Origin of the sequence: Colwellia sp. MB02u-9 (assembly GCF_014077085.1) — a bacterium.
Classification (GTDB): Bacteria; Pseudomonadota; Gammaproteobacteria; order Enterobacterales; family Alteromonadaceae; genus Cognaticolwellia.
Genome location: NZ_JACGVF010000100.1, coordinates 1 through 57671 on the forward strand (window position 1 = coordinate 1; position 57671 = coordinate 57671).

General features: G+C 40.2%; 40 protein-coding genes and 1 tRNA gene (1 of these 41 running past the window's edge). 21 read left to right on the forward strand and 20 right to left on the reverse strand.

Features of this window, described 5'->3' with window-relative positions; all coding sequences use genetic code 11:
- Positions 1-1545: 1545 nt before the first annotated feature.
- Positions 1546-1630, reverse strand: a tRNA-Leu gene (locus tag H4J65_RS16210).
- 678 nt (positions 1631-2308) lie between these two features.
- Between H4J65_RS16210 and H4J65_RS16215 the strand changes: the two genes are divergently transcribed.
- Positions 2309-2809 carry an RDD family protein gene (locus H4J65_RS16215; protein ID WP_182136421.1) on the forward strand — a complete coding sequence of 167 codons (501 nt, stop codon included), beginning with the start codon at positions 2309-2311 and terminating at the stop codon, positions 2807-2809.
- A gap of 147 nt (positions 2810-2956) precedes the next feature.
- Here H4J65_RS16215 and lptG read toward each other — a convergent pair whose 3' ends face one another.
- Both lptG and lptF read right to left on the reverse strand, forming a co-directional pair.
- A complete protein-coding gene (gene lptG / locus H4J65_RS16220; RefSeq protein ID WP_182198824.1) occupies positions 2957-4024 on the reverse strand; it encodes an LPS export ABC transporter permease LptG in 1068 nt (355 codons plus the stop codon).
- Positions 4024-5148, reverse strand: a complete 1125-nt coding sequence (gene lptF, locus H4J65_RS16225) for an LPS export ABC transporter permease LptF (RefSeq protein ID WP_182198825.1) — start codon at positions 5146-5148, stop codon at positions 4024-4026. The genes lptG and lptF overlap by 1 nt, the downstream gene beginning before the upstream one ends.
- A gap of 239 nt (positions 5149-5387) precedes the next feature.
- On the opposite strand from lptF, the gene pepA reads away from it, so the two are divergent.
- The 4 genes from pepA (at position 5388) to H4J65_RS16245 (ending at position 10810) form a co-directional block, all read left to right on the forward strand.
- Entirely contained in the window at positions 5388-6893 is a 1506-nt protein-coding gene (gene pepA / locus H4J65_RS16230; RefSeq protein ID WP_182136424.1) for a leucyl aminopeptidase, read from the forward strand.
- A gap of 31 nt (positions 6894-6924) precedes the next feature.
- Positions 6925-7401, forward strand: a complete 477-nt coding sequence (locus H4J65_RS16235; protein WP_182198826.1) for a DNA polymerase III subunit chi — start codon at positions 6925-6927, stop codon at positions 7399-7401.
- 22 nt (positions 7402-7423) lie between these two features.
- Complete coding sequence (locus tag H4J65_RS16240) at positions 7424-10294, forward strand: valine--tRNA ligase (RefSeq protein WP_182198827.1); 2871 nt, start codon at positions 7424-7426, stop codon at positions 10292-10294.
- Between the two features lie 306 nt (positions 10295-10600).
- The gene (locus H4J65_RS16245) at positions 10601-10810 is read left to right on the forward strand and encodes a cold-shock protein (RefSeq protein ID WP_146879877.1); all 210 of its coding nucleotides are present in this window, start codon (positions 10601-10603) and stop codon (positions 10808-10810) included.
- Positions 10811-11550: 740 nt separating this feature from the next.
- Here the strand turns inward: H4J65_RS16245 and hemH are convergent.
- Both hemH and H4J65_RS16255 read right to left on the reverse strand, forming a co-directional pair.
- Positions 11551-12567, reverse strand: coding sequence for a ferrochelatase (gene hemH / locus H4J65_RS16250; protein ID WP_182136427.1), 1017 nt, complete (start codon positions 12565-12567; stop codon positions 11551-11553).
- An 8-nt stretch (positions 12568-12575) separates the two neighbouring features.
- Entirely contained in the window at positions 12576-13154 is a 579-nt protein-coding gene (locus H4J65_RS16255; RefSeq protein WP_182198828.1) for a glutathione peroxidase, read from the reverse strand.
- A gap of 359 nt (positions 13155-13513) precedes the next feature.
- On the opposite strand from H4J65_RS16255, the gene ccmA reads away from it, so the two are divergent.
- The 5 genes from ccmA to ccmE are packed head-to-tail and all read left to right on the forward strand — an operon-like array spanning position 13514 to position 16387.
- Positions 13514-14185 (forward strand): cytochrome c biogenesis heme-transporting ATPase CcmA, encoded by a 672-nt coding sequence (ccmA, locus tag H4J65_RS16260; protein WP_182198829.1) that lies wholly within the window; start codon positions 13514-13516, stop codon positions 14183-14185.
- An 11-nt stretch (positions 14186-14196) separates the two neighbouring features.
- Entirely contained in the window at positions 14197-14880 is a 684-nt protein-coding gene (gene ccmB / locus H4J65_RS16265; protein WP_182136430.1) for a heme exporter protein CcmB, read from the forward strand.
- A 4-nt stretch (positions 14881-14884) separates the two neighbouring features.
- The gene (locus H4J65_RS16270; RefSeq protein WP_182136563.1) at positions 14885-15640 is read left to right on the forward strand and encodes a heme ABC transporter permease; all 756 of its coding nucleotides are present in this window, start codon (positions 14885-14887) and stop codon (positions 15638-15640) included.
- Positions 15630-15863: a heme exporter protein CcmD gene (ccmD, locus tag H4J65_RS16275; RefSeq protein ID WP_182198830.1), complete on the forward strand. Its 234-nt coding sequence runs from the start codon at positions 15630-15632 to the stop codon at positions 15861-15863. Before H4J65_RS16270 ends, ccmD begins: the two co-directional genes overlap by 11 nt.
- 11 nt (positions 15864-15874) lie before the next feature.
- The gene (gene ccmE / locus H4J65_RS16280; RefSeq protein ID WP_182136432.1) at positions 15875-16387 is read left to right on the forward strand and encodes a cytochrome c maturation protein CcmE; all 513 of its coding nucleotides are present in this window, start codon (positions 15875-15877) and stop codon (positions 16385-16387) included.
- Between the two features lie 189 nt (positions 16388-16576).
- Here the strand turns inward: ccmE and H4J65_RS16285 are convergent, their stop codons facing one another.
- Positions 16577-17185 (reverse strand): TetR/AcrR family transcriptional regulator, encoded by a 609-nt coding sequence (locus tag H4J65_RS16285; protein ID WP_182198831.1) that lies wholly within the window; start codon positions 17183-17185, stop codon positions 16577-16579.
- A gap of 316 nt (positions 17186-17501) precedes the next feature.
- Here H4J65_RS16285 and H4J65_RS16290 point away from each other — a divergent pair, with 316 nt between their 5' ends.
- Together H4J65_RS16290 and H4J65_RS16295 are read left to right on the forward strand one after the other, a co-directional pair.
- Complete coding sequence (locus H4J65_RS16290) at positions 17502-18680, forward strand: efflux RND transporter periplasmic adaptor subunit (RefSeq protein WP_182198832.1); 1179 nt, start codon at positions 17502-17504, stop codon at positions 18678-18680.
- On the forward strand, positions 18677-21766 hold the full coding sequence (locus H4J65_RS16295) for an efflux RND transporter permease subunit (protein ID WP_182198833.1): 3090 nt from the start codon (positions 18677-18679) through the stop codon (positions 21764-21766). The genes H4J65_RS16290 and H4J65_RS16295 overlap by 4 nt, the downstream gene beginning before the upstream one ends.
- A gap of 114 nt (positions 21767-21880) precedes the next feature.
- Here H4J65_RS16295 and H4J65_RS16300 read toward each other — a convergent pair whose 3' ends face one another.
- The 6 genes from H4J65_RS16300 to H4J65_RS16325 all read right to left on the reverse strand — a co-directional run bounded on the left by H4J65_RS16300 (position 21881) and on the right by H4J65_RS16325 (position 27637).
- Positions 21881-22036: a hypothetical protein gene (locus H4J65_RS16300; RefSeq protein ID WP_182136436.1), complete on the reverse strand. Its 156-nt coding sequence runs from the start codon at positions 22034-22036 to the stop codon at positions 21881-21883.
- A gap of 71 nt (positions 22037-22107) precedes the next feature.
- Positions 22108-22458, reverse strand: a complete 351-nt coding sequence (rraB, locus tag H4J65_RS16305; protein WP_182136437.1) for a ribonuclease E inhibitor RraB — start codon at positions 22456-22458, stop codon at positions 22108-22110.
- A complete protein-coding gene (locus H4J65_RS16310) occupies positions 22458-23231 on the reverse strand; it encodes a 1-acylglycerol-3-phosphate O-acyltransferase (protein ID WP_182136438.1) in 774 nt (257 codons plus the stop codon). Before H4J65_RS16310 ends, rraB begins: the two co-directional genes overlap by 1 nt.
- Before the next feature lie 153 nt (positions 23232-23384).
- Positions 23385-24140, reverse strand: coding sequence for a VacJ family lipoprotein (locus tag H4J65_RS16315; RefSeq protein WP_182184049.1), 756 nt, complete (start codon positions 24138-24140; stop codon positions 23385-23387).
- Entirely contained in the window at positions 24140-25435 is a 1296-nt protein-coding gene (locus H4J65_RS16320; protein ID WP_182198834.1) for an alpha/beta hydrolase, read from the reverse strand. Before H4J65_RS16320 ends, H4J65_RS16315 begins: the two co-directional genes overlap by 1 nt.
- Before the next feature lie 423 nt (positions 25436-25858).
- Positions 25859-27637: an acyl-CoA dehydrogenase C-terminal domain-containing protein gene (locus tag H4J65_RS16325; RefSeq protein WP_182198835.1), complete on the reverse strand. Its 1779-nt coding sequence runs from the start codon at positions 27635-27637 to the stop codon at positions 25859-25861.
- A gap of 364 nt (positions 27638-28001) precedes the next feature.
- On the opposite strand from H4J65_RS16325, the gene H4J65_RS16330 reads away from it, so the two are divergent.
- Entirely contained in the window at positions 28002-28913 is a 912-nt protein-coding gene (locus H4J65_RS16330) for a hypothetical protein (RefSeq protein WP_182136442.1), read from the forward strand.
- Positions 28914-28924: 11 nt separating this feature from the next.
- Here the strand turns inward: H4J65_RS16330 and H4J65_RS18210 are convergent, their stop codons facing one another.
- Both H4J65_RS18210 and H4J65_RS16340 read right to left on the reverse strand, forming a co-directional pair.
- A complete protein-coding gene (locus tag H4J65_RS18210) occupies positions 28925-32254 on the reverse strand; it encodes a response regulator (RefSeq protein WP_182198836.1) in 3330 nt (1109 codons plus the stop codon).
- Between the two features lie 171 nt (positions 32255-32425).
- Entirely contained in the window at positions 32426-33805 is a 1380-nt protein-coding gene (locus tag H4J65_RS16340; protein ID WP_182198837.1) for a PhoH family protein, read from the reverse strand.
- A gap of 459 nt (positions 33806-34264) precedes the next feature.
- On the opposite strand from H4J65_RS16340, the gene rapA reads away from it, so the two are divergent.
- From rapA to H4J65_RS16355, 3 genes are all read left to right on the forward strand, one after another.
- Complete coding sequence (rapA, locus tag H4J65_RS16345; RefSeq protein ID WP_182198964.1) at positions 34265-37177, forward strand: RNA polymerase-associated protein RapA; 2913 nt, start codon at positions 34265-34267, stop codon at positions 37175-37177.
- A gap of 143 nt (positions 37178-37320) precedes the next feature.
- Positions 37321-38004 (forward strand): pseudouridine synthase, encoded by a 684-nt coding sequence (locus H4J65_RS16350; RefSeq protein ID WP_182198838.1) that lies wholly within the window; start codon positions 37321-37323, stop codon positions 38002-38004.
- Positions 38005-38189: 185 nt separating this feature from the next.
- Positions 38190-39167, forward strand: a complete 978-nt coding sequence (locus H4J65_RS16355; RefSeq protein WP_182198839.1) for a DUF3530 family protein — start codon at positions 38190-38192, stop codon at positions 39165-39167.
- Between the two features lie 284 nt (positions 39168-39451).
- On the opposite strand, the gene H4J65_RS16360 is transcribed toward H4J65_RS16355, so the two are convergent.
- The 3 genes from H4J65_RS16360 to H4J65_RS16370 form a co-directional block, all read right to left on the reverse strand.
- Positions 39452-42607, reverse strand: coding sequence for an efflux RND transporter permease subunit (locus H4J65_RS16360; protein ID WP_182198840.1), 3156 nt, complete (start codon positions 42605-42607; stop codon positions 39452-39454).
- Positions 42604-43872 carry an efflux RND transporter periplasmic adaptor subunit gene (locus H4J65_RS16365; protein WP_182198841.1) on the reverse strand — a complete coding sequence of 423 codons (1269 nt, stop codon included), beginning with the start codon at positions 43870-43872 and terminating at the stop codon, positions 42604-42606. Before H4J65_RS16365 ends, H4J65_RS16360 begins: the two co-directional genes overlap by 4 nt.
- A 153-nt stretch (positions 43873-44025) precedes the next feature.
- Positions 44026-44403 carry a YacL family protein gene (locus H4J65_RS16370; RefSeq protein ID WP_182184026.1) on the reverse strand — a complete coding sequence of 126 codons (378 nt, stop codon included), beginning with the start codon at positions 44401-44403 and terminating at the stop codon, positions 44026-44028.
- A gap of 510 nt (positions 44404-44913) precedes the next feature.
- On the opposite strand from H4J65_RS16370, the gene H4J65_RS16375 reads away from it, so the two are divergent.
- The 4 genes from H4J65_RS16375 to H4J65_RS16390 all read left to right on the forward strand — a co-directional run bounded on the left by H4J65_RS16375 (position 44914) and on the right by H4J65_RS16390 (position 49175).
- Positions 44914-45789 carry a hypothetical protein gene (locus H4J65_RS16375; RefSeq protein WP_182198842.1) on the forward strand — a complete coding sequence of 292 codons (876 nt, stop codon included), beginning with the start codon at positions 44914-44916 and terminating at the stop codon, positions 45787-45789.
- A gap of 304 nt (positions 45790-46093) precedes the next feature.
- On the forward strand, positions 46094-47077 hold the full coding sequence (locus H4J65_RS16380; RefSeq protein ID WP_182198843.1) for an HlyD family secretion protein: 984 nt from the start codon (positions 46094-46096) through the stop codon (positions 47075-47077).
- Positions 47077-48033, forward strand: coding sequence for an ABC transporter ATP-binding protein (locus H4J65_RS16385; protein WP_182198844.1), 957 nt, complete (start codon positions 47077-47079; stop codon positions 48031-48033). Before H4J65_RS16380 ends, H4J65_RS16385 begins: the two co-directional genes overlap by 1 nt.
- The gene (locus H4J65_RS16390; protein ID WP_182198845.1) at positions 48030-49175 is read left to right on the forward strand and encodes an ABC transporter permease; all 1146 of its coding nucleotides are present in this window, start codon (positions 48030-48032) and stop codon (positions 49173-49175) included. The genes H4J65_RS16385 and H4J65_RS16390 overlap by 4 nt, the downstream gene beginning before the upstream one ends.
- A 395-nt stretch (positions 49176-49570) precedes the next feature.
- Here the strand turns inward: H4J65_RS16390 and acnB are convergent, their stop codons facing one another.
- Entirely contained in the window at positions 49571-52162 is a 2592-nt protein-coding gene (acnB, locus tag H4J65_RS16395; protein ID WP_182198846.1) for a bifunctional aconitate hydratase 2/2-methylisocitrate dehydratase, read from the reverse strand.
- Between the two features lie 478 nt (positions 52163-52640).
- On the opposite strand from acnB, the gene H4J65_RS16400 reads away from it, so the two are divergent.
- Positions 52641-55445 (forward strand): bifunctional aconitate hydratase 2/2-methylisocitrate dehydratase, encoded by a 2805-nt coding sequence (locus H4J65_RS16400; RefSeq protein ID WP_182198847.1) that lies wholly within the window; start codon positions 52641-52643, stop codon positions 55443-55445.
- A gap of 285 nt (positions 55446-55730) precedes the next feature.
- Here H4J65_RS16400 and H4J65_RS16405 read toward each other — a convergent pair whose 3' ends face one another.
- Positions 55731-56075, reverse strand: coding sequence for a hypothetical protein (locus tag H4J65_RS16405; RefSeq protein WP_182184012.1), 345 nt, complete (start codon positions 56073-56075; stop codon positions 55731-55733).
- Positions 56076-56293: 218 nt separating this feature from the next.
- Positions 56294-57671, reverse strand: partial view of a dihydrolipoyl dehydrogenase gene (lpdA, locus tag H4J65_RS16410; protein ID WP_182136457.1) — the 3' portion only. It continues 53 nt past the right edge of the window; 1378 of the gene's 1431 nt are visible here — the last part of the coding sequence; the start codon falls outside the window, past its right edge; its stop codon occupies positions 56294-56296.

Consider the following 57671-nt stretch of genomic DNA (forward strand, 5'->3'; position numbering starts at 1 on the left):
GCATGATAACTAATTGTTAAAGAAAGTTAGTTTCTTCAAAGAAGATAACTAACCGATACAGAATCTCATTCGCTCTATACCGTAAAGTAATTCGTTGCTGCAGGCCTTGCCTGAAGCGAGATGCGTATTCTACGCAACTCTGTTTTAATGTCAACGCTTATTTCGTTTTATTTTAAAAGTTTTTTTAACTTTCAAACAACTCGTTTTATCACGTTAAGTTAACCAAATCAGCTTGAACTGAATAAGATAACTTATTAAAACAGCTCTTTGGGGTTACCCCTTGGAACTGGAGCGCATTCTAGAGATTTCTGGCTTCACGTCAACACCTAATATCAATTAAATTGCGATTAAATGACTGTTTGCTTTTTAATTAAGCAACCCTTGCTGTGACTGACTATTAAAGCAACGTTATTGTTATTTTTTAATCGATAACACATATAGCTATTAACTTAATTAAAGAGTTCTTTAGGATGACTTTATCTTTATAGACATATTTTTTATCAATTTATCTTGTTTTAACCAACAAATAGTTCCAAACCACTATATTAATCTCTTAAAAAGATAAAACTGTACTCCTATATATAGTCCATTCAATGACAGGGACTCACATCCGTATTAAAAACCTACAGATGTATACAGTATCGTCAAACTCATGTTGCTAGATAGAAGTTTAGTTTATTAACTGTTGAATACTAGGAAACATGATTGCATTGATAGGGAGTACATTTACACCTGGTAGATTTTTGGCAATAAAATGGTATTTCCAAGCAAACTCATTTGAATGCGTCACTTCGGTTCATTTTTATTAGATTTATGGCTCGTCTATGCTTGGCTTAATTATCTTAAAGCTATACTGCCATAAGTCTATAAAATTAGGTTCAACTCATTACCTCTATATAGGTATTGCTTTTAACTTGGTAAAAGCACCTTGCATAGTGTTCACACTAACTTTTCAGTATCACCATTTTAAGAATTCATTTTTTATGGTCTCAGTAATAATGTTCAAATGAGACAGCCGTTAGCAAATAAATTACTTAGCGCTATAACAGCACCTTATAGTTGTGAGCTATGAATAAGAAATACATCGTGGAAAAACGCTAGGTTATTACTATGCTACTGAGAGTCACCTAGCATTTTTTATAAACAGAATGCGCTTTATAAATGCCATATTATACTGCGAGAAAATCTGGCCTTTGTTTACTGCAATGCTCAACAGGAAAGCTAATATTTTACTTTATCATTTACTTTCCTAAGCAGGCTTACAAAGAAAAGCTTAACGGCTAGGATAGGTTTACTCATTAAGAGGTAAAGATTATCGCTAACAAGTGATGAACTACTATCTATGAAATTGACAATCCAATTGTAACGAGGCAAAAGCTAAAATGCTGTTTAAGGCAAGCTCAACGCATGGAACATTTAGTTTTGATAAAGTGGTAAGACAAGAAAACACTAAAATACAGCGTAATTTCATCAAATGTCAGGCACAAAAAAACCGACGTCTATTGTCGGTTTTTTGTGTTATAGCCCTTTAAGAAAAGGGAAGAATGGTACCAGCGGTCGGACTCGAACCGACACGTCTTTCGACAGGGGATTTTGAATCCCCCATGTATACCAATTTCATCACGCTGGCATTTCTTTTCTATAACTTCAATAATATAAAGCCTTATTGAAGACAACAGCATTATACGAAAAATAATCCTGTTAGCAATAGTTTTTCTTTCATTATTACTTAAGTGCTGATTATTTGTTCATCAAGCTACAATCTGTACCAATTTTAGCTGTTTTTCCAACCAAATTCTGGTCTCGAAGATATTATCAAAAAAAGTATGCTTGATACCTGCGGCTCGGTAAATTTTGTTAAATAGGTTTTCGCTTAACTGTGATCTTGTGCAATGCGCTAGATTTACCGCCACCGCTTTAGTTTTGCTCTAGCAAATAAAGTTTATATGATATTCAATACCTGTTTCAACACTAATCGTTTTGCTTTTAGATGTGAGTAAAACTCCAAAATTTCTCTGATCAACTTTTGTAACGGCCAAAGACAAAGCTTGGTGTAAATTTTTTAAGTACTCACTATTGCACGGTCCTTGGGTTGCAGCTAATATCCAGTTGTCTGCTATCGTCAGTTCCAACCCGCTATTGGGTACAAATAGTGGTTATTATTAAACCTCCTGTTTTATATTCTAAGCACTTAATATTTCATCTGTTTTTGTCTGATTTCTGCTTGGAAATTAAAAATGTCGCTCTCTTACTTATACTTTTATGGGCCTTTTGTTAAACTAGCACAAATTTTTCTATTGATGTGGCTATGTCTTTAACTTCTAACTCACCTTTTCCTCGTGCAGGCTTTCGACGTCGTTTGGCTTCATGGTTGTATGATGCTTTAATTACAATCGCTGTTTACATGAGCGCTGGTGCAGCTTCTTTTTTAATTATTTCATTAATGGTTCATTTTGGCATTTTTGATTTGCAAGGTTATCAGCACTTAAGCGATACCATCACAAATACTTATTGGTTGCTGTGGCCCAATGAACTTTGGAAGCTGAGCTGGGTGGCATTTTTCTTTATCTGGTTTTGGTCTAAAAGCGGCCAAACTTTAGGTATGAAGGCGTGGCGTTTAAAAGTTCAAAATCAAGATGGTAGCTTAATCACTAAAACCACCGCTTTAAAACGCTTATTGCCAACATTATTAGGTTTGGGCAATTTTACGCTCTTGCTTGATAGAAAAGATAAATTGAGTCTACAAGACCGTTTAACTGATACTGAAGTGGTACTTTTAACGCTTGAGGCAAATAGAGGCAGGCTATAACTATTTTGAGGCTGTAACTAATATAAAAACCGAGGTGAATGCAGTAACGCTTTCACCTCTGGTGGCCAACCTAAGCTTTCAAACCTAAGCTTTGCAATATCAAGTTTCAAGCATAATATTTCAAAGCCTTTGTTGGGTTTGATCTTGCTAACTTGCGCGTTTGTTCATTAAATACAAAGCAATACTGACAAAAATCAGACTAGGCATAAAAGCACCAAAAATAGCGGGTAGCTGATAAACCAAACTGAGTGATCCTAGCACTTCATTGACAATAAAAAATAAAATTCCCGTGGCCACGCCCATCATAATTCTTGCCCCCATAGATACTGAACGTAATGGACCAAAGATAAAAGATAGCGCCACTAATAACATAACTGCCAAGGTAAAGGGTTGTGCTATTTTACGCCAGAAAGCTAGCAAATATCGACTTTGATCTTGTTTGTTGGCCTCAAGGTACTCTAAGTAATCACTTAAGCCCCTTAGTGATAATGATTCAGGCTTAACGGTTACAACACCTAGTTTATCGGGTGTTAATGTTGAACGCCAAGACATCACGGCTTGGCTTTCTTTACTAATTTCTGTTGCGCCGATTTTGGTTTCAACAACGTCACGTAATTGCCAAGCATTTTTCTGATAAACGGCGCTAGTAGCTGATACCCAACTCGATAGCTTAAGCTGCTCGTTAAAGCGATATATTTGGATGTTTTTTAGGGAACCCTTATCTTGTACTTCACCTATATGAACAAAGTAGTCACCATCTTTTGCCCACGTGCCGCCACTTGATGAAATTAAACTCCCACCCGAAATGGCTTGAGCTCGCACTTGTCGAGCAGCAGCTTCGCCTTGAGGTGCTAGCCATTCACCAATCGCCATACTAACAATGATCAATAACAATGCTGATTTCATTACTGATTTAATAATATCAAGACGTGAAAGCCCTGCCGCCTGCATAACAATAAGTTCACTACTGCTTGCCATCATCCCCATGCCAATTAAGCCACCGATTAATGCAGACATAGGAAAAAATAACGAGACATCTTGTGGAATAGCATAAAGCACGTAAAGCGCAGCGTGGGCCAAATCATAATTACCTCTGCCAACTGACTTCATTTGCTCAACAAATTTAATAATGCTGCTCAAACTGACAAATACCGCTAAGGTGGTGAAAGTTGTAGAGGTAATAACGCGACCTATGTACATATCTAAAATACGCATTAAGCAGCAACCTTATTTTTAGCTTTCTTCACTTTAAATTTCCTACCACCTTTTCGGCCTTTAACCAATAAACTTAAGCCTAATACCAGCACCGTAAAGTGCACTGGCCACAAACCAATATATTGTGGCACTGAGCCTCTTTCTATCCCTGAACGAATCGCGGTTAGTAATAAAAAGTAACTTAAAAACAGTAACAATGCCGGTAGCATTTTACCAAATTTACCTTGGCGCGGATTGACAACGCTTAATGGCACGGCCACCAAGGTCATAATAATACAAGCCAATGGAAAGGCGATCCGCCATTGGCTTTCTGCACTTGTTTCTGGCGTTTGTGCTTGATAAAGCTCCGCGGTTGGTATTGCGCTGAGCTTGCGGCGTTTATGGGCCACCTTTTGATCTTGAATTTGAATATAATATTTATCAAAGGAAACTTGTCGAAATTCTTTATTTTTGATGTCATTTTGATAACGGGTACCGGCTGATAGTATTAAACGCTGCGAGCCAGTTTCTTCTTCAACAACTTGGCCGGTTGCGGCATAAACTAAGCTAGAGTCGATAACACTAGCGTTTGGTGTACTTTCATTAGGCAACTGCGCGACAAAAACTTTTTCAAAAGTATTGTCATTACGATTTTTATCATGAATAAAGATGACTGCTTTTTTATTACCTGTGGTTTGAAAACGTCCAGCAATCAAGGAACTTAAACCTGAATCAGACGCAATTTTATCTTTAACTTGATGTTCATACTCTGCTGCCATGGGCGACAAATAAAGCGTAAATATGCCGGTAATAATCGCGGTAACAAAACCTAAAATTAAGGTAACGCGCACCACATACCACTCACTGACACCACAAGCATGCAGTACTGTCATTTCATTTTCAGCGTAAATACGGCCATAAGCCAATAAAACACCAAGAAAAAAACTTAAGGGTAAAATCATACCGGCAAGATCAGGGATTTTGAGGCCAATAAATGTCATCACTAAATGACCTGGAATGCCACCTTCTGAAGCATCATCAAGCACACGAACGAATTTATTACTGATAAATATTGTCATAATGACAAGAAATACCGCAAGTTGGGTTTTGGCAACTTCTTTGAGCAAATAACGAAATATAATCACAAAGTGATCCTATAAAAACTTAGTTTTTTCTGACATACAGCCATTTTTTCAGTAAACTTGTTATTTTTAGCATTAAACTAAATTTAAGCTTGCTAGGTAACGCTGTGCAATACGGCTATAATTATAGCCTTTAGCCGAATACATTTAAAAGCAAGCTTAGCGATTATTTACTGTTTTTAGCAAGATAAATAGTATATTTTCAATAAAATATACGCATTTGAGTCAAATTAGGAGACATCATGGAGTTCAGTGTAAAGAGTGGCAGTCCGGAAAAACAACGTAGCGCCTGTATTGTTGTCGGTGTTTTCGAACCTCGTCGTTTGTCAGCTATCGCAGAACAACTAGATGAAATTAGTGAAGGCTATATTAGCAATTTATTACGCCGTGGCGATCTAGAGGGAAAATCAGGGCAAATGTTGTTACTACATCATGTGCCAAATATTCTTAGTGAACGCGTGTTATTAGTGGGCTGTGGTAAAGAACGTGAGTTAGACGAACGTCAGTATCGCCAAATTATCAGCAAAACGATCAGTACCTTAAATGAAACCGGTTCAATGGAAGCGGTGTGCTTTTTGTCTGAATTACATGTTAAAGGCCGCGATACCTACTGGAAAGTACGTCAAGCGATTGAAGCAACACAAGATTGCCTCTACAGCTTTAACAGTTTGAAAACCCGTAAAGAAGAGCCTCGCCGCCCTTTACGTAAAATAGTATTTAATGTCCCCACTCGCCGTGAGTTACCGATTGGTGAACGTGCTATTAACCATGCTTTGGCTATTGCAAAAGGTATAACAAGCTGTAAAAACGTGGCTAACATGCCACCTAATATTTGTAATCCTGCCTACTTGGCTGAACAAGCTCAAATGCTGGATAGCAACTACGACAATGTCAGTACTAAAATAGTTAATGAAGAAGAAATGGCTGAATTGGGCATGGGATCATATTTAGCCGTAGGCCGTGGTTCGGTTAATGAGTCACTGATGAGCATTATTAAATATGATGGCGCTGGTGATGATTCAAAGCCGCTAGTGTTAGTCGGTAAAGGTTTAACCTTTGACAGTGGTGGTATTTCATTAAAACCAGGCGCAGGCATGGATGAAATGAAATATGATATGGGCGGTGCAGCCGGTGTTTTAGGTGCTATGCATGCACTGGCAGAACTTGCCTTACCGATCAACGTTATTGGTGTTTTAGCGGGTTGTGAAAACATGCCAAGCAGTAACGCTTATCGCCCAGGCGACATCTTAACCACTATGTCGGGTCAAACCGTTGAAGTATTAAACACAGATGCTGAAGGCCGTTTAGTTTTATGTGATGCCTTGACCTATATTGAGCGCTTTGATCCCGAACTGGTTATTGATGTTGCCACCTTAACAGGCGCTTGTGTTGTGGCTTTAGGTGCTCATGCAACCGCCTTATTCAGTAGTCATAATCCACTCGCGCATGAGTTATTAAACGCTTCTGAGCAAAGTGGTGACAGAGCATGGCGCATGCCTTTATGGGACGACTATCAAGATCAACTTGAAAGCCCATTTGCTGATTTTACCAATTTAGGTGGTAAAGAAGCCGGCGCAATCACTGCCGCCTGTTTCTTATCACGCTTTACCAAAAAATATAATTGGGCGCATTTAGACATTGCCGGTACGGCATGGCGCGGTGGTAAAAACAAAGGTTCAACTGGCCGACCGGTAAGCATGCTAACGCAGTTCTTATTAAATCGTTCTGGCGCTGAGCAAGGCGAATAGTTTTCACTGAATTTATAGCCGGAATAAAGTCATGCTAACCCAAGCAATGTTCTACAGTATTGAAGAGCAAAGTAGTATTGTAGGTGTCACTGAAGCACAGCTGCACCTGCATTATGCCTGCCTGCAAGCAGCTCACTTTTACCGGCAAAATCAGCGAGTATTTATTTATACTCAAGATCAACAAAGTGCTCATGATATTGATGAAATGTTATGGGCCTTTGATCCAAAAAGTTTTGTACCACATAATTTAATTGGTGAAGGTCCAAAACAAGGTGCTGCCGTCGAAATTAGCTGGCAGCCCCCAACAAACCGGCGTGCGGTTTTAATCAATTTAACCAGCAAGGTGCCTAACTTTGCTCACCAATTTTCGCATTTGATAGATTTTGTACCCCGTGATGAAACACTTAAACAACAAGCTCGAGATCGTTTTCGAACTTGTCGTCAATGGGGTTTTCAGGTAGCTCACCAAGTGGCAAGCGCACCGCAAACTATCGATACAACAAGTTAAAATTCTTCTGACGGAAACTCTGATGGAAAAAACATTTACCCCCGCTGATATTGAACAATCCCTTTATAAAAGTTGGGAAGAACAAGGTTACTTTAGCCCGACAGGTGAAGGCGATAGCTACAGCATTGCCATTCCACCACCCAATGTGACGGGTAGTTTGCATATGGGCCATGCTTTTCAGCAAACCATTATGGATACCTTAATTCGTTATCAGCGCATGCAAGGTAAAAATACCTTATGGCAAACAGGCTGTGACCATGCCGGTATTGCAACACAAATGGTGGTTGAGCGTAAAATTGCCGCAGAAGAAGACAAAACCCGTAATGACTATGGCCGCGAAGCCTTCATTGATAAAATTTGGCAATGGAAAGAAGAATCTGGCGGCACTATCGGTAAGCAAATGCGCCGTTTAGGCAACTCTATTGACTGGTCTCGTGAACGCTTCACCATGGATGAAGGCATGTCTGAAGCTGTGCAAGAAGTATTTGTCCGCTTATATGAAGACAACTTAATTTATCGCGGTAAACGCCTCGTTAATTGGGATCCAAAATTCCACACGGCAATCTCTGATTTAGAAGTCGAAAATAAAGACAAAAAAGGCCACATGTGGCATTTACGCTACCCGTTAGCTAATGGAGCAAAAACAGCAGAAGGTCTTGATTATTTAGTGGTTGCCACCACACGACCTGAAACTATGTTGGGCGATACCGGTATTGCGGTAAACCCAGAAGATCCTCGTTATAAAGATTTAATTGGTCAACAGGTTTTATTACCCTTAGTTAATCGTTTAATTCCCATTGTTGGTGATGACCATGCCGATATGGACAAAGGCACGGGTTGTGTAAAAATCACTCCAGCCCATGACTTCAATGATAATGAAGTCGGTAAGCGTCATCAATTACCACAAATCAATATTTTTGATAAAGACGCCGCGGTATTAGCCACTGCTGAAGTTTATGATACTAAAGGTGAAGTGTGTGACGTATATGATGCACAATTACCTGCTGAATTTGCCGGTATGGACCGTTTTATCGCCCGTAAAGCTATCGTAGCTAAGTTTGACGAATTAGGTTTGTTAGTTGAAGTAAAAGAACATGATTTAGTTGCCCCTTACGGTGATAGATCTGGCGTTATTATTGAGCCCTTACTTACCGACCAGTGGTACGTACGTGTAGAAAAACTTGTGGGCCCTGCCGTTGACGCGGTAAAAGATGGCCAAATAGAGTTTGTCCCTAAGCAATATGAAAACATGTACTTTGCTTGGATGAACAACATTCAAGACTGGTGTATTTCACGCCAACTGTGGTGGGGACATCGAATTCCGGCTTGGTATGATGAAAATGGCAAAGTTTATGTCGGTCGTACAGAAGCAGAAGTACGTGCTAATAACCCGATTGGCGATGACATGAAACTAAATCAAGATGATGATGTACTTGATACCTGGTTCTCATCAGCTTTATGGACTTTCTCAACCCTAGGTTGGCCAAAAGAAACCGAAGATTTAAAAACTTTCCATCCTACTGATGTTTTAGTTACTGGTTTTGATATTATTTTCTTCTGGGTTGCTCGTATGATCATGATGACCATGCATTTCAACAAAGATGAAAAGGGTAAAGCCCAAATACCGTTTAAAAAAATCTACATGACCGGCCTTATTCGTGATGAAAATGGCGATAAAATGAGTAAATCAAAAGGCAATGTTATTGATCCCCTAGACATGATCGATGGCGTTTCACTTGAAGACTTACTACAAAAACGTACCGGTAATATGATGCAGCCTAAAATGGCCGCTAAAATTGAAAAGTTGACCAAAAAAGAATTTCCTAACGGCATAGAAGCTCACGGTACTGATGCTTTACGCTTTACCTTGACGTCTGTGGCAACCACTGGCCGTGATATTAGCTGGGATATGAAACGTCTTGAGGGTTACCGTAACTTTACCAACAAGCTCTGGAATGCTAGCCGTTATGTACTGATGAATACGGAAGAATTTGATTGCGGCCGCTCTACACCAGAAAAACCAAGTGCTTCAATGGAGTTTTCACTGGCTGACCGTTGGATTATCGGCCAATTACAACAAACAGTTAAAACTGTACATGAAGCCTTTGATGCTTTTCGTTTTGACTTGGCTTCACAAGCATTATACGAATTTACTTGGCATCAATTTTGTGACTGGTATTTAGAATTAACGAAACCCATATTATTTAAAGGCAGCGAAGCACAGCAACGTGGCACTCGTCATACCTTAGTTAATGTTTTAGAAAGCTTGCTGCGTTTAATGCACCCTATTATGCCATTTATCACTGAAACTATTTGGCAGCGCGTTGTACCCTTAACTAACTTTGAAAAAACTGGCGATAGCATTATGATACAAAGCTTTCCACAGTTTGACCAAAGCCAATGTGACCAAACCGCCATTGATGATTTAGAGTGGGTTAAACAGTTTGTCGTTGCCATTCGTAATATTCGGGGTGAAATGGATATCACGCCAAGTAAGCCATTACCGGTACTACTGAAACATGTTAATGCTGATGACCAACGTCGTCTGAATGAAAATGAGCAATTTATCAGTGCCTTAGCAAAATTAGAGAGCATTACCTTATTGTCTGACGACGATAAAGGTCCAGCGTCTGCCACCGCCGTTGTTGGTGACTTATCAATATTAATACCTATGGCAGGTTTAATCGATAAAGACGCTGAATTAGCTCGCTTAGACAAAGCCATTGATAAGTTATCAAAAGACGCAGACCGTGTTCGTGCTAAGTTAAACAATGAAAGTTTTGTTAGCAAAGCACCCGAAGCTGTGATCAATAAAGAAAAAGCAAAGTTAGCTGATGCTGAGTCTACCCTGGCCAAAATGGTTGACCAGAAAGTCCAAATTGCAGAAATTTAATCACTGATTCAAAATAAAGCATAAAAGCCAGCCTCTTAGCTGGCTTTTTTTTGGGCTAAAAAAGTAAAATAATCTTGGTATTATTTAGAGATTCCTTAATTCTAATGTGTTAATATGTATTCGCGTTGAGTTTTTGCGTTTCGGGATAAGGAGAGCTCCATTGGTCAAAAGACCTATGATCAGCCTAGACGCTTTAATATGTGTTACTGGAAACCTTTCTCTATCTACATTTTAGATAGAGGGCATTTACTCCGTATATGGCCATTTTGGCTAAACTTTAATTTTTGACCTGCGAGAAATGTTGGTATGTCTGATACAGTAACTGGTAAAGTAAAATTTTTTAACGAATCTAAAGGATTTGGTTTCATCGAGCAAGAAAACGGCGCTGACGTTTTTGTTCATTTTAGTGCAATCTCTGGCGACGGTTTCCGTACATTGACTGATGGTCAATCGGTAACTTTCAGCGTAAAACAAGGCCAAAAAGGTCCTGAAGCTGAAAACGTAGTTGCATCTTAGTCTACAGTGCATAATAAGCTTTAGTATTAACTAGTGCTTAAATAAAAAACGAAACTTATGTTTCGTTTTTTTGTTTTTATCGCTTGAAAAACCTGATCAATACAACCTATAACCTGACGAGCTCTGGCCATTGAAATAAGTAAATCAGCACTTATAAATGAGCAGATATAATCAATAGCACATGGTTATTGTTCGAAACTAAACATAAGTCCCTACATCTATGTAGGCAAGATACACGATTAATTCTTACATGGCCGTTACTCGCTATCCATGGCTTAACAGATCGCTTCACAGATCGCTTCACAGATCGCTTCACAGCATGAGTAAATCCTTGCCGATGGATTTAGCAATAGCTAAGGTGTGTTATTGAGAGCACAGCAGCCGTAGTGTATTTTAACCAGCATAGCTAAGTAATAACATAATGAAATGGGTGCAAGCCAGTAGAACAATGCAAGCGCATATTGACCAGCGATATTAATTATTGGGATTGAAGATAACGCGAGCATAGACGGCTTAAGCCATCTCAGAATAATCGATTATTTATTTTAATGACGAAGATAAACAAGAATTTAAATAATTGCCGAAAAGTAAACGACAACTATTTAAGTTCAATAGCTAAATTCAATAGTTAAGTTCAATAGAAAAAACTACTTAAGCACAGCTGCCTAGCTGAGCAATAACTGACCCATATGATGCTAGCAAAATAAGTCTTGGTATCTATATTCTTTAAAGCAGAGTATTTAATTAATATGTGGTTCTATTAATTCAAGCATAACGTCAATGTGTGCATCATCATCATTTAGTGCTGGAATATAATGATATTTTTCACCTCCCGCATCAATAAATACGTCTTTGTTTTCGTGTACTAATTCTTCTAAAGTTTCTAAACAGTCGGCACTAAATGCTGGGCTAATAATCGCTACATGCTTATTGCCATCTTCAGCAAGTTTTGCCAAGGTTTCATCTGTATAAGGTTTAAGCCACTCGGCTTTACCAAAACGCGATTGAAAGGTCATAACATAATCATCTTTACTTAAGCCAAGTTCTTCAACCACTAAACGGGTGGTTTTATGACTAAAACAATAGTATGGGTCGCCCTGCTCTAAAAAATACTTTGGCATACCATGATAAGAAAAAACTAACTTATCAGGCTTACCATGTTCAGCTATATAGTTATTAATGCTGGCCGCTAATGCCTTAATGTATAAAGGTTTGTCGTGATAACCACTTTGAAAATGGATACTTGGTATCCAGCGCCATTTTTTAATTTTATTGAACACAGCATCAAAGGTTGCCCCTATAGTTGGACCCGCATATTGTGGATACAAAGGGAGAACAATAATATTGTTAACACCGTTTTTTTGAAAATTTTCTAAAGCATCACCAATCGATGGATTACCATAACGCATAGCCACATCAACCATCACGTTATCGCCATACTTTGCTGTGAGTACTTTCTCAACTTTAGCTTTTTGTTGCTTACTAATCACTAACAAAGGCGAACCTTCCTCAGTCCAAACCGTTTCATATAACTTAGCTGATTTCTTGGGCCGCACTCGAAGAATAATGCCATGTAAAATCACAAACCAAATCAAGCGAGGAATTTCCACTACTCGTGGATCAGATAAAAACTCGCCCAAATAACGCCTAAGTGCCTTTGGTGTTGGGCTATCGGGTGTGCCTAAATTAGTTAATAATACGCCCGTTTTTGTCGTGCAATCATGAATTTTTTTACTTTGGCCTGCATATCTTGACATAATTCTCTCTATAATATTTCGTTAATGGCATTGATGAAAATGTCTGAATCAGGCTTTACGCGGCTGTTGAAGTGCTTAACCGTTTTACCATCCGCACTAACTAAATACTTATAAAAATTCCATTTAGGTGCAGTGGTTTTTTCCGCTAATGCTTTAAAAATAGGATGAGCATCACTGCCATATACATGCACAGGCGATAACATAGTAAAAGTTACGCCATAGTTTACAAAACAGATATCAGCGGTATCTTTTTCGTCATCTTCTTCTTGAAAAAAGTCATCTGATGGGAAACCGATGACCACTAGACCTTGCTCTTGGTATTCTTTATGCAAAGCTTCGAGCGCTGTAAATTGTGGAGTAAAACCACAATGACTAGCCGTATTGACAATTAACATTGCCTTACCCGCCGTTAACTGACAAAGATCAAGCAGTTCTTTAGCATGCAATTTTTTTTCACTGTGTTGCATATATGCTAAACATTGTGCTGAAGGGTCGATGTTAATGTTTTTAGTGATATCGACTTCGGCCTGCGCTTTAACGGTAAAGCTTGTTAAAGCAATAATGCTAATCAACAATAAATTTTTCATGAGCTTCCTTCTTAAGGCTATTTCTACCGACATATTATCGTAATTATCTCAGCAAAGGAATTATCCGTGCTGATGATAATGTGCTATGTATTCTATCCGCTATTATACGAATTGGAGCAATAAATTGATCACTTATTAAAAATTAAATAGCCTTATTAACAAAGCGGTGCGGAAAAACTGTTACTCAGCTTTATTGAACGATATAGTAGCCTGCAATGTGTTTGCAGCAATTATAATAAAACCTGAAACACGCATTACAACCTAATGACATAAATCAAAAGCTAGTCGGTTAATTAGGTTATTATCATCTCAATAGTGACATGACCCCATGCCTACACGTAACAATTAAGTGAAAAAGTTTGTCCAGATTACACAGCGAAAACACAGTATTTACGCCGAACACCAATAGCTTACTAAGTGCTAGTAACTTAGCTTGTATACGTGGCGACCGCCTGTTGTTTGAAACGCTTGATATTAACATTGCCGCAGGCGATATTGTGCAAGTTGAAGGGCCAAATGGTGCTGGAAAAACCAGTTTGTTGCGTATTCTTTCCGGTCTTTCTCAACCCTATGAAGGTACGGTTTATTTTCAAGATGAAAGTATTACGCAGCAACGTGAAACATTCCATCAGGATTTACTTTATTTAGGTCACTTACCTGGCGTTAAAGACGAGATGACCGCACAAGAAAATCTCGAGTTTAATCTAGCTTTACATGGCCTAAATAGTGCCACAGCCGAGGCGACATTAGCAGAAGTAAACTTACTTGGCTTTGAGGATGCGCTGGCTGCTCACTTAAGTGCAGGACAGCACCGTCGAATATCTTTAGCCCGCTTATGGCAAAGCCAAGCTAAAATTTGGATTTTAGATGAACCCTTCACCGCTATTGATAAGTTAGGCGTGGAAAAATTAGAACAATTATTTTTACAACATGCTGACAACGGTGGCTGTGTGATATTAACCACTCATCAAGATCTCTCATTACCCGCAGAGCGAGTAAAGAAAGTCACTTTAGCTTATCGTTTTTATTAGGGTCATCACTTATGACACAAGTTTCTTACCGCGCGGCCTTTGGCTTAATTGTTAAAAGAGATCTGATGATCGCTTTTCGTCATCGCGACGACATTATTAATCCTTTATTGTTCTTTGTTATTGTCGTCACGCTATTTCCGTTAGGCGTTGGCCCAGAAAGTACAACGTTATCACGCATTGCCCCAGGCATTATTTGGGTTGCGGCTTTACTCGCCACTTTGCTATCACTGGACAGATTATTTAAGTCTGATTACGCAGACGGCTCACTAGAACAAATGCTATTAAGTCCGCAGCCAATATTTATATTAGTGCTGGCTAAAATTGTTGCACATTGGTTGCTTACTGGCTTACCATTAATACTGATCGCGCCATTGCTCGCGGTATTATTGCATTTAAATGAGCACAGCTATGGTGCGCTCATGCTAACACTATTACTGGGTACGCCAGTATTGAGCTTGCTTGGCGCTATTGGTGTTGCTTTAACTGTTGGCATTAAAAAAGGAGGGGTATTACTCAGCTTATTGGTACTGCCGCTGTACATTCCCGTACTTATTTTTGCCACTAGCGCAATCGATACTGCGGCAATGAACTTACCTTATAACGGACAACTTGCTATAATCGCGGCAATATTTTTTGCCTCGTTAACCTTGGCCCCATTTGCTGTAAGTGCAGCGCTGAAAGTGAGTACAAATTAATATGATGTGGAAGTGGCTTCACCCTTACGCAAATCCTGAGATTAGCTATCATTTTGCGGGTAAAATATTACCTTGGTGCGCGCGCCTAGCCTTTGTTTTTTTAGCTATTGGTATTACCTGGGCCTTACTATTTGCCCCTGCTGATTATCAACAAGGTGATACCTTTAGAATATTCTATTTACATGTACCTGCGGCGATGTTGTCTATGGGTATATACTTAGGCATGGCCATTGCCGCGTTATCTAGCTTAGTGTGGCAATTAAGACTTGCTGATGCCACAGCGGCTGCCATGGCACCTATCGGCGCGACTTTTACTTTTATCGCCCTCATTACCGGTGCGGCCTGGGGCAAACCTATGTGGGGTACGTGGTGGATTTGGGATGCCCGACTGACTTCTGAGCTAATATTATTATTTTTATACTTGGGCGTTATCGCTTTACATAATGCTTTTGAAGATAAAAATTTAGCAGGCAAAGCAGCCGGCATTCTTGCCTTAGTGGGCGTGATTAATTTACCGATTATTAAATATTCTGTCGAGTGGTGGAACACCCTGCATCAAGGGGCAACCGTGAGTAAGCTAGGCCAACCTTCGATGACTGCAGATATGTTTTGGCCATTTTTGGTTTGTTTTATTGGTTTTGCTTTTTTAGTCACAGCGTTAATCTGCTTACGTTTTCGCAGCGAAATACTCAATCGCAACAGTATGCGCCCTTGGGTACGTGAATTAGTGGCTACTGAGGAGAAAGCGCATGCAGTTTGATAGTTTCAGTGCTTTTATCGCTATGGGCGGCTATGGCTTTTATGTCTGGTTATCCTATGGCGTTAGTATGTTGGCTTTAGCCTTATTAGTGTTTTCGAGTATCACGGATCATAAAAAAATTAAGCAACAAATAGCTCAGCGTCAAAAACGCGAAGCAAAATTACGTCAAGCGGCCGAGCTACAAAACACACAAACCCGTACTGACATCAGTCATAAAACTTAAGAGGTAACAGTATGAATCCCCGTCGTAAGAAGCGATTAACGATAGTCACGTCAATAATCATCGGCTTAGGCGTTGTTGCCGGGCTTGTTTTGTACGCGTTAAGTCAAAATATTGATTTATTCTATAAGCCTTCTGAAATATATAATGGCAAACAAGATACCGGTCTTAAAGCCATTAACGGCCAACGCTTACGTATTGGTGGTTTAGTGGTGCCAGGCAGTGTGCATCGTAATAGCGAAAGCTTAAAAGTCAGTTTTAAACTCGCTGATATGAGAATGCCGATTAGCTTCTCTGAGACTGATCCAACCGTTACGGTAAGCTATGACGGTATTTTGCCTGATTTGTTTCGTGAAGGACAAGGTATTGTCGCTAATGGTATTTTAGTCAATGGTAATGTCATTGAAGCGAGCGAAGTATTAGCAAAGCATGATGAAAATTATATGCCTAGAGAGCTGCTTGACGATGCGACTGAAAAGCCGGTTAACTCCAGTTATAGCAAGAATCTGTTAGAAACAACTTACTAGCCCAAACAAACGCAGAACGACAAAGAAAGCGAACTCACTCTAGGTTCGCTTTCTTTTTTGATAAACACTATTATTTTCCCCTACTTACTTTCACTACTGGCTTTCCCGACTTACTTTCGCTACTGACTTTGCCAGTACTATTAGCCATGTAAATACCTATAAGATAAATTTAACAGTAGTCGTTAAAAACTAAAGCGAATAGCCCTTAGTGAACATGGCAATACTCGATGTTAAATAGCGATTAATTTCTGCTTCAGATAGTTGTTTTTTGGTATTAAATTCCACACGCATCCAACATTCTCCTTTCACCATATTTAAAAACTGTAGTGCCGCAAATTTAGGGGTTGGAATAGCTAATTGTTGCTTGCTGTCGAAATCGGCCATCAGTATTGCCACGTCATTAACAATACGTTCTGGACCTTCTTGATAAAATAGCTCTGACAACTGGGGGTATGATTTTGACTCATAAGCACAAATCTTATGAATGGCCAGTGCTTCCTTTGAGGTCAGCATAGCCAAAAAACGTTTCGCCAAAACAAATAAAATTTCTGCCGGCTCATTGGCGGTATCTAGGCCAATTTCAGTCATATGATATGAATCACACTTTTGCTTTATTGACGCGGCAAACAATTCATCTTTATTACCAAAATGGCTATAGACAGTTTGTTTTGAAACCTCGGCATCTTGGGCAATTTCAGCCATACTAGTTGAGCTATAGCCTTGCTCAGTAAACAGCATAGTCGCAGCATCAAGAATTTGTTTTCTTTTACTTTCACTTTTACTTCGAATATTTGCCATACACCCCTATCACCCATATTAACTTTATACGTTAACTTTATACATTTACTTTATGCATTTACTTTATACTTAGTTCACTAGCTCACGACTCAGTAATAAAAATTACATAAAACGCCTACAGTTCGATTCACTATTATAACAGTTTCATTAAACTTGTGATCTTGTTATGCGCAGGCCATCTCAAGATATTGGTTTCAGTGGCTGTTAAAACTATTGTGATATCACATAACATACCTCAAATTAGACTAGACAGTCTAGTTTGACTAAACTAGACTGTTCGGTCTAGTTTATATGTTATACGTTTAAGGTGCATTCCGTGTTAATAGATCAGCGTACTACAAGGTTTTTTCGCGTTTATGGCTTAGTTCTTTCCTTCGCCTTACTCAGTGCTTGCTCTGAGCCTACTCAAGAACCTAGTCAAAAAACTAAGCCAACAACGACACAAGCAAACAAACAAAGTGCTAATTACCACCAAAGCGCCGACATTCGCACCATATCACCCAGTATGTCTTACAACATTGAACGCGCCTATATTGGCAAAGTGGTCAGTAAACAGCTCACGTCATTAAGTTTTGAATATGCCGGTAAGGTTGCTAAAGTTTATGTTGATAGTGGAGACCTTGTTAGTAAAGGCCAATTATTGGCAGAATTTGATACTGAACTCCTCACCATTCAACGCCAAGCAATAGTGGCCACCATTGAGCAATTTCGTGCACGGGCCGAACTCAATCGTCTAAATTTATCTCGTATCAATAATTTAAGGACTAAAGGTTACAGTTCTAAACAAGCAGTAGATGAGCTAGAAGCTGAAAAAAAAATCATCAATGCTGATATTTCCCGTCAACAAGCAAATATAGCCAGTATAGAATATCAAATATCACACGCGAAACTCCATGCCCCTTTCGCGGCAGTGATCAGTAGCCGTACCGTCGCTGAAGGAGAAAACTTCAGCCCCAATCAAGACGCATTTAACCTGATCCAACAGGCTGCTCACGAAGTATCTGTTGGCGTACCTGTTAAAGTAGCAAGCCAATTAGTGGTAGGGCAAACGCTCTCTGTTACCTTAAATAAACAAACGCTCTCCGGACAAATATTAGCGATTGGTAAACAGGTGCATCAGGTTAGCCGCACCATTGAACTGCGCCTTGGCCTTAAGCAAACATTAACTTTTTATAATGGCCAGTTAGCACAAGTCAATATTGAACAAGGTGTTGAACAAGCCGGTTTCTGGCTACCTTTGTCGGCTTTAACTGACGGTATTCGTGGCCAATGGAATGTTTATCAGGTCACGGCAACCGCCCATGATTTATTGACCATATCAGCGACTACGGTTGAGGTAAAATACGCCACACTAGATGCCGCCTATATTACGGGTTTACCCTTAGTGACACACGAAGTCATTGCTAGTGGTGTGCATCGCTATGTGCCAAGACAAATAGTGAAACGGGCCAGCGAAGCTATCAAGCAAGTGGCTAGCACAGGGCAAATTTTATGATACGTTCATTTGTCAAAAATGGTCGTTTAATGTCCTTGATGATCACGCTTTTATTGGTGGCGGGTTTAGGGGCGTTAAGCAATTTACCCCGTACCGAAGATCCAAGGATAACTAATAGAATCGCTAGCGTTATTACGCAATTACCGGGTGCTAGTGCTGAGCGAGTTGAAGTACTGATCAGCGAGAAAATAGAACAAAGCCTTAGAAAACTACCAGAAATAAATCTACTCACGTCAAATTCTCGTGCGGGTATTTCAATTGTCCAAGTGCAATTACAAGATGAAATTACCGATCCCAAGCCAATATGGTCACGGGTTAGAGATTTACTGAACGATCTCAGCCCAAGTTTGCCAAACGGCACACTAACGCCGGTACTAGAAGACGACAGAGGTTATGCTTACACGCAAATAATTGCCCTAAATTGGCAAGGCAGCGAGACACCCAACATTGCTATTTTAGGTCGCTATGCTAATGAATTACAAAATCAGCTAAAACTGGTTCATGGTACAGATTTAGTCACTATATTCGGCCAAGGCTCAGAGGAAGTACTGGTCGAGGTGGACCCCGTTATTAGCAGCCAATTAAACCTTTCAATCAATGATATTTCAGAAAAAATTCTTAATGCTGATGCTAAAGTATCGGCAGGAAAACTCACCAACGCATTCAATCAAATGCAAATAGAGTTGGTTGGTGCATTACAGGACACCGACCGAATTAGTAACATCTCAATAAAAGCTGATGATAATGGCAACTTAGTACGCTTGGGAGACATTGCTGATATTCGAAAAACAGTCAATTACCCGCCAACCGAAATAGCCATGGTCAACAATCAACAAGCGGTAGTTGTTGCTACCCGCATGTTGCCAAACTTGCGTATCGACCAATGGAGTGCATCGGTGCAAAAAGCGTTAACCTCATTTACACAAACGCTACCTAATAATGTCACTTTGGAGGTGATATTCGATCAAAGCAGCTATACCGAAGCGCGTTTAAGCGACTTAGTCGGTAATATCGCACTAGGATTTGCCATTATTGCCGCAGTATTACTGATTACCTTAGGCTGGCAAGCCGCTTTGATTGTCACCTTATCGCTGCCATTAACCGTGTTATTTACCTTATCCGTGATGAATTTTTATGGCCTCCCTATACACCAGATGTCGGTGACGGGTTTAGTGGTTGCTTTGGGTATTATGGTGGACAATGCCATTGTGATGGCTGATACCGTAAAAACCAATATCGAAAAGGGCCAACGTAGGCTTGACGCGATAGCCAATGCAGTCAATCACTTATGGTTACCTTTGCTGGGTTCAACATTAACCACCATTTTAGCCTTTATGCCGATTGTGCTTATGCCAGGGCCTGCCGGTGAGTTTGTTGGCGGTATTGCGCTTAGTGTTATATTTTCTTTAGTCGGCTCTTATATTATATCTCACACTATTGTTGCTGGCTTATCAGGTCGTTTTATTAGCCGACACAGGCATAAAAATTCGACTCGTTGGTATCAAAGTGGGATTAGTTTACCGGCGTTAAATCGTGGTTTTGTGCGCTTGCTTAACTGGTCACTACTACATAGAAAACTGGTGATCACCTTGGTAGTTTGTTTGCCTTTATTAGGTTTTATTGCCGCTAAACAGCTGCAAGAGCAATTTTTCCCCTCATCAGATCGTGACATGTTTCAGGTTGAACTTTTTTTACCCGCACAAAGCAGCATAATCAATACTGAGCGGGTTAGTAAAGTACTTACCAACTACCTTGAAGCACTCGATGGCATTGAATCGGTTCGCTGGTTTATCGGTAAAAATGCGCCTTCTTTTTACTATAATTTAATGCCAACCAAAGATGGTGCGCAGTATTATGGCCAAGGTATGGTAACCGCAACAAATTTTTCGGCAGCGAATCGTTTAATTCCCCAAATTCAACAAACACTTGATGATATGTTACCTGAAGCGCAAATATTAGTCAGAAAACTTGAACAAGGCCCGCCCTTTAACGCACCGGTAGAGTTGCGTATTTTTGGCCCAAATCTTGATCGTTTAAAAACAATTGGTGATGATATTCGCGCTTTTATGTCAGCAACCCAAGACATTACCCATAGCCGTTCAACACTACAACCTGGCACGCCAAAAGTTTGGGTTAATATTGACGAAGCAAAAGCTAACTTAGCTGGCTTGTCGTTAGTACAGGTCGCCAAGCAACTTAATACCACACTGTCAGGTCAAACCAACGGCTCGGTTATTGAGGCAACAGAATCAATTCCTGTCAGGGTTAGAATTGGTAACGAACAACGAGATGACTTAGCGGCATTAGCCAACATTAACATTATTAATCCCAGCTCAAAGCAGTCAATTGCCTTAACTGCCATCGCAGATTTAGAGATTAAACCCAGTCGCGGCGCTATTCCGCATCGCAATGGCGTACGAGTGAATGTTATTGAGGGCTATATTCGCGCAGACGTTTTACCGTCTATCGTACTTAACCGAATTAAAGAAAGTATGGCTAAGGCTGACTACCAATTACCTAATGGTTATCAAATAGAATTCGGCGGTGAATCGGCAGAGCGCAATAAAGCGGTGGGTAAACTCATGGCCAGTGTTGGCTTGATATTAACCCTGCTACTTACAGTTGTGGTGCTGTCGTTTAATTCTTTTAGACTCAGTGCGATTATATTTTTATCCGCATTTCAATCCATTGGCTTAGGCTTACTGAGCGTTTATATTTTTGATTACCCCTTTGGCTTTACCGTTATCATTGCTTTATTAGGGTTAATGGGACTGGCTATTAATGCGGCTATTGTGATCATAGCTGAACTAAAAATGGATGAGCAAGCGATACAAGGTGACCGTACAGCTATTATTCGCTGCGTACAAAGTTGCGCCCGTCATATTAGTTCAACAACCATAACTACTGTTGGTGGCTTTCTGCCTTTAATTCTTGCAGGTGGTGGCTTCTGGCCACCTTTTGCTGTCGCGGTTGCCGGTGGTACAGTGTTAACCACACTGTTATCCTTTATCTTTGTCCCGGCAGCGTTTTCACTATTAAGTCAACGTAATGCCTTTGAATTAACAAAACAGCCGGTATTAGCTTAATGCGCTTTGATAAAATTCACTTTACAAAATGGCTAGCGTTATCGTTAATAAAGCCTTATTGGCCATAAATATCAGTGATAAAAAAACGCAAAGTGTGACACTTTGCGTTTTTTATTAATCAGGATTAAAGCCGTTTTTAATATTCTCTATGCGCTCTTGATGCCGATGATGCGCCTTGCGTGTGGCAACTACAAACACAGCAACAATCGCTACAATTGCAATTAATAGCGCTAAAATTTCAGGTCGTAATAACGTGTTTAACCATTCCATTGGATAACCTTTTTGTCGTGAGTTACTTGTTGATCCTTCCTTGCTGATCCTTCCTGCTGATCGATATTGGCTTATTCTTCGAAGTAGGTACCCCAGCCATCATAATCTACGTTACATTTTTTTGCTAATTCGAACATCGTTTTTGTTTCATCAAAAATAATATCAAAATCTAAAGCTTGTTCGGTCACAATATCGAAAGCAAAGACTTTATCTCCGTTTTCTAATTCGGCCTCTTCTGGCTCTTCAATTTCAAAGCCGCTTTTAAATGCTGTAATCGCCGCTTTTTCTAGAATATCAAAGTCTCCACTAGAAAAATGATGTTCAATTGTATGGTGAACTTCTTCATTTGTGCCATCTTCAACTAGTGTAGCGATCAATTGCTCGGTATGTTCTTGCCATTGTTGCAATGCTTCATCAATCATTATTTTATCTCACTTGTTTGCTTATCTGGCGAATTTTGGTCATCTACTTGTGGTAGCTGACGGTCTGTTTCAATATTCAATTGTTCAATTTTCGCTAGCATGTCACTGCGGGTTTTATTGGTTATGTTGCGAATTTTATCTTTATCTTCGCTAGATAAATATACCGGTGGTAAAAATTCGATAATCATTTTACCGTTATCCCAACGATTTAAGTCTATGGTTTTATGAGTGTTGCTTGCACAAACAGGAATGATAGGTACATTAGCTTTTGCCGCCGTGCGAAATGCGCCTGATTTAAAAGGTAATAAACCACGGCCATAACTGCGTGTGCCTTCTGGAAATAACCAAACAGACAGCTTTTTTTCACGAATTTTTCTAGCGGTAGTATCGATAGTATTCATGGCTTTATTTTTATTTTTTCTATCAATTAAAATATTACCCGTTAGCCAATACATTTGACCAAAAAAGGGGATCCATTTTAAACTTTTTTTGCCAACACTAACCGTTGCGGGTTGAACAGCATTACTGACGGTGAAAATATCATAGCTATTTTGATGATTACAAATATAGACAACAGGGCCCATATTTTTTGTCGACTCTGGTATTCTAACCTCAACCTCTAAACCTAAAATTTTTGCAACTTTGCCAAGATAATTAGCTGTATGATGAACATTGTCGCGATGAAATGGCCTAATCAAACAGAATAAAATTGAACAAATACAGATGATAACTAAAGAAAAAGTCATCAATATGACACGAATAACTGCTAACAAAAGACATTCCTATAAAATTTACCAGGCGTGATTATACCTGTAATTAATAAAATAGCTAAACCTACCATTAATTGTTATCGCTAAGCTACATTAAGATACCTAACACTGGGCAGATTCAGCTGACTTTGGTCACTGCAGTTTATGTAAACTGGGTTAACGAGCCACTTGAATTTCACGATACTTCTTATAAAGTAATTTAAAGTAGTCATATTCAAATGCTGAACCCGAGCCGTAGTAGCGAAAAGGTAATCTGGCTCTAGCATCAATACTGTTCAGTAATGAAAGATAAAGTTCCTCTTCAGATTTCATCCCCAGCTCATCCATCACTTGTTGATCTGCTAAACCATCAAAAACAAGACCGGTGGCATCACGCAGTGACGAGGGGCCCAACAGAGGTAAAACGAGATATGGTCCGGCCTTAACGCCCCAAAACCCTAGTGTTTGACCAAAGTCTTCATCTTGCGCGGCTAAGCCCATAGGTGTTGCAACGTCGATTAACCCTGCTAAACCTAAGCTGGTATTAACAGCGAAACGACCTAATGTTTCGCCCGCCACTGATAATTTAAACTGCAATAACGAATTGATAAACGTTGATATTTCAGCCATATTATTGAAAAAATTACTCAGCCCAGTTTCAACAACATCAGGGGTGATTTTCTTATAGCCCGTCACTATGGGTAATAAAACGTATTCATCGGCTTTAGCATTAAAATAATACATACGACGATTAAACCCCTCCCAAGGGTCGGAATAAGCACTCATCACACCAAGTTCGGCCAGATTATCTGGTATCGCAATGATCGGTGTTATGGCCGTACTCTCTAATTTTGGCTGTGAGGAGCAGGCTAACAATAAAAAACACAGGGCGATAGCGAATAACTTAGAACACTTATTGGCAAGCATTGACATTAATTTAACCCTCCTTGGAACGTGGTCTGTAGGTGCTCAACAAAACTGAGTCTATCTAAGTTGCCACAGTGTCCACCACGAGGGAAAATTTTTGCCCTATCGGTAAAAATGCTCTGTAAATACTCCACCTCACCCGCCTGTAAAATAATATCGTCTTGATTGGTGACCAAATAAATTTTATCAGATGCGGTTAAATAATCTTCAATGGCATGTAAGCTGTAACGTTCGATCAAATCGGCTTTGGTGATGCTGGCATCTTCGCGCTGGGCTCTGGGTAGCATGGCACGGTCAAAATAATCACCAAAGGTGATATCACTGGCACGTTGCAGTGAATGCGTTAAACTCTCAAGCTTGCTTATCCTGTGGTTTTTATAGGTGATTGCGCCCGTGTTAAAACTAACATCGATGGCAAATATCATATCTGATGACGCTATTCTAAACGAGGCGCCAATTAACAGTTTTAATTCGGCTTCAGTTAAGGCAACATTTTTAAATAAACTGAATATTGAGCCTTGATCAAATTTTGAAGACCGTTGTGCTGAGTAAGCAATAGAAAAGCGGGAAAAAATATCATCAAACATAGCAACCGCCGCGGGTCGATTTTCACCTAGATCAAAATAATTATCTAAAATACTGACTGAGTTATATAAACTAACCGGTGGGTTAATCAGAAGCACTTTTTCAAAGTTAAACGCCTGTTTTTCTTCATCAAGTAGCGCTATAAATGCTGAGTGCGCGCCACCTAAGCTGTAACCCGTAAGAGAAAATGACAATGCCTCTACGGCGTCTTGAGCTTGAACTTGTGCCCAAACTAAATTCATCACCTGATATAAATATTCTGCGTCATGCGCTAAATCACCCGGCATGTATTGGGTGTTAGGTGAGTTAACAATAAAATTAGCAAAGGTGGGCGATGACAATGAGATGACATGATAACCCTGCTGAAAAAAACTTTTTTGCAGGCTGAGCATTTTCACACTATCGTAGCTCGCTCCAGTACCTGCAATAATAAAAATCAAGGGTGCACTCGCTTCTTGTTTTATTAACGAGTATTTCATTTTTTTGTTAAACCAAAATACCTCAGAAATTTCATCTAACGGCTTAATCGTTATACTTTTATTAATAATGTCTAATGACTCTGGTAGGTCAGCAGCCGCTTCTTGGCAGTAGCCGGTAACGGTGGCTTGATAAGACGAATAGGCTAAATCGCATACTGGTTTACTAACAACAACTTCATCTTGTTTACTGCTACATGCTGCTAGCATTATGATGAGTAAAACACTAAAAATACGCACTGGTTTCTCCCTAATCCTGTGTGTTTAAAATTTGATATCTACCAAACACCTATAACCTACCCATGAACCTAGGCATAAACCTAGCCATGCCAATCCGTTTCTAAGTGCTTACTAATATAATGAATGGGCTATAAAGTCGAGCATTCGCTGTGAAGTGTCTTATCATTTTATCAGTGAATTTTTCAGTGAACTCTTCAGTGAAATTTGGTGCAGACTGATCAATAGTTAATTCACTCACTAAATGCTACTGAATATCTTACATGATAGATATCCCAAATAGCTATAAAGTCGCTTATTGTCTCACATTACTGATGCGGATTTGAACTACGGATGGTTGATCTAAGCCATCAAAAATTAAAAGCCAATTCAAGGTGATTGAATTGGCTTTTTCATTAGGTATTTAATGGCGAGTAAAGCGGGTCTTTAAAAAAGCTCTTCAGCTATATCAAACATCGCACTTTGGCCAGATTTCGCTGAGGCGATCAACGACTGAGTACGGGGTAATAATCGGGCAAAGTAGTAACGAGCGGTACGGACTTTACTTTCATGGAAAGTTTTATCATCGCTAGCAGCCAGTGAAACTTCTGCCATTCTAGCCCAAACATAAGCCATCGCCGTATAACCAAATATGTGTAAATAGTCATTGGCCGCACAACCCAGTTCTTCTGGCGAAGTCTGTGCTGCGGTTAACAAGTATTGCGTTAATTCTTCAAGTTCATCTGTGACCTTAGCCAAAGGTTGAGTAAACTCTTGCATAGCATCCACTTTATCCGCTTGCATATAGTCACGTACTTCTTCAAGAAAGACTGCCACAAATTTGCCTTTACTACCGGCCACTTTACGGGCTAACAAATCCATCGCTTGAATACCGTTAGTGCCTTCATAAATTTGTGCAATACGGGTATCTCGCACTAACTGCTCTTGTCCCCATTCTCTAACGTAACCATGACCACCGAAAACTTGTTGACCAGCAACGGTGTTTTCAAAGCCAAGATCAGTAAAAAACGCTTTAGCAATCGGAGTCATTATAGCAACAAGTTGATCCGCTTTGACTTGCGCTTCACCCGTACCATAAGTCGCAATGTCTAATTGCATAGCCGTATAAGTTGATAAGGCACGTGAACCTTCATTTAACGCCTTCATGTTTAACAACATGCGACGAACATCACCATGTACTAATAACGAATCAGCTTGGGCATCAGGTGACTTAACACCAGATAAAGAACGCCCTTGAATTCTATCTTTGGCATATTCTAAAGCATTTTGATACGAGCGTTCTGCTGCACCTAAACCTTGGATACCTACACCAACTCGCTCAAAGTTCATCATAGTAAACATGCAAGCTAAGCCTTTATTGAGCTCACCGACTAAATAACCTTTAGCACCATCAAAATTCATCACACAAGTAGCTGAAGCATGAATACCCATTTTATGTTCGATAGAGCCACAGCTGACATTGTTCTGTTCACCGATGGACTCATCATCATTAACATTGAATTTTGGTACCAAGAATAATGAAATTCCACGAGGTCCAGCGGGCGCATCAGGTAATTTAGCTAACACTAAATGGATAATATTCTCCGTCAGATCATGCTCACCGGCGGTAATAAATATTTTTGTCCCTGACACTAAATAACTGTCATCAGCTTGTGGTACCGCTTTCGTTCTGATCATGCCTAGATCAGTGCCGGCATGGGCTTCAGTTAAGCACATGCTTGCACACCAGTCGCCGGCATAAATACGGGTTAAATAGCGATTCTTTAATGCTTCACTACCATGTTTTGCTAACGACAAGCCAGCGCCAGCAGTTAAGCCTGGGTAAAGTGAAAATGAAATATCCGCCGAACATAACATTTCTTCATGAAATGCGGTCAACATTTTAGGCATGCCCATGCCACCAAAGTCAGGGTCTCCGCCTAATGAGGTCCAGCCACCTTCAGCATAAGTTTTAAACGCTTCTTTATAGCCGGGTGCTGTCGTGACTTTACCCGCATCGAAACTAACCCCTACTTCATCGCCATTGCGCGACAATGGTGCTATTTCTTGCTCTGCAATTTTTGCACAACCTTCTAAAATTGCTTCGGCGGTATCTCGGTCAACCCGATCAGCTAATGCCGGTAATGACTGCCACAATTTATCAGCATTAAATACGTCATATAACAAAAAATTCATATCTTTTAAAGGTACTTGATAGTCAGCCATCACATTCTCCAAACAGGTAATTTAAACAATTAATTAAAACACTCGTTTGAATATATAGCAAAGACAGTAAAAGTAAAAGTAAAATGATAAATTCGTCGGTCATTAAAAATCAACCTCATAGCCTTTTCATTGCTTAGAACAACGACTTTATAGCCAGTAACAATGACTAAATACCAAGGGTTTTCTTAATAACTGCTTGTTATAATTATTAAATAAACAACAAAATAGTGGCTTATGTTAACCAGCAAAAATGCTCACAAAGTTAGTGAAATTGGTATAAGCTTGAGGCGTTAATATTTAGCGATAAAGGTGAGTGGTGAGATTATTTGGGGCAGTAGTTATTTTAATATTATGCTTTGCGACTATGACGTCGGCAAAGCAGCTTGATTTTAATAAAACAACAACCGATGGGCATGTACAATTTAACTACCAATGGCTAGACCAAGCTCAGCAACCACAAGCGTTAAGTTTTGCTATTGATAAAGTGGCTTTATTTGATCGCTTTAGAAACTTTAAAAGTTATAAAGCCAACCACGCTAGCAAATACGTTGATCAGCAAATGAGAAAACAACTGACACAACACCCTATCACTGATGTAAAAGTGACATTTTTAGGTCGTGGTAATAATTTACAAATGGAACTCAACAGTGAAAATAAAACAGCACTTGACCAAGCGTATCTAAGCATAGCGCAACTTGAACAAGACTTTATGAATGAGCATTTAACCCGTAACTATTATACTCAATTTGTTACTTATGATAACAGCTTAGCCATTAAGCCCGACCATGTTCGCTTCGCACAAGAGTCATTTACTGATCTATCCGTACTAAAAGGCCTTATTTTAGACCGTGTTGGTGAGGAAAGTGTCAGAAAGGTCAGTAATTATGTGCTCGGATTTATCCAAAGTATTCCTTATGCTACGTTAGAGTCGAGGGTCACATCAACCGGCGCGGGGTTTAATCCGCCGCTGCAAATACTGTGGCAAAACCAAGGTGATTGTGACAGTAAAGTAACCCTGACCGCTGCTATTTTTAGAGCGCTAATGCCACGTATAAAAATGCAGTTGGTTTTTATCGATAATCATGCCCTACTCGCGATAAATATCCCAAGCGAAGGCGATGAACTCACCATCACTATCGATGGCCTAGACTACATTTTAGCTGAGCCCACTGGCCCAGCAATGATGCGCATTGGAGAATTATCAGCAAGTGCTGAGTTTGCCATACGCAATGGCCGCTATTATGCCGAAGCTTTTTTTGCCGACCCTAGCACTTAATATCAGCGCAATTACGTTAGTGTTTTGACCAGTTGCGACAAAATACTATCGCGTAATACCTTTAGGCTAATTGGCTTAGCAATATGCAAGTTCATACCCGCCGCTAAGCATTGCTGCTTGTCTTCTTCACGGGCGTGAGCTGTCATAGCGATAATGGGTAAGCGGTTATATTGTGGTTGAGCGCGAATATGCTTAGTGGCGGTTAATCCGTCCATGATGGGCATTTGAATATCCATCAAAACAATATCAATATTTTCCAGTGGTAATTTTTCTAACGCCTCTTGACCATTTTGTGCAACAGTCACTTGCGCCTGCATGGACTGCAATAATTTAACCGCCACCAATTGATTAACCAGATTGTCTTCAACTAACAATACTTTCAATCCAGCTAGGCTGCCTACTTTTGGTTGCACCGCATCAAGCTCATGACGGTTAGTCGTCATTTTATTATCCATTATGGCGCCATGTGATGAGAGCCGACAAAGCTCCTCGGCCAACTTAGCAATAACATTTCGGTATAACGGCATTTCAAGCAACAAGTAATTAATACTATTGCGGTTTAATTGCTCAAGTAGCTCAGCTGAAATAACACTGGCTATTGGCTGACATAACGCCAGTACAGCGACCTCTTGCTTTATTATATCCAATTCACTTTTCAACAAATCTTGCGGATACTTGCTACTATCGATAAGTAATATTTTATCTGCTTTAGCATCAACCGTTTTTAGCGCTGAAAAACTTGAGATGTCTATCACAGCTTGCGCAATATCAGTAAAGTTCTCTCGTAATTTTTCGGGTATATTTACCGATAAATTCAGCACAGTACTGGTCGAAAATTGCGGTCGAAACTTAGTTAAGCAATGTGCAGAGTAACCGGTATCGCAAACCGGCATATTGGGTGCGTCCATAGGTAAAGCTAAGGTAAATTCAGCGCCCTGGCCTAAAACACTGTCAATAGTGATTTTGCCACCCAGTAAATGCGCAATATGTTGGCATATTGATAACCCTAGCCCTGTGCCACCATAAACTCGGGTCATCGACTCATCGGCTTGTTTAAATGCTTCAAATAAGCCCGTTTGTTTTGATTTTTCTATACCTATGCCGGTATCTTTCACGGTAAATAACACAGCGATATTTTTTGCATCGACCGGTTCGGTGGTGGGGCAAGATAATGACACGCTAAGCGCAACTTTGCCGCGCTCAGTAAATTTAATCGCATTATTAAGTAAATTACTCAACACTTGCACTAAACGCATAGTGTCAGTATGAATATCTAGTGGCACTTGGCTATCAATGGCAACACTTAAACTTAGCTCTTTGCCAACGAGTGCCCCAATATTAAGATTAAGTGCTTGCGATACAATACTTTCCAGTCCAGTCAGTTCTTTATGTACAGACATATTTCCTGACTCTACCTTGGCCGAATCAAGCAATTCGTTTACTAAATAAAGCAAAGTATTTGAAGCGGTTTGAGCATTACCTAAATATTGCTCCTGAGCCTTATTTAAACGCGTTTGTTGTAAGAGAAAAAACATCCCTTGCATGGCATTTATCGGCGTACGAATTTCATGACTCATATTCGCCAAAAATTGGCTTTTAATTTGGTTAGCTTCTTCAGCTTGATTTTTCGCGCGCTGCAGGGCTTGGTTAATCTTAAATTGCTCAGTCACATCGCGAATTAAAATAATACTGCCAAGTAATTCATTAAACACCCCATAAAACGGCGCTTGATAAATTTCATAGGTATTATGCTCAGTCGGCACCGTTTGATGATGCGCCACAAATGAATGACCTCGCTGACTTTGACTAATATTCTGCGCCACTTTTTTGCTGATATCAGCCGCAATAAAATCATTAATTTGATCGCCTAAAATATCAACTTCTTTTCGTAAGACCCGTTTTTCAACGGCCTGATTACAGCCAATTAAAGCGCCTTGTTGATCGTTAAATAGAATGTAGTCTGGAATCGCATCCATCACTGAGCGTAACAGCGCATAGTCACGCTGATGTTGCTCACTTTTATGTGATAACGCTTGAGTTTTTTCTTTTACTCTCGAATCTAGCTCAATGTTTTGATCCTTTAAACGCTGCATTAAGCTGCGATTTTGGCCAAATAAATCTTCGACAATTTTAAACCAGTGGCGCCATTCGGCAGAGGGTTTTATTTTACCGGGATCACCCGCTGAACAATGTTCAATATGCCTGATGAATTTTTTAGAGGGACCGATAAATAAGCGATAGGTAACGTAATAAACCACCACTAATAAACTTAAAAAGCCAAAAGAAATACTGATCAGTATCGACAAAAAACGCTGATTAATCGTAGTATAGAAACTTTCTTTGCGATGATACTCCAATAAAATCCAGTCATTAATAACCAACTTCTGCTGCTGAACAACCCAATCACCAATTTCAGCACTTGGCATAATATTGAGTAACGATTGATAACTGAACTGATTTAATTGCGACGGTGCAGTGTCACTAAAAGCGGTTTGTGCATTTAGCGGAAGATTGCTGTTATTTTTATGCAACAAAACATGACTTTGCTTATCAACAATAATATAGCCGTGGTCTACTTCGCTTACCTCAGGCAAATAGTTATATAAGCCCGCCGTATTCATATCAATGAGCACCGCCCCTTTCATCTCATGGTCTAAATACACTCCCATACCTAGCATGGTGTTTAAACCTTTACTCGCCGAGTCAACATAAGGCCGTGCCCAAAGCTTTTCATCCTTGTGCTTTGAGGTTTTTATCTTCAGCATTAACTCATTACTTAAACTTTGATCATTGTATTGCCAGATACTTCTGGGTACCCAAGGATATAAATTAACAAAGCGTTGCATTGAAATGTAATACAGCCAGTTAGCTTCTTTGATTGACTTTTTTGCAGTAACAAATGCCGGCGTTAAAGCATTAGCCATCGTTAGCTCATGCAGCAAGGATTGATTGAAAGTGTCAATACGACCAACGCCGGTAATATTGCCGCTCATCATATGATGATTAGTGCTTAAATTTTGTCGATTTTTATCAAGGTAAAAGTACTGACCTTCTTGTCGCAAAGACGGCGGCTGACTAGGTAATTCTCCCGGGAAACGCAAATAATATTCAGCTAAATCACGTATGCCCGCGAGGGTTTCTACCGTACCGGTCAGTTTATTATTAAGCTGCGCACTATATTCACTCAGCTTAGCTAATTTATAGTCTCGAAAATCTTGGCGGGCGAGATAATAATTATAAGAGATGATAATAAAAGTCAGCAGCATAATGCTGGAAAAAACCACAATGACTGATTTATTGTAGCGTTGAAGAAGTTGCTCTTTTGAATTTTCTACTAACACTAACAAGTCCTAATAATGATATAGAGGCAAGTGCGCTAAAATTTAGCTCATCGGCAAGTTACCTTTAACTTTATGACCTAATATTAAATCAAAGTACTGACTGAGGATAGCACTGAAAAGGTTAACGGTGATATTGTAACAAATGGATAATATCACCGCCGCACTAAATTTTTATAGATTTTCTTCGGCAAATGACGCTAAACGACTACGCACAACACCATTTAAGTTGATGTTACTGCTACCTGGAAAATTTTTAAAACGCTCAACAATGTAGGTCAAACCGGAGGTTACTGCCGTTAAATAGTTACTATCTATTTGCGCTAAGTTACCTGAACACACTATTTTTGTGCCTTCACCACAACGGGTAATAATGGTTTTCAATTGTGAAGCCGTGAGGTTTTGACATTCATCAAGTAGCACCAAAGTATTTTGAATGCTGCGACCGCGCATAAAATTGACTGATTTAAACTGAATGTTCGCTTTATCAATAATATAGTTAAGACTACCATTCATATTTTCATCTTGTTTGTGCAACACTTCTAACGAGTCGGTGATGGCGGCTAACCAAGGTGCCATTTTTTCTTCTTCCGTACCGGGTAAAAAGCCGATTGACTCTGCGATTTCAGGGGTGCTGCGGGTGACAATAATTTTATCATAAAGTCCACGCTCTATCACTTGCTCTAGCGCGGTTGCCAAGGCAAGTAAAGTTTTTCCACAGCCGGCTGGGCCGGTAAGAATGACTAAATCAATCATGGGATCAAGCAAGGCATCCATTGCCATACCCTGATAGATATTTTTTGGATGAATGCCCCACGCTTGTTTTGCCATTAAACGCTCACGACTCAAATCGGTTATCGCTAAGTTTTCATCGTCCAACCCGGTAATTTTACCTGCGAAGTGTTCGCCTTCGTCAATCAGGTATTCATTGATATAGCCATTAGGCAGTAAATCACGCTTGATATAGTGCGTGGTATTACGGCCCTCTGTTTCACTTTCACAGTCATGAACCTGTTGCCAGAAATCACCCGGAAATTGATGATAACCTTTGGTTAAAAACTTAATATCATCAATGAGTTGATCCGTGCGGTAATCTTCAACAAAAGCAAGTCCAGCGCCTTTTGCCTTTAAGCGCATGTTAATATCTTTGGTGACTAGCACCACTTTATTATCTGGATGTTTGGCTTGTAAATAAATCGCGCTACTAATAATGCGATTGTCATTTTCATTAAAAGACAATTTCACCTTACTCTCGTCTAAGGCATAATCGTTGAAAATAGCTAAACAGCCACTGGGGTGTAGGTCATCGTTTTGCGGTAATTTAACGCCTGCTAGTACTTGTTCAGGCGTGGCATTAACTAAGGTATCTTCCAGCGCTCTAATCGCTACTCGCGCATCACGACTGACATCTTTGTGGCGGTCTTTGATAGAATCTAATTCTTCTAGTACAGTCATCGGCACCACCACATCATGTTCTTTAAAAGAGAGGAAAGCGAAGGGTTCGTGTAATAATATATTGGTGTCTAAAACATAAATAATTTTATTTGCTGTCATATGAAAGTCCTTTCCCAAGTTGAAGGCTGCACAGTATTCTTGCTTAAAACTGCTGCTAGAAACCAAAAATTTGATAATTCATCTAACCAAAACAATGTCATTACTTGTTCTTTTTTACCATAGCGTTACCGTCATAAAAAGTCATGATAAAAAGCCGTCATAAAAAGCCACTATAAAAATAATCCTAATAAAGCTTATGCTATTAAGCTTATAACCACTTTGACAGCTTACTTTCCCGCAAGCAAGCCGCTTTTGCGGGTTAAGCGCTAAGTCATATCCATCATTATTGGACTGAAAAGGCTCTATTACTAAAAGTAAAACTCAATTCTATAAATTTAAAGCAAAAAAAGTCGCCTTTTACCGATTTATTTAATGATCACTTCTATGATTAACGGTACTATAGCGCCCTTTTTTTGGCGTGCATTTTTTGCGCGAGTTATTGAGTTGGAGTTTTTTTCTATGTCATTTTACCCTGGACAACGCTGGATTAGTGATAGTGAGTCAGATCAAGGACTAGGTACGGTTACCGCGGTCGAAGGTCGTTTTGTTACTATCGTGTTTACGGCTACAGGGGATGCAAGACAATACGCCATAGATAATGCCCCTCTAACGCGAGTCATTTTTAATACTGGCGATAGTATTCCAAGCCATGAAGGCTGGTCACTTAATGTCGAATCTTCTCAAGAAGACAAAAACTTACTGACTTATTTTGGTACTCGACAAGACACAGGTGAAGCCTGCTCGTTAAAAGAAATGATGATTGATCATTTCATTAAATTCAATAAACCTCATGACCGTCTACTGAACGGCCAAATTGATCGCCTAGATTGGTTTCGCTTACGCAAAGATTGCTTACAGCATCAATTTAGCCAACAACAATCTGATTTAACCGGCCTTAGCGGTGGCCGTGTGAGCTTGATCCCACACCAATTATATATTGCCGAAGAAGTTGGTAGTCGTTTTGCGCCACGCGTTTTATTAGCCGATGAAGTCGGCTTAGGTAAAACCATCGAAGCGGGTTTGATTATTCATCAACAATTGGTTACAGGGCGCGCTAAACGTGTGCTGATCATAGTACCTGAGTCATTGATGCATCAATGGTTGGTTGAAATGTTACGCCGCTTTAATTTGTCGTTTAGTATTTTTGATGAAAGTCGCTGTGAAGAAATCACCGCTAACAGCGAAGATGAAAATCCCTTTAGTTCTGAACAACTGGTGTTGGTCAATCTTGGTTTTATTACCAAAAACCCACGTTGGTATGAAGCTATTATGGATGAAGAATGGGACTTGATGGTGGTTGATGAGGCGCACCATTTAAACTGGCAGCAAGATAATGTCAGCATTGAATACCAATGTATTGAACAGTTAGCGCAAACTATTCCTGGGGTGTTATTGTTAACAGCAACACCCGATCAATTAGGCCATGAAGGTCACTTTGCCCGTTTGCGTTTACTTGATCCTGATCGCTTTTTCGACTATCAAAAATTCACCGAAGAAGAGCTGCATTATACCGAAGTCGCCAATGCGGCCAATACTTTGGTTACCGATGAGCCATTAGCGACTGAACAAATAACCACCTTGACCAACTTATTGCACGAAGCTGACGTTAGCGCACATATCGCAGCGATAAATCATCTGGAAGAAGCAGCTAAAAAAAATGCTCGCCAGCACATTCTTGACCAGCTTTTAGACCGTCATGGCACTGGCCGTATATTATTTCGTAATAGTCGCAACACCATTAAAGGTTTTCCGGGTCGTGAATTACATGCCACGCCACTGGTGATGCCAGAAGCCTATCAAGACTCGATCAATGAACTATTATTGTCGGGCACAACTGAAGATTTAAAGTCGCAAGCACAAGCAAAACTCTTGTTTACGCCCGAAATATTGTTCAGCTTAGATAGCCATGAAGACTGGGTTGATATTGACCCACGTGTTGACTATTTAATCGCACTATTACAGTCGTTGAAAAAAGAAAAAGTGGTGGTGATTTGTGCACATGCGCAAACAGCAATCGACTTGGAAAACGCCTTACGTGTTAAAGAAGGTATGCGTGCAGCAGTATTTCATCAAGGCTTAAGTATTTTTGAACGCGACCGTGCGGCCGCTTATTTTGCTCAAGATGAAGATAGCGCCCAAGTGCTACTGTGTTCTGAAATTGGTAGTGAAGGACGTAACTTCCAATTTGCTCATCATTTAGTGTTATTTGATTTACCACTTAACCCTGATTTACTTGAACAACGTATCGGGCGTTTAGACCGTATCGGCCAAACAGAAATTATTCGTATCCATGTACCCTACTTTGAAGAGTCAGCGCAGAGCTTACTGTTTAATTGGTATACACAAGCGTTGAACGCCTTTGAACATACCTGTATTACGGGTCACTCGGTGTTTAAAGCCTTTGGTGAAAGCTTATTTGAGCTGGCGCTTAGTGCCAACTGGGACTCTAGCGAAGCACAAAACTTGATTGAGCAAAGCCATGAAAAGCATCTGACCATCAAACAAGATTTAGAAACCGGTCGTGATAAACTGCTTGAGTTACATTCTTCTGGCCAAGGTAAAGCGCATGCTTTAGTGAAGAAAATAGCACAACTAGATCAGCAAATTCATTTACCACAATTTATGTTTCAGCTGTTAGACGTTTTTGGTATTCAACAAGATGATAAAGCCGATAACGCCATTGCCCTGCAGCCTTCTGAACATATGTTATGTGCCAACTTTCCGTGCTTACCTGAAGACGGCACCACCATTACCTTTAATCGTGACACCGCCTTAGCGGTTGAAAATTATCAGCTGATCACTTGGGATCATCCTATGGTGCGCGGCGCGATGGAACTGGTACTTTGTGATGAAATTGGTAACGCTAGTATTGGTGTTTTGAAAAATCCCGCACTACCTACCGGCACATTTTTCTTAGAGTGCATATTTACCTTAGCCGCCATCGCACCGAGCAATTTACAACTAGGGCGTTATTTACCCACTACACCTATTCGGATATTAGTCGACAAAAATGGCAATAACCTTGCTGATAAAGTTAGCGAAACCGTATTAGATCAACAATTATCACCGGTTAAAAAGCAAGTGGCATTGCAGTTAGTTAAGGCACTTAGAAGCCAAGTGGCTCCGTTAGTCGCCAAAGCAGAAGACCATGCCGAGCAGCAAGTTGATTCGATTCAACAAAAAGCGCTGAAAGCTATGCACCTAGCTATGGATGAAGAGCATCAACGCTTAACCGCGCTAAAAGCGATCAACCCAAGTGTGCGTCAGCAAGAAATTGACTTTATTCTTATGCAAAAAAAGGCTTTGGCTGAATATATTGAAAAAGCCAAAATTCAATTTGAAGCGGTACGTTTAATTGTGGTCAGCAACTAAGTCAATACAGACTAAAAGCTAAACACTAAAAGCTCTTGATAAAAGCCATCAGGCTGGGCATATTCTGTCACCTGATGGCTAGCTTACCAACATCAAAAAGTACAACCTTCAACAGTACAAGCGTTTAAAAGGAAAACAATAAAATGGCTGCTAACCCTGACTTTATTTATCAGCCTCAAATGCGCCCCTACCTTGATATTATTTATCACGACAATGATATTGTGGTCGTCAATAAATCCAGTGGTTTATTGACCGTATCTGGCCGTTTACCTGAGCATCAAGACTGTTTAGAAAGTAGAGTGCACAAAGTATTGCCCACGGCAACTATTGTGCATCGATTAGACATGGCGACATCGGGTATTATGGTGATGGCACTTAATAAACCTGCGCATGTGGCTATTAGTCGCCAGTTTGAAAAACGCTTAACGCAAAAAAGCTATATTGCTCGGGTCTTTGGTAAGATTGAAAAAGCGCAAGGCTCTGTTGAGCAACCCCTAATGGGTGATTGGCCAAATAGACCAAAACAAAAAATAGATCATCAACAAGGTAAAGCGGCATTAACGCATTATAAGGTATTAAGTTATCGCCAAGATATTGATGGTCAAACTAGCACCTTAGTTGAGCTGACACCCATAACAGGACGCTCTCACCAGTTGCGCGTGCATATGCTGTGGCTTGGCCACCCAATACTCGGTGATCGACTTTATGCCCACGAGCAAGCCTTGGCGATGAGTAGCCGTTTACAATTGCATGCCCAAATGCTACAAATAAGCCATCCAGTGACAGCGCAAACCTTAACATTTTCAAAAGCCTGTCCGTTTGATTAACACCAAGAGCGGCGAGAGCTAGTTAAAAGCTAATTAAAGAAAGCCCCACTAGCGTCGATAATATCACTAGAGCCGGTTTTGTCGCGCTTAATAATCCGTTATTAATGATCCGTTATCGACCATCAGTTACTGATACTCAATGTGCAGTTATTGCTCAGTCACCCATTTGAGGAAGTTTGCTTTTTATGCGCTTAAACATACGCCCACTATTTTTATTCATCGCGTTAACGACCTTAAGTCTATTAGTTAACAGCGCGCATTCATGGGCAATGGAGACTGCTGAGCCTAAAAAGCAAACGGATAACACGAGCTCAACGGCACCAAAAAGCACTGAAGCTGACACTCACACTGAAGCTAGCACTGCGCCAACAAAGTCCACAGAAGATAGCCAGCAAAATAAAGTCATGATCAAGGCACCTGTTGATGCTTTTGAGCAGCAGCAGCAAGATATTAAACACTACTTAGCGCAAGAAAAAATAGTGCCATTACTGGTAGGTACTGACAGCTACCTTACGGTCATTAATGAACACACCACGGCAATTAATAAAGGCGTGATGGTGTTAATTCCTGATTGGCAACAAAGCATAGCAACACCTAATGCACTCAATCAGCTAAGTAGCAATATGCCACAACATGGCTGGACCACAATTACCTTGCATCCCCCGCATAAACCGCAAAGCTACCCTTCACAAGCCTTCACGGCGCAAGAGCGTAGCACTGAAGATATTGAGACCTTAACAAACTATGAGAAAAAATTTGCTGATGTTATGCAAGCAGTCATTACAAAAGCGAAAAGCTACCCAGGCGTCATTATTGTGGTAGCAGAAGGCAATCATAGCGCCGTATTACTGAATATCTATCAACAAGCATTGGTGGCCGAACCCAGTGCTTTAGTAATGCTCAGTAGTTATATGCCGACCTTGCCCGAAAACGATAAAATTGCTCAACAACTCGCGTTAAGCGATTATCCTGTACTCGATTTATATTTGCAGCGCGATCACCGTTTAGTACTGGCCAGCGCAAAAATGAGAAAAGATTTTGCCCAAAGAGCCATGAAAATATATTACCGACAAAGACAATTAAGTAATCAAGCCACGGGTTACTATGCGAAACAAACCTTAACCAAAGCTATTATCAGTTGGCTTAGTGCGATGGGTTGGTAAATAAAAGAAGCTATCAGTTTGAAGTTATAAGCTGTCAGTAAAAATAAACATCAACGGCAAGTTGGCATTGTCTGACAGCTGACAGCTTTAAACTTATCGCTAAAAGTAGTTGTCAGTTTGAAGTTATGAGCTGTCAGTAAAAATAAACACCACTGCATGTTGGCATTATCTGACAGCTGACAGCTTTAAACTTAGAACTAAAAAAGCTGTCAGTAAAAATAAACACCAACTGCAAGTTGGCAGTATCTGACAGCTGACAGCTTTAAACTTATCGCTAAAAACTCTTAATTCGGTGTTGTTTCAACCCCGAACTCTGGTCGTTTTCTAAAGAGATTAGCGATATCTTCTTTAATCAAATAAAGCGCTGGGATCAAAAACAGTGTGATCACAGTCGCAAAAACAATACCAAAACCTAATGAAATCGCCATCGGTATAATAAACTGGGCTTGTAAGCTTTGTTCAAAATATAATGGGAAAACACCAAAAAAAGTGGTCAGTGAGGTGAGTAATATCGCCCTAAATCGTTGAGTACCCGCTTGACTCACAATGTCGAACATTCGCATACCCGACCCTTTCGCTTTATTGATAAAGTCGACCATGATTAAACTGTCGTTAACCACAACCCCCGTTAAAGCAATAAAGCCAAACATCGACATCATGTTGATCGTTCGACCCAGCAACCAATGGCCGATAATGGCACCGATAATACCAAAAGGAATGACCGACATAATCACCAAGGGTTGGCTATATGATTTAGTTGGAATAGCGATTAAGCCATAAATCAAAAACATCGCACCAATGGCAGCAAAGCCGAGTTGAGATAAGAAATCAGCTTGATCTTTACTCGCCCCTTCAACACCATATTCCACACTGGGATAGTCCGCTAAAATTTCAGGAATATAATCATCATTCATTTCACTGACCACTTTTCTTGATTCAACCTTATCGCTGTCAATATCAGCTGAAATGGTGATTGAACGCTTCTGGTTAATCCGAGTAATCGTGGAAAAACCTTGGCCTATTTCAATATCAGCCACTTGATAAAATGGCACTTTTTCACCTTGAGGTGTCCTAATCCACATATCTTCTAGATCAGATACCGATAAACGGCTAGCTTCAGGATAACGCACCATGACTTTCAACTCATCACGGCCACGTTGAATACGCTGTGCTTCATCACCATAAAAGGCTTGCCTGACTTGTTTGGCTAAGTTAGACAAGGTTAAGCCCAGTACTTCTGCTTCTGGCTTGATACTAAGTTTAATTTCTTGGCTGCCTCGGCTAAAAGAATGTCGGACATCGTAAACACCATCATAACTATTCAGTTGCGCCTGAATAGCCTCAGCTGCCGCTTCAAGTTCAATGTCATTTTGACCGGTTAGCTGAAATTCAATCGCAGCACCGCCGCCGGCATTAGTGCCCGCAAAAAAGCGTAGCTCTTTAGCGCCTGGAATTTCACCAATTTCATCACGCCAAAGTTTCTCTATTTGATAAGCGTCGAGCTCACGTTGATCGGGTTTGACTAATTCTAACAATACATTGGCAACGGTATTACCGTTAGTGAAGATCATTTTATGCTTAATAAAACTTACGCCATTATACTTATTTTGTTTCGAAATGGTCTTAACGGCTTTCTCTACTTGTGCTATCGCTTTATTACGTTGATGCGCAGGAGAGCCGTCCACCATAATAAGATTACCTTGAATAAAGTCGCTTGGAATATTAGGGAACACTTCTAATTTAACAAACGCTCCGGTAATAAGGCTAATCGACAAGATTAAAATTGCCACAAATATTGCCATGGTGTTGTAGCGGGCAATTAAGGCCTTTTCAAGAAAAGGCTGATAAACAGTATGAATAAAGTTTTCAAGTTTTTCCTTGAAACGCATTTGAAAACGCTCAAGAAAATTTGAATTTTCAGCACTTAACGGGACATATTTCATGTGCGATAAATGGGCTGGCAATATCCACTTTGATTCAATCAGTGAAAATATTAAGCAAAAACTCACCACAATAGAAATAGAACGGAAAAAGGCGGCAAAAGTGGCATCAATAAACAATAACGGTGTAAATGCCGCTATGGTGGTAAGCACACCAAAAGTTGCTGGCATGGCTACACGCATGGTGCCGCGAATAATATTATCGCGAGAATGGCCATATTTCTCAATTTCGGCATAAGCACTTTCACCAATCACAATGGCATCGTCTACCACAATCCCCAGTACCATGATAAAGGCGAATAAGCTCAGCATGTTAATTGATACCGACCATTCACCTAATAATGGCATCATTAACAAGGCACCAAAAAAGCTAATGGGAATGCCTAACATCACCCAAAAAGCGATTTTTATTCTTAAAAACAGTGTTAACACGATAAAGACTAAAAACGCCCCAATCAACATATTGTCAATCATCATGTCTAAGCGCTCAGACAGATAATATGAGCTATCTCCCCAAACGGTTAATCTCGCGCCTTTAGGTAATTGCTGATTTTTTTCATCAACGTAGCCTCGCACTTGGGCAGCAATCTCTAAATCATTTTGATCACCGGTTGACTGCACCATAATGCTTGACGTGTTTTCATCATCAAAGGTGGCAAAGTCTGCTTGCTCAACAAAGCCATCGTTAATGTTAGCAATGTCTGACAGCACTAAGCGCGTACCATCAACATCAGTACGCAACACTAAGTCGCCATATTCATGTCCTGTGTAGGCTTGACCTTCTGTGCGCAGCAAAATATCACCACCGCGCGCTTTAATTGTGCCTCCGGGCATGTCTAACGATGAAAGACGCACCGCCTGAGTAATGTCGTCAAAGGTCAGTTGGTACTCTTGTAGTTTTTCTTCAGACACTTCAATGCTAATTTCATAGTCACGGTTGCCAACAATTTCAGCACTGTTCACACTGGGCAATGCCATGATTTCATCACGAATATTTTGCGCCATCACTTGTCGGGCGCGTCGCTCCATTGAGCCGCTAACCGACAACCACATCACCTGACCTTTGAACTCTTGTTTCGTGACTATCGGTTTTTCAGCTTGCTCGGGGAAAGTGGTAATGGCGTCAACTTGCATTTGCACTTCATCAAGTTTTTCTGACATTGAATAGCCTGATTGCAATTCAATAGTGACAATACCCACACCTTCTCTAGCCGTTGCTGTAATACGCTTTATACCTTCAATATCTTCTAATGCTTCTTCAACTTTTAAAATGACTGATTGTTCAACTTCTTCTGGTGCGGCACCTAAATGAGGCACCATGACCTGAATACTATTAGCGTTAAACTCAGGAAACATTTTTTTATTAATGCCCTGATAAGAAAAGTAGCCTGCCACTAAAATAAACACCATCAAGAGATTAGCCGCGACACTATTGTGCGCAAACCAAGCAATAATACCTGTGTGTTTTTCGTCGTTATGGGCTTGAGTCAACTCGCTCATTCGTCGTCACCTTCCACCTTGGTAACGCTATCTTCGCTTGGGGCTTTTTGGGTATCTTTTAGCTCTCCTAATACACGTAGCGCCATGCCCTCGACAGGCGCTTGCATTTGAGTGGTAACCAATCGAAAGCCGGCGCCAAAGCTGTCATGGCTATAAACATAAGTAGCATCGTTGCGTAAGATATTAATTTCTTGAATATGCAGTTTATTGTCTTTGTCTACTAAGTAAACTCTATTGGCGCCATGTAAGGCATCACGGGGGATAGTGACAATATCTTTAACTTCTTTGCCTGAAATTTTGGCATTAACAAAACTGCCAATGCGCAGCTCTTGGTGTTTACTCGATGATAAAACACTATAGGGGTCGTCAATTTGAGCAATGACATAATGCACACGACTTCGACTGTCCACTTCGCCTTCATAACGCGTTAAGTTTGACGCCCAACGATGCTCAATGCCATTAACTTTAGTGTAAATATCCACGGTTGAGCGACTGCTTTGCTGAGCATTAATTTTTGGTAAATTCAAAAAGCCGACATCACGCGGCTTGATGGGTAACCTAACTTCAGCATAATCAACGGCAAATATGGTTGTTAAAGCCGAGCCCATAGAGACATATTGACCTATATCTACTTGTTTTTCTTTTACTATTGCATCATAAGGTATGATTATTTTAGTACGCGCTAGCTTGACTTCTGCACCAATAACATTAGCTTTTGCTGCTTTGATATCAGCTTTCGCTTTTTGTAATTGCGGTAAGCGTAAGGCAAGTACTGGCGCTTCAGACAAAGCTCTTTTGGTTAACAACCATTGCTCTTCTGCCTGATCTTTTTTCGCTTGCTCTTCAATCAACAGCGCTTTAGCGGCATCTAATTGCGACTGTGCTTGTAATAATGCCACTTGGTAATTAATGTCATCAATACTCAATAACACTTCACCTTGAGTAAAAAACCCACCAATATTAAACTTCTCGTTGACGAAGGTTATTTGTCCAGAAACCTCCGAAATTAGCTGGGTTTGTGTGCTAGGTAAAACACTACCTTGGCTGGCAATAACAAAACCAACATCTTGTCTGGCAATATTTTTAACTTCCACCAGCGGCGCTTTAATAATGACAGGTTTTTTCGCCGGTTTAGGTGACAAAACCGTAAAAATAATTAAGCCGATAACAGCGACTAAAATGATAGCGATGGGGGCTACTACGAAGCGTAGTGGGATCATGCGTTGGTTTTTTTTGTGGTTATTTTCAAGCGCAGAGTTCATCATCAATTCTCAATAAATTCTCAATAAAAGCTTAATAAAGGCTATGCCAAGGACGTTTATATCTTGATTATTACTCTCTTAATAAGATAATAATAACTCTCTTAATAAGATAGTAATAATAACTTAGCCTGATAAGTCAACCAGGCTAAGTGATAACTATTTATTAAGAAACTTTGCCCAAGACAATAATATCTCACGAAAATCTTCACGCCCACAAGACGATGAGTCATGTTGATCAAAATCAATGTCTTCTTCCATCAGATCCTCTGGCAAGACCTCAACCCCATTCATACTGGCATTGGTTTGCACTGTGACATCGCCACGATTAAAAACCACGGTATATTCACTACCCGTTATGGTGATCTCCAATTTTTTCTCTTGTTCAATCTCGGAAATTGCAGATAATAAATTTGCCAACTTTACCGGGTCAGCACCCACTTCAACCTCTAACCAAGGTCCGATAACTTCATGCTCAAGTGAAAACTTAGCTATGGCGCCACCGGTTATTGGATCGTTTATAAATTGATATTCCATACATACCTCATTTTGAAAAATCTTTGGGAAAGCCCTATTTATACCAAACGGATTATATCACTGGCCACTTAGCGAGAATAATTAAAGCCAATTTAGTATTAAGACGGATAATTGTTACTTTGCGCCAGCAGCAGTGCTTAACATTAGGCTTAACATTAGGCTTAAAACACCAGTGCTATTAATAAAATAGTCACCATGTTTTCAAGAAAATCTACAGCTTAGCTTTACGATGTTTAGCGAATTGCTGTCGCAGCTTAATTGTAGCAAAATCATAGTTTTTAACACGAGATTACGCGCACTTGTTTACTATTTTTTATCCTCACATTAAAAATGGTAATTCAACCAACCTCAACTCAGTATAATTAGTACAGATGAGTGCTATAGACGACTATATCTCTTTGGTAAAGCTGCCATGAGCTAAAACACATGTGCTAGCAATGATATTTTTTATCATCTATGGTTCAATCGAATACACCTAGCCCCTATATTAGAAACCAGTCACTCGGGTAAATGACCATTGAACTTAAATTGGGTTACAACGTCTATAAATTACCTGTCTATTTATCTGATCGTTATATCCTTGTGAAAAAAGGAACTTTCACCGCCGTTTTATTATCGCTAATTGTGCATAGCTTAATACTTTTCGTTATGTTCGTAACCCAGCCCGGCCAACAAAAAATAGTAAAATCACCCTCGAAGCATGCGCCAATAAAAAGCTTCATCTATTATGCACCCAAGTTAGACAAAACCGAGCTAAAGGCCATTAAAACAAAACCGCTAGCAAAAGAAATACCCATTGAAGACCTGCCTACGGTAAAAAAAGACCATAAAAATTCGAAAACGAAACAGGCATCAAAACCTAAAAACACAGAAAAATTTATCGATAAAGCACTTGATAAAACACTCGATAAAGCACTCAAAAAACCCTTTAACGATACAATAAGCAAGGTAAGCGAATTACCTAAAGCGCGGCCTAAAACGTCACAACCAAAGCCGTTACCAGAGCCAACGAGAAGCAAGCTAGATAGTTTCATGCAATTACAAAGGCTGCGCAGTAAACTTAATCAAAATTCAGTGTCCAATACCGATAATCCTTATCAAAGCGAGCAACCGCCTTCTATCTTTAATACCGACGTAAAGACGGTGCCTCATTCAGTACCGTTAAAAGATGAAGCACAAACACGTGAAAAAAATACTAAAAATATGGGCGCAGGTATAGCCATTACCAAGGGTGATGACGGCAGATGCTCGATAACTCAGGATTTGAGCGCCTACGGCCTAGGCGAAGGCTCATCAACACAGTTTTTTAGCTGTGGGGAGTCAAAATTTGATAAAAGCTTTCGCGAGCACATGAAAAAAGTCAAAGCTAAACTAGGTAAAAACTAGGCTATCTAATTGCTAACTAAGCGCTAACTAAGGATTAAACTAAATAAGAAATAAGCTAGGTAGATAGCAAGCTAGGTAATTTTATCAACTTAGCTGTCACAATCGAATTCCCCCCCAAACAAAACTTTTCACAGCCAGTAAAAATCAAACCAAATTTTTATGGTGCACAATTTTTAATCACAGTTACACTTAAAAGTAGCTCCGAAATAAATCCTTAAACAATAAGTCCTTAAACTTAGCAGGTTACGGCGTAGACTAAATATCCATCACCAAATTTATCAGCTGTTTCAGGAAGATAATAGCCATGTCTAATAAAATACTAGTCAGTTTTGTTTTTTTACTTTTAATCGCATGTAACAACGATCGAAAAAATGTCGCATTAGGCACATTAGAACGCGACCGCATTGCTCATACCGCCACCGTTAGTGAAGTGATCACCGACTTACCTGTTAGCGCAGGTAGTCAGGTCACTAAAGGCATGATACTGGTAAAGCTTGATGATGACTTACAAAAAGCGTTAGTTGCCAAAGCACAAGCACAGGTGCAACAAGCACAAGCAAATTTAAACAAAGCGCATAATGGTGCTCGTGCAGAAGAAGTTGCTGCGGCACAAGCTAATGTGGCTGGCGCTAAAGCGGCATTAATACAAAGTAAGGCAAATTACACCAGAACACAAAGCCTGATAAAGTCTAATTTAACCAGTCAAGCGACGCTTGATAATGATCTAGCGTTGCGCGATGAAAGTTTAGCTAGGCTTAACAGTGCCAAAGAGCAATTACGACAATTAGTTAATGGTACCCGCATTGAAGATTTAGCCATTGCTGAAGCTGTGTTAGCAAGTAATATTGCGATGTTAACCAGCGAACAAAAAAATCTCAGTAATTTAACCATTACCGCAAAACGTGATGGTATTTTAGATAACTTACCGTGGAACTTAGGTGAGCGCGTCACTGTAGGTAGCCCAGTGGCTGTTGTGCTTGCGGGTAAAGCACCTTTTGCGCGCGTTTATATTCCTGAGCCTTACCGCGTTCATGTCCATATTGGTGATGAATTATCTGTCTACGTTGACGGTTTAGCGCAACCGCTACTGGGTCACGTTCGCTGGGTAGCTACCGAGCCAGCATTCACTCCCTATTACGCACTTAATCAAGCCGAGCGCGCTAACTTAATGTACTTGGCTGAAATTATACTGCCTGACAACGCCGCTGATTTACCTAGTGGCATTCCTGCACAAGTAGTCTTACCCAGTAAAGTTTCACGACAAAAAACCTCCCTAAGTGAGCGCTAATGGCTGAGTTAGCGATTGATGCCAATAATTTAACCCATAAATTTGGCTCTGTGACCGCGGTTTCTTCATTGAATTTACAGGTAGAAAAGCAACGTATTTATGGCTTTCTTGGCCCCAATGGCTCAGGAAAAACCACCGCGATTCGTTTATTTACCGGTTTATTGAAACCTAGTGCTGGCACAGTTAACGTCTTAGGTTGTCATTTACCTAAAGATACCGAAAGCTTACGTCGACAAATAGGCTACATGACACAAAAATTTTCTTTGTATGATGATTTAACCATCAAGGAAAACATGCAGTTTATTGCTCGCGTTTACGGTTTACCCCCCAAAGAACAAAAAGCTCGCCTCGATGAACTCATCAGTATTTATCAATTAGAAAAACTTAAAAAGCAATTAGCCGGCAGCTTAAGTGGCGGACAAAAACAACGCTTAGCACTGGCGTGTGCGGTAATGCATAAACCTAAATTATTATTTTTAGATGAACCAACATCTGCGGTAGACCCTGAAAATCGTCGTGAATTTTGGGAGCAGTTATTTGATTTATGCGATCAAGGCATCACTATTTTAGTATCAACCCATTATATGGATGAAGCTGAACGCTGCCATAAATTAGCTATTTTAGACAATGGCATTAAACGCGCTGATGATTCACCAGCACAATTAATGGCTGACATGCCGGCTAATGTGATTGAAATATCAACCGACAATCTTAGGCAACTAAAACAACAATTAATCGCCTTACCTGAGGTAGTTTCTGCATCACAGATTGGCGCTCATTTACGGGTATTAATCAATAAAAGCATTGTTGACCCTATCGCCTTTTTAAAGCATATCCGTATTATGTCTAGCAAGGCAGAACTCAACATCGTCAGAGCCAGTCTTGAAGATGTTTTTGTCTTATCAACTAGCAACAAGCTTATGCCAGCATCACAGGTCAGTAAGGCTCAGTTATGATATCCTTATTGAGAATTCAAGCCATTGTTATCAAAGAATTAATTCAACTTAGACGTGATCGAATGACCTTTGGCATGGTGATCATGATCCCTTTAGTGCAATTGTTATTATTTGCTTTTGCCATTAATACCAATATTCGCCATATCCCCGCCGGCATAGTCGATCAAAGCCAAACTGCCTTAAGTCGTGTCTTACAACAAACCGTTGCCGCGACGAGTATGGTTAATTTTATCCGCCATTATCATTCGTTACCCCAAGCGCAAGCCGCCATTGACCGAGGCGATGTGCGGGCGGTATTAATTATCCCCAAAGATGTTGCTCAGCGCTTAGTTCGCCATACTAGCATTGGCTTTGGATTACCCCCCGCAAGCGATGAAGAAACCAGCCGCCCTATTGCGCAGTGGTTAGTTGATGGCGCTGACACCGCAATTGCTAGCAGCATAAAAAGTTTACGCAACATGCCCTTAGCCGAGTTATTAGACAAGCCGGTGAATCGTAATGTCCCGACCTTTGAAGTCACTTTATTATATAATCCTGAACAACGTAGTGTGGTCAATACTGTGCCTGGTTTGGTGGCGATTATACTCACCATGACCATGATCATGTTCACCTCAGCCGCGATTGTACGAGAGCGAGAGCGCGGTAATATGGAGCTATTAATTACCACACCCTTAGCCTCGATTGAGCTCATGATAGGGAAAATATTTCCTTATATTTTTATTGGCGCTATTCAAGTGAGCATTATTTTAGGCTTAGGACATTTCTTTTTTAACGTGCCTATTAATGGCAGTTTATGGCAATTAACCTTCGCCACTTTACTCTTTATTTGCGCTAGCTTGGTGTTAGGATTAGTTATTTCTACCTTGGCAAAAAACCAACTGCAATCGATGCAAATGACAGTATTTATTTTACTGCCTTCGATATTATTATCCGGCTTTATGTTTCCTTACGAAGGTATGCCAGAAGTAGCGCAATATATCGCTGAGGGTTTACCTGCCACGCACTTCATTCGATTAATTCGCGGGGTAGTTTTACGTGATGTTGCAGTAGTAGATATGACTTTTGACATGTTATGGCTAATGGGCTTTACCCTGCTAGGCTTAATGGCAGCGGTACTGCGCTTTAAAAAGACCCTAGATTAGCGATAAATCTATCAACTGATCAACTTAAGCTATCAATAAAAAAAAACCTGTTGATTATAATCATCAACAGGGGTTTGCATTGGCTTTTTACTATGAGGTATAAGCTATGAGATATAAGCTATGGGTGAAATAACTCAGTAAAAGCGCAGAGCCTAGCTTATACCAATCTCACTAATTATCTGATCATTTTTACTGGTTAAAATAACCCACTACTGCGTTATTTATTTAATAATTAGAACAACTAGTTATTAAAATAAATGCCTTATATTTGGCCATTTTCCCTGCGTATAAAGTAGACCACCTAATTAATAAAATTGGTATTACTTATATTGGCACGAGTACGAGATAAGCACTGCTCACGCCATTATTTATTGATATCACAAGCAGGTATCAAATTAGGCTTCTACTTGTAAAATAACTTTATCGGCTTTACTCGTATAACTTTCCATTTGATGAAAGTTCAAGTAACGATAAGTATCAGCAGCTGTTGCATCAATTTGTGACGCGTATTGCATGTACTCTTCAACCGAAGGTAGCTTACCTAAAATTGCCCCCACACCGGCTAATTCTGCCGAGGTTAAATAAACATTAGCGCCATTACCTAAACGGTTAGGGAAGTTACGTGTCGAGGTTGAAAGCACAGTTGATTTTTCTTCAACCCGTGCTTGGTTACCCATACACAGTGAGCAACCTGGCGTTTCCATCCGTGCGCCGGCTTTACCATAAATACTATAGTAACCTTCAGCCGTAAGTTGGTCTCTATCCATTTTCGTTGGCGGAGCCACCCATAAACGGGTCGGTAAGGTTTTGCCAAATTTCTCAATCAGTTTACCTGCCGCGCGAAAATGGCCAATGTTGGTCATACATGAGCCGATGAAAACTTCATCAATGACAACTCCCGCCACTTCTGATAATAATCTCGCATCATCAGGATCATTGGGACAACATACAATAGGCTCTTTAATATCGGCTAAATCAATGTCAATAATGTGCGCATATTCAGCATCACTATCTGCTGCCATTAATGAAGGATTAGCTAACCAAGCTTCCATGCCTTTAATACGACGCGTAATGGTGCGAACATCACCATAACCTTCACTGATCATCCACTTTAACATCACAATATTAGAGTTTAAATACTCGCTAACCGCTGCCTCTTCTAGCTTGATAGAACAACCACCCGCTGAACGCTCAGCTGAGGCATCTGACAATTCAAAGGCTTGCTCAACCGATAAGCCTTTAAGCCCTTCAATTTCTAAAACGCGACCAGAGAATTCATTAATTTTACCGGCTTTTGCAACGGTTAATAACCCCTTTTTAATACCGTAATAAGGAATGGCGTGCACTAAGTCACGTAAGGTAATACCAGGTTGCATTTCACCTTTAAAACGCACTAAAACTGACTCAGGCATATCCAATGGCATAACACCGGTTGCCGCCGCAAATGCCACTAAGCCAGAGCCGGCAGGAAATGAAATACCTAAGGGGAAACGGGTATGAGAATCACCACCTGTACCGACAGTATCAGGTAGCAACATACGGTTTAACCACGAGTGAATAACGCCGTCACCCGGGCGAAGCGAGACACCACCACGATTCATCATAAAATCAGGTAAGGTGTGATGAGTCACCACATCAACCGGTTTAGGGTAAGCCGAGGTATGACAAAAAGACTGCATGGTTAAATCGGCAGCAAAGCCCAAACAGGCTAAATCTTTTAATTCATCACGGGTCATTGGCCCAGTAGTATCTTGCGAGCCTACGGTCGTCATTTTAGGCTCACAGTATTGACCCGCGCGAACACCAGTAACACCACACGCTTTGCCAACCATTTTCTGCGCTAAAGTATAACCTTTAGTCGAAACAGCAGGGTCAACGGGTGTGGCAAATAAATCTGTTATTTCCAAACCTAATGCTTCACGCGCACGGCCGGTTAAACCACGACCGATAATCAAAGGAATACGCCCACCAGCGCGCACTTCATCTAACAATACTGCGCTTAATGTAAATTGTGAAATCACCTCGCCAGCGGCATTTTTAACTACGCCTTCATAAGGATAAATGTCTATCACATCACCCATATGCATTTTTTGCACGTCTAATTCAATCGGCAAGGCACCTGAGTCTTCCATGGTGTTATAGAAAATAGGGGCAATTTTACCGCCTAAACAAACACCACCACTGCGCTTGTTTGGAATATAGGCGATATCGTCGCCCATAAACCAGAGCACTGAGTTGGCGGCCGACTTACGTGAAGAGCCCGTACCGACAACATCACCGACATAAGCCAGTGGAATGCCGTCTTTTTGCATTTCTGCCAGTTGCGCAATAGGACCCACCACGCCATCTTCGTCAGGTGTAATACCTTCACGCTCAATTTTAAGCATGGCTTTAGCGTGTAATGGAATGTCAGGGCGAGACCAAGCATCAGGTGCCGGCGACAAATCGTCGGTGTTAGTTTCACCGGTGACTTTAAAAACTTTAACGGTAATTTTTTCCGCTACTTTTTCTTTACTGGTAAACCATTCGGCATCAGCCCAAGACTGCATCACTTGCTTGGCCGCCGCATTGCCCGCTTCAGCTTTTTCTTGCACGTCATGAAATGCATCAAACATTAACAAGGTATGGGATAAACCTTTCGCCGCAGTGGCCGACAATTTATCATGGTCTAACAGCTCAATCAGGGGTTGAATATTATAACCGCCCAACATGGTGCCTAATAATTGTGTTGCTTGTTCAGGGCTTAAAATTGCTGACGTGACTTCACCGCGAGTAACCGCCGCTAAAAAACCGGCCTTGACATAAGCCGCGTCATCAACACCCGCAGGTATATGATTGGTTAATAAGTCGATAAGAAATGCGGTTTCACCTGTGGGTGGATTTTTAATTAATTCGACTAATGCTGCGGTTTGTTCCGCATCTAACGCTTTAGGTACAAGACCTTCAGCGGCACGTTCTGCTATATGGTTGCGATATTCTTGAAGCACGATATTCACCTAATAAGATAAGTGATACTTAATATGACTTTTGGTTGGACTCGATAATTTGATTATCAAGGCTAGCACAGCGTTGTTAAGTATCTGAGATTAAAATTTAATGTTTATCTATTGATGTTCTATCTATTGATGGTTAGGTCAAAATTAAACAGCGTCAATAGATGCTTACTATAACTAACCTCTAATATAGGAAATTATCAGCCGCTAGCAAATTAGACTTTTCTACTAAGTAATACAATTGCCGTGCTTTTTTATCCTGCTAACAACGGATAATAACTAATAACAACACCAACATAAGCAATATAACTATATCTTCTATTAACTATAACAGTGATGAATAATGCTTATTTAATCTAATGATTCGTAGTCAGCATAAAATCAGGTAAACTAGGGGGTATAATTTGTCCTGCTAATAACAATGATTAACAAATGTTATTAGCAATAATATCGCTAAAGAAGAGAGAATTTAATGAGCCTGTATCTAGAATATATAGCAGAGATTGAAAATCGTAAAAACGAATTAGCACTAGCACCTAAGCCTATAGATGGTGCTGAGTTATTAGCTGAAATTATCGAACAAATTAAAGATCAAGATAATGAGCACAGAGCTGATTCACTTAATTTCTTTATCTATAATACCTTGCCAGGTACCACAAGTGCCGCGGGTGAAAAAGCCAAGTTCTTAAAAGAAATCATTCTAGGTGAATTTGTTGTTGCTGAAATCTCAGTAGCCTTTGCTTTTGAATTACTTTCTCACATGAAAGGTGGTCCTTCAGTAGAAGTGCTACTTAGCTTAGCATTTTCTGACGACTTATCAGTGGCAAAACCTGCAGCAGAAGTATTAAAAACCCAAGTGTTTTTATATGAAGCAGATACTGCTCGTCTTGAAGAAGCATTTAAAGCCAATAATGCCATTGCCAAAGACATTCTTGAAAGCTATGCAAAAGCTGAGTTCTTTACAAAGTTACCAGAAATAGCAGAAAAAATTGACCTAGTGACTTATATTGCTGGTGAAGGTGATATCTCAACAGATTTATTATCTCCTGGCCATCAGGCTCACTCTCGTGCTGACCGTGAATTGCACGGCCAATGCATGAGCACTCCAGAAGCTCAAGAAGAAATAAAAGCATTACAAACTAAATACCCTAGCGCGAAAGTCATGCTTATCGCAGAAAAAGGCACTATGGGTGTTGGTTCATCTCGTATGTCGGGTGTTAACAACGTGGCACTGTTGGCAGGTAAACAAGGCAGTCCATACGTACCTTTTATTAATATTGCCCCTGTGGTTGCTGGTACTAATGGTATTTCTCCCATTTTCTTAACGACAGTAGATGTCACTGGCGGCATTGGTCTTGATCTTAAAAACTGGGTTAAGAAAGTCGATGCAAGTGGCAAAGCTGTTGTTGACGAAAATGGCGATTCTGTACTAGAACAAGCTTACTCAGTAGCGACCGGCACGGTATTAACTATCGATACTAAAGCGATGAAGCTATACAACGGCGACAAAGAGCTTGTTGATGTATCTTCAGCGTTTACACCGCAGAAAGTAGAATTTATGAAAGCAGGCGGTTCTTACGCCGTTGTCTTTGGTAAAAAACTTCAAACTTTCGCCGCTGAAACCTTAGGTATTACAGCGCCAGCAGTTTTTGCACTTGCCAAAGAAATGTCAATCGAAGGTCAAGGCTTAACGGCAGTTGAAAAAATATTCAATAGAAACGCGGTCGGTGTAACCTCTAAAAATGCCTTACATGCAGGCTCTGATGTTCGTGTTAAAGTCAATATTGTTGGCTCTCAAGACACAACAGGCCCAATGACATGCCAAGAGCTAGAAGCAATGGCAGCGTCAACTATTTCTCCAATCGTAGACGGTGCTTACCAATCAGGTTGTCACACAGCGTCTGTTTGGGATAGTAAAGCAAAAGCTAATATTCCTAAGCTGATGAGCTTTATGAATGCTTTTGGCCTTATCACTGCGCGTGACCCGAAAGGTGAATACCATGCAATGACTGACGTTATTCACAAAGTGTTAAATGATATCACGGTTGATGACCGCGCCATTATCATTGGCGGTGACTCACATACGCGTATGTCAAAAGGTGTAGCCTTCGGTGCCGACTCAGGTACTGTTGCACTGGCACTTGCTACAGGTGAAGCGTCTATGCCAATCCCTGAGTCAGTAAAAGTGACTTTTAAAGGTCACATGAAAAAATACATGGATTTCCGTGACGTTGTGCATTCAACGCAAGCGCAAATGCTTAAGCAATTTGGCGACAACGTTTTCCAAGGCCGTGTTATTGAAGTACATATTGGTACTTTATTAGCTGACCAAGCTTTTACTTTTACCGATTGGACTGCAGAAATGAAAGCAAAAGCTTCAATCTGTATTTCTCAAGATGACACCTTAATTGGTTCACTTGAATTAGCGAAAAAACGCATCCAAATCATGATCGACAAAGGTATGGAAAACGCAGCGAAAACCCTTAACGGTTTAATCGCTTTAGCTGACCAACGTATTGCTGGTATTAAATCTGGCGAAACACCAGCATTAACACCAGATGAAAATGCTAAATACTACGCTGAAGTCGTTGTTGATTTAGACCTGATTGACGAGCCTATGATTGCCGATCCAGATGTAAATAACGACGATGTGTCTAAGCGTTACACGCATGACGTTATTCGCCCTGTTTCGTTCTACAAGGATAAAACGGTTGATTTAGCTTTTGTGGGTTCTTGTATGGTACATAAAGGTGATATGCAAATTATCGCGCAAATGTTCCGTAATATTGAAAAGCAAAATGGCAAAATTGAATTCAAAGTACCTTTAGTTATCGCGCCACCAACATACAACATTGTTGATGAGCTTAAAGCGGAAGGTGACTGGGAAATACTACAGAAGTATTCTGGTTTCGAATTTAACGATGCTGTGCCTAAAAATACCGCCCGTACTAAGTATGAAAACATTATGTACTTAGAACGTCCTGGTTGTAACTTATGTATGGGTAACCAAGAGAAAGCTGAACCTGGTGATACCGTTATTGCAACGTCAACACGTTTGTTCCAAGGTCGTGTTGTAGCCGATACCACTGAGAAAAAAGGTGAGTCATTATTAGGTTCTACGCCGTTAGTTGTACTGTCGTCTATGCTGGGTCGTTTCCCTACCTTGGCTGAGTACAAAAGCGCTGTAGACGGTATTAACCTAACAGACTTTGCTCCGCCGCTTGAAGCATTAACAACGCCAGCATCAGTGGCTGTTAAAATTGCTGATCCTAGCTAGGCTCATACCTTTTAAGATCTGAAAGCAAATAGCTAAAAACGATTAAGCAAAAGGGCTAGTTTACCATGCGGTAAAGTAGCCCTTTTTTATGTCTATTCTGTAATTATTATTTGCTAACACCGGTTTCATTCATTATCTGCTCTACTTTATAGGCAGCGAAAACAACCCAATATAAGCTATTTACTTTACTAACAAATTGTTCTAATTATTAAATAAATAACGCAGTAGTGCGTTATTTTAACCCGGTAAAATGATCCTAAAATTAGTGAGAGTGGTAAGACTATATTATGAAGCAGGACATTCAATATTAGCTGATAAAGACGGCATGATCATATTAGGAAATGACAATTTATCATCAAAGCGCTCAACACCTTCTAGCACTTCAATTTTAAAACCATAACTTTTGCATAGTCGTAATGATTGGCGCATAAGAAAAGTGGCTAATTTACTAAATTCTGTACTTTGTTTGGTGATGACTTGTAGGTGGTATTTACCATTTTTTAAGTCGGTTTGTTTAAATTGTACTTGATGGTCAAAGTCCCACTGAGAGGCGCCGTTGGGGGTATTAATATTGTTCGCACATGCCGTTAACAACAGCGCTAACAATAGGCACATTGATTTTTTCATCATCTAAATCTCCTTATAAATAAAAATTAATTTTAGCCTCAGCCGTAATACCTGTTCCACTTAAAAATGCAGGCTAATGTATTTTTAAGTAAAAACATCGTAAGTATAATCACAGATAAAGCCTATGGCTATAGCCAAAATTAAAACACAAAAAAGCCAGCAGAGTTGCTGGCTTTTCAATTAATGCACTTAACAGTTAAGTTAAAGCTTACATTAACTAATTATTTTTTCTTTTTCACTGCTTTCGCATTCGGTAAATCAGTGATTGAACCTTCAAAAATCTCTGCCGCTAGGCCGATTGATTCATTTAAGGTTGGGTGAGCATGAATAGTTAAACCAACATCTTCAGCATCTGCGCCCATTTCAATCGCTAAACAAATTTCGCCTAGCATTTCACCGGCGTTGATACCGACAATAGCACCACCTAAAACACGGCCAGTTTCTTTGTCGAAAATCATCTTAGTTTTACCTTCAGTACGCGCAGAAGCAATAGCACGACCAGAAGCAGCCCAAGGGAAGTTAGACACTTCAACATTTAAACCTTGCTCTTTTGCTTCACGTTCTGTTACGCCAGCCCAAGCCATTTCTGGGTCGGTATAAGCCACTGATGGAATACAACGCGGTTCAAAAGTATGTTTCTTACCAGAGATAACTTCAGCAGCGCAATGTCCTTCATGTACCGCTTTATGCGCAAGCATAGGTTGGCCAATAACATCACCAATAGCGAAGATATGAGCAACGTTAGTACGTAACTCATTAGTTACGTTGATAAAGCCACGTTCATCAACATTAACACCCGCTTTATCTGCAGCAACTAAGTGACCGTTTGGCTTACGGCCAACAGCCATTAAAATTTTGTCGTAACGTACTTGTTCTTTCGGGGCATTTTTACCTTCAAAAGTAACATACAAGCCGTCATCTTTCGCATCAACGGCAACCACTTTGGTTGACAACATGATGTTGAATTTTTTACTGTTAAACTTAGTGTAAGCTTGAACAATATCTTTATCGGCAGCTGGGACTAACTGATCAGCAAACTCTACCACTGAAACATTTGAGCCTAAGGCTCTATAAACTGTACCCATTTCTAGGCCAATAATGCCACCACCAAGTACTAACATTTCGCCGGGTATATCTTTCAGCTCTAAAGCACCGGTTGAGTCAATAACACGTGGGTCTTCAGTAGGTACGAAAGGTAAATTAACTACTGATGAACCTGCGGCAATAATCGCATTATCAAAAGTGATCGTCGTTTTGCCATCAGCGCCTTCTACTTCAACAGTTTTATCTGAAGTAAATTTACCGTAACCAAATACCGTTTTAACTTTACGTGCTTTAGCCATACCGCCTAAACCACCAGTTAATTGACCAACAACACTTTCTTTCCAGCCACGAATTTTGTCTAAATCAATTTTAGGTGCACCAAAAGTAACGCCATGAGATGCCATTGCTGCTGCATCGTCAATAACTTTAGCTACGTGTAAAAGTGCTTTTGATGGGATACAACCCACATTCAAACACACGCCACCAAGCGTTTCACGGTTTTCAACTATCACTACGTCTAAACCTAAATCTGCTGCGCGAAATGCTGCTGAATAG

Excerpts from the sequence above, each read along its gene's own strand:
- H4J65_RS16340 (WP_182198837.1), bottom strand. The coding sequence starts at position 33,805 with ATGACAGCAAATAAAATTATTTATGTTTTAGACACCAATATATTATTA.
- rapA (WP_182198964.1), top strand. The coding sequence starts at position 34,265 with ATGTCATTTTACCCTGGACAACGCTGGATTAGTGATAGTGAGTCAGAT.
- H4J65_RS16285 (WP_182198831.1), bottom strand. The coding sequence starts at position 17,185 with ATGGCAAATATTCGAAGTAAAAGTGAAAGTAAAAGAAAACAAATTCTT.
- H4J65_RS16405 (WP_182184012.1), bottom strand. The coding sequence starts at position 56,075 with ATGATGAAAAAATCAATGTGCCTATTGTTAGCGCTGTTGTTAACGGCA.
- lptG (WP_182198824.1), bottom strand. The coding sequence starts at position 4,024 with ATGCGTATTTTAGATATGTACATAGGTCGCGTTATTACCTCTACAACT.
- H4J65_RS16370 (WP_182184026.1), bottom strand. The coding sequence starts at position 44,403 with ATGGAATATCAATTTATAAACGATCCAATAACCGGTGGCGCCATAGCT.
- H4J65_RS16375 (WP_182198842.1), top strand. The coding sequence starts at position 44,914 with ATGACCATTGAACTTAAATTGGGTTACAACGTCTATAAATTACCTGTC.
- H4J65_RS16330 (WP_182136442.1), top strand. The coding sequence starts at position 28,002 with ATGACGTCGGCAAAGCAGCTTGATTTTAATAAAACAACAACCGATGGG.
- H4J65_RS16245 (WP_146879877.1), top strand. The coding sequence starts at position 10,601 with ATGTCTGATACAGTAACTGGTAAAGTAAAATTTTTTAACGAATCTAAA.
- H4J65_RS16215 (WP_182136421.1), top strand. The coding sequence starts at position 2,309 with ATGTCTTTAACTTCTAACTCACCTTTTCCTCGTGCAGGCTTTCGACGT.
- H4J65_RS16235 (WP_182198826.1), top strand. The coding sequence starts at position 6,925 with ATGCTAACCCAAGCAATGTTCTACAGTATTGAAGAGCAAAGTAGTATT.
- ccmE (WP_182136432.1), top strand. The coding sequence starts at position 15,875 with ATGAATCCCCGTCGTAAGAAGCGATTAACGATAGTCACGTCAATAATC.
- H4J65_RS16365 (WP_182198841.1), bottom strand. The coding sequence starts at position 43,872 with ATGATGAACTCTGCGCTTGAAAATAACCACAAAAAAAACCAACGCATG.
- H4J65_RS16295 (WP_182198833.1), top strand. The coding sequence starts at position 18,677 with ATGATACGTTCATTTGTCAAAAATGGTCGTTTAATGTCCTTGATGATC.
- H4J65_RS16350 (WP_182198838.1), top strand. The coding sequence starts at position 37,321 with ATGGCTGCTAACCCTGACTTTATTTATCAGCCTCAAATGCGCCCCTAC.
- H4J65_RS16390 (WP_182198845.1), top strand. The coding sequence starts at position 48,030 with ATGATATCCTTATTGAGAATTCAAGCCATTGTTATCAAAGAATTAATT.
- pepA (WP_182136424.1), top strand. The coding sequence starts at position 5,388 with ATGGAGTTCAGTGTAAAGAGTGGCAGTCCGGAAAAACAACGTAGCGCC.
- H4J65_RS16380 (WP_182198843.1), top strand. The coding sequence starts at position 46,094 with ATGTCTAATAAAATACTAGTCAGTTTTGTTTTTTTACTTTTAATCGCA.
- H4J65_RS16360 (WP_182198840.1), bottom strand. The coding sequence starts at position 42,607 with ATGAGCGAGTTGACTCAAGCCCATAACGACGAAAAACACACAGGTATT.
- H4J65_RS16315 (WP_182184049.1), bottom strand. The coding sequence starts at position 24,140 with ATGTCAATGCTTGCCAATAAGTGTTCTAAGTTATTCGCTATCGCCCTG.
- H4J65_RS16270 (WP_182136563.1), top strand. The coding sequence starts at position 14,885 with ATGTGGAAGTGGCTTCACCCTTACGCAAATCCTGAGATTAGCTATCAT.
- hemH (WP_182136427.1), bottom strand. The coding sequence starts at position 12,567 with ATGTCAAGATATGCAGGCCAAAGTAAAAAAATTCATGATTGCACGACA.
- H4J65_RS16255 (WP_182198828.1), bottom strand. The coding sequence starts at position 13,154 with ATGAAAAATTTATTGTTGATTAGCATTATTGCTTTAACAAGCTTTACC.
- H4J65_RS16300 (WP_182136436.1), bottom strand. The coding sequence starts at position 22,036 with ATGGAATGGTTAAACACGTTATTACGACCTGAAATTTTAGCGCTATTA.
- H4J65_RS16240 (WP_182198827.1), top strand. The coding sequence starts at position 7,424 with ATGGAAAAAACATTTACCCCCGCTGATATTGAACAATCCCTTTATAAA.
- rraB (WP_182136437.1), bottom strand. The coding sequence starts at position 22,458 with ATGATTGATGAAGCATTGCAACAATGGCAAGAACATACCGAGCAATTG.
- H4J65_RS16355 (WP_182198839.1), top strand. The coding sequence starts at position 38,190 with ATGCGCTTAAACATACGCCCACTATTTTTATTCATCGCGTTAACGACC.
- H4J65_RS16325 (WP_182198835.1), bottom strand. The coding sequence starts at position 27,637 with ATGGCTGACTATCAAGTACCTTTAAAAGATATGAATTTTTTGTTATAT.
- ccmB (WP_182136430.1), top strand. The coding sequence starts at position 14,197 with ATGACACAAGTTTCTTACCGCGCGGCCTTTGGCTTAATTGTTAAAAGA.
- H4J65_RS16400 (WP_182198847.1), top strand. The coding sequence starts at position 52,641 with ATGAGCCTGTATCTAGAATATATAGCAGAGATTGAAAATCGTAAAAAC.
- ccmD (WP_182198830.1), top strand. The coding sequence starts at position 15,630 with ATGCAGTTTGATAGTTTCAGTGCTTTTATCGCTATGGGCGGCTATGGC.
- H4J65_RS16385 (WP_182198844.1), top strand. The coding sequence starts at position 47,077 with ATGGCTGAGTTAGCGATTGATGCCAATAATTTAACCCATAAATTTGGC.